This window comes from Nocardioides psychrotolerans (genome assembly GCF_943371775.1).
Lineage (GTDB): Bacteria > Actinomycetota > Actinomycetes > Propionibacteriales > Nocardioidaceae > Nocardioides > Nocardioides psychrotolerans_A.
On the sequence record NZ_CALRWD010000025.1, the window covers coordinates 1 to 48,436 of the forward strand.

The 48,436-nt window shown below is 71.0% G+C and carries 48 protein-coding genes; 26 read left to right on the plus strand and 22 right to left on the minus strand.

The features are described 5' to 3' along the window. From AAG827_RS09320 to AAG827_RS09330, 3 genes are all read left to right on the plus strand, one after another. On the plus strand, nucleotides 1–269 hold a 269-nt coding region (locus AAG827_RS09320), incomplete at its 5' end, for an SDR family oxidoreductase (RefSeq protein WP_341925647.1). Nucleotides 270–281: 12 nt separating this feature from the next. Beyond that, nucleotides 282–884, plus strand: a complete 603-nt coding sequence (locus AAG827_RS09325; protein WP_341925648.1) for a TetR/AcrR family transcriptional regulator — start codon at nucleotides 282–284, stop codon at nucleotides 882–884. After that, nucleotides 877–2,040, plus strand: a complete 1,164-nt coding sequence (locus AAG827_RS09330) for an acetyl-CoA C-acetyltransferase (protein WP_341925649.1) — start codon at nucleotides 877–879, stop codon at nucleotides 2,038–2,040. Before AAG827_RS09325 ends, AAG827_RS09330 begins: the two co-directional genes overlap by 8 nt. Nucleotides 2,041–2,079: 39 nt before the next feature. Here AAG827_RS09330 and AAG827_RS09335 read toward each other — a convergent pair whose 3' ends face one another. The 3 genes from AAG827_RS09335 to AAG827_RS09345 all read right to left on the minus strand — a co-directional run bounded on the left by AAG827_RS09335 (nucleotide 2,080) and on the right by AAG827_RS09345 (nucleotide 4,811). Further along, on the minus strand, nucleotides 2,080–3,414 hold the full coding sequence (locus AAG827_RS09335) for a CehA/McbA family metallohydrolase (protein ID WP_341925650.1): 1,335 nt from the start codon (nucleotides 3,412–3,414) through the stop codon (nucleotides 2,080–2,082). Between the two features lie 63 nt (nucleotides 3,415–3,477). Further along, the gene (locus AAG827_RS09340) at nucleotides 3,478–3,828 is read right to left on the minus strand and encodes a hypothetical protein (protein WP_341925651.1); all 351 of its coding nucleotides are present in this window, start codon (nucleotides 3,826–3,828) and stop codon (nucleotides 3,478–3,480) included. Nucleotides 3,829–3,872: 44 nt separating this feature from the next. Continuing rightward, nucleotides 3,873–4,811, minus strand: coding sequence for a hypothetical protein (locus AAG827_RS09345; protein ID WP_341925652.1), 939 nt, complete (start codon nucleotides 4,809–4,811; stop codon nucleotides 3,873–3,875). 93 nt (nucleotides 4,812–4,904) lie between these two features. Here AAG827_RS09345 and AAG827_RS09350 point away from each other — a divergent pair, with 93 nt between their 5' ends. Continuing rightward, nucleotides 4,905–5,561: a hypothetical protein gene (locus tag AAG827_RS09350; protein WP_341925653.1), complete on the plus strand. Its 657-nt coding sequence runs from the start codon at nucleotides 4,905–4,907 to the stop codon at nucleotides 5,559–5,561. 96 nt (nucleotides 5,562–5,657) lie between these two features. Here AAG827_RS09350 and AAG827_RS09355 read toward each other — a convergent pair whose 3' ends face one another. From AAG827_RS09355 to AAG827_RS09370, 4 genes are read right to left on the minus strand one after another with little or no spacing between them, the layout of a single operon-like run. Continuing rightward, on the minus strand, nucleotides 5,658–6,725 hold the full coding sequence (locus AAG827_RS09355) for a nitronate monooxygenase (protein WP_341925654.1): 1,068 nt from the start codon (nucleotides 6,723–6,725) through the stop codon (nucleotides 5,658–5,660). Continuing rightward, entirely contained in the window at nucleotides 6,722–7,510 is a 789-nt protein-coding gene (locus AAG827_RS09360; protein WP_341925655.1) for a CoA-transferase, read from the minus strand. Before AAG827_RS09360 ends, AAG827_RS09355 begins: the two co-directional genes overlap by 4 nt. Further along, complete coding sequence (locus tag AAG827_RS09365) at nucleotides 7,507–8,400, minus strand: CoA-transferase (RefSeq protein ID WP_341925656.1); 894 nt, start codon at nucleotides 8,398–8,400, stop codon at nucleotides 7,507–7,509. The genes AAG827_RS09360 and AAG827_RS09365 overlap by 4 nt, the downstream gene beginning before the upstream one ends. Next, nucleotides 8,397–9,152, minus strand: coding sequence for an enoyl-CoA hydratase family protein (locus tag AAG827_RS09370; RefSeq protein WP_341925657.1), 756 nt, complete (start codon nucleotides 9,150–9,152; stop codon nucleotides 8,397–8,399). Before AAG827_RS09370 ends, AAG827_RS09365 begins: the two co-directional genes overlap by 4 nt. 59 nt (nucleotides 9,153–9,211) lie before the next feature. Between AAG827_RS09370 and AAG827_RS09375 the strand changes: the two genes are divergently transcribed. From AAG827_RS09375 to AAG827_RS09390, 4 genes are all read left to right on the plus strand, one after another. Next, nucleotides 9,212–9,973 carry an SDR family oxidoreductase gene (locus AAG827_RS09375; RefSeq protein ID WP_341925658.1) on the plus strand — a complete coding sequence of 254 codons (762 nt, stop codon included), beginning with the start codon at nucleotides 9,212–9,214 and terminating at the stop codon, nucleotides 9,971–9,973. Further along, entirely contained in the window at nucleotides 9,974–10,855 is an 882-nt protein-coding gene (locus AAG827_RS09380; protein WP_341925659.1) for an SDR family oxidoreductase, read from the plus strand. It abuts the gene before it with no gap. An 85-nt stretch (nucleotides 10,856–10,940) separates the two neighbouring features. After that, a complete protein-coding gene (locus AAG827_RS09385; protein ID WP_341925660.1) occupies nucleotides 10,941–12,083 on the plus strand; it encodes a phospholipase D-like domain-containing protein in 1,143 nt (380 codons plus the stop codon). Between the two features lie 148 nt (nucleotides 12,084–12,231). Beyond that, nucleotides 12,232–13,461, plus strand: a complete 1,230-nt coding sequence (locus tag AAG827_RS09390) for a hypothetical protein (RefSeq protein WP_341925661.1) — start codon at nucleotides 12,232–12,234, stop codon at nucleotides 13,459–13,461. On the opposite strand, the gene AAG827_RS09395 is transcribed toward AAG827_RS09390, so the two are convergent. Further along, complete coding sequence (locus tag AAG827_RS09395; protein WP_341925662.1) at nucleotides 13,445–14,608, minus strand: steroid 3-ketoacyl-CoA thiolase; 1,164 nt, start codon at nucleotides 14,606–14,608, stop codon at nucleotides 13,445–13,447. The genes AAG827_RS09390 and AAG827_RS09395 overlap by 17 nt on opposite strands. Before the next feature lie 160 nt (nucleotides 14,609–14,768). On the opposite strand from AAG827_RS09395, the gene AAG827_RS09400 reads away from it, so the two are divergent. Next, on the plus strand, nucleotides 14,769–16,010 hold the full coding sequence (locus tag AAG827_RS09400; protein ID WP_341925663.1) for a cytochrome P450: 1,242 nt from the start codon (nucleotides 14,769–14,771) through the stop codon (nucleotides 16,008–16,010). Between the two features lie 163 nt (nucleotides 16,011–16,173). Here the strand turns inward: AAG827_RS09400 and map are convergent, their stop codons facing one another. Next, entirely contained in the window at nucleotides 16,174–16,941 is a 768-nt protein-coding gene (map, locus tag AAG827_RS09405; protein WP_341925664.1) for a type I methionyl aminopeptidase, read from the minus strand. Nucleotides 16,942–16,976: 35 nt separating this feature from the next. On the opposite strand from map, the gene AAG827_RS09410 reads away from it, so the two are divergent. Continuing rightward, on the plus strand, nucleotides 16,977–17,894 hold the full coding sequence (locus AAG827_RS09410) for an aldo/keto reductase (protein ID WP_341925665.1): 918 nt from the start codon (nucleotides 16,977–16,979) through the stop codon (nucleotides 17,892–17,894). Nucleotides 17,895–17,930: 36 nt separating this feature from the next. Here AAG827_RS09410 and AAG827_RS09415 read toward each other — a convergent pair whose 3' ends face one another. From AAG827_RS09415 to AAG827_RS09425, 3 genes are read right to left on the minus strand one after another with little or no spacing between them, the layout of a single operon-like run. Then, nucleotides 17,931–19,094 (minus strand): thiolase domain-containing protein, encoded by a 1,164-nt coding sequence (locus AAG827_RS09415; RefSeq protein ID WP_341925666.1) that lies wholly within the window; start codon nucleotides 19,092–19,094, stop codon nucleotides 17,931–17,933. Continuing rightward, complete coding sequence (locus AAG827_RS09420) at nucleotides 19,094–20,161, minus strand: thiolase domain-containing protein (RefSeq protein ID WP_341925667.1); 1,068 nt, start codon at nucleotides 20,159–20,161, stop codon at nucleotides 19,094–19,096. Before AAG827_RS09420 ends, AAG827_RS09415 begins: the two co-directional genes overlap by 1 nt. Before the next feature lie 9 nt (nucleotides 20,162–20,170). After that, nucleotides 20,171–21,133, minus strand: coding sequence for an OB-fold domain-containing protein (locus AAG827_RS09425; RefSeq protein WP_341925668.1), 963 nt, complete (start codon nucleotides 21,131–21,133; stop codon nucleotides 20,171–20,173). Nucleotides 21,134–21,191: 58 nt separating this feature from the next. Between AAG827_RS09425 and AAG827_RS09430 the strand changes: the two genes are divergently transcribed. The 6 genes from AAG827_RS09430 to fadD8 are packed head-to-tail and all read left to right on the plus strand — an operon-like array spanning nucleotide 21,192 to nucleotide 26,362. Continuing rightward, on the plus strand, nucleotides 21,192–22,235 hold the full coding sequence (locus tag AAG827_RS09430; protein WP_341925669.1) for an LLM class F420-dependent oxidoreductase: 1,044 nt from the start codon (nucleotides 21,192–21,194) through the stop codon (nucleotides 22,233–22,235). 15 nt (nucleotides 22,236–22,250) lie between these two features. After that, nucleotides 22,251–22,643 (plus strand): DUF2237 domain-containing protein, encoded by a 393-nt coding sequence (locus AAG827_RS09435; protein WP_341925670.1) that lies wholly within the window; start codon nucleotides 22,251–22,253, stop codon nucleotides 22,641–22,643. Nucleotides 22,644–22,672: 29 nt separating this feature from the next. After that, a complete protein-coding gene (locus AAG827_RS09440) occupies nucleotides 22,673–24,061 on the plus strand; it encodes an NAD(P)-binding protein (RefSeq protein WP_341925671.1) in 1,389 nt (462 codons plus the stop codon). A gap of 51 nt (nucleotides 24,062–24,112) precedes the next feature. Next, nucleotides 24,113–24,424, plus strand: a complete 312-nt coding sequence (locus tag AAG827_RS09445) for a hypothetical protein (protein ID WP_309650563.1) — start codon at nucleotides 24,113–24,115, stop codon at nucleotides 24,422–24,424. Next, on the plus strand, nucleotides 24,421–24,714 hold the full coding sequence (locus tag AAG827_RS09450; protein WP_341925672.1) for a hypothetical protein: 294 nt from the start codon (nucleotides 24,421–24,423) through the stop codon (nucleotides 24,712–24,714). The genes AAG827_RS09445 and AAG827_RS09450 overlap by 4 nt, the downstream gene beginning before the upstream one ends. A 55-nt stretch (nucleotides 24,715–24,769) precedes the next feature. Next, nucleotides 24,770–26,362, plus strand: a complete 1,593-nt coding sequence (gene fadD8, locus AAG827_RS09455; protein ID WP_341925675.1) for a fatty-acid--CoA ligase FadD8 — start codon at nucleotides 24,770–24,772, stop codon at nucleotides 26,360–26,362. A 15-nt stretch (nucleotides 26,363–26,377) separates the two neighbouring features. On the opposite strand, the gene AAG827_RS09460 is transcribed toward fadD8, so the two are convergent. Both AAG827_RS09460 and AAG827_RS09465 read right to left on the minus strand, forming a co-directional pair. Further along, nucleotides 26,378–27,088 (minus strand): hypothetical protein, encoded by a 711-nt coding sequence (locus AAG827_RS09460; protein ID WP_341925677.1) that lies wholly within the window; start codon nucleotides 27,086–27,088, stop codon nucleotides 26,378–26,380. A gap of 49 nt (nucleotides 27,089–27,137) precedes the next feature. Then, nucleotides 27,138–27,959, minus strand: a complete 822-nt coding sequence (locus tag AAG827_RS09465) for a crotonase/enoyl-CoA hydratase family protein (RefSeq protein ID WP_341925678.1) — start codon at nucleotides 27,957–27,959, stop codon at nucleotides 27,138–27,140. 45 nt (nucleotides 27,960–28,004) lie between these two features. On the opposite strand from AAG827_RS09465, the gene AAG827_RS09470 reads away from it, so the two are divergent. From AAG827_RS09470 to AAG827_RS09480, 3 genes are read left to right on the plus strand one after another with little or no spacing between them, the layout of a single operon-like run. After that, nucleotides 28,005–29,651, plus strand: a complete 1,647-nt coding sequence (locus AAG827_RS09470; protein ID WP_341925679.1) for an acyl-CoA synthetase — start codon at nucleotides 28,005–28,007, stop codon at nucleotides 29,649–29,651. Next, entirely contained in the window at nucleotides 29,651–30,760 is a 1,110-nt protein-coding gene (locus tag AAG827_RS09475) for a nitronate monooxygenase family protein (RefSeq protein ID WP_341925680.1), read from the plus strand. Before AAG827_RS09470 ends, AAG827_RS09475 begins: the two co-directional genes overlap by 1 nt. Nucleotides 30,761–30,798: 38 nt before the next feature. Continuing rightward, nucleotides 30,799–32,280 (plus strand): hypothetical protein, encoded by a 1,482-nt coding sequence (locus tag AAG827_RS09480; RefSeq protein ID WP_341925681.1) that lies wholly within the window; start codon nucleotides 30,799–30,801, stop codon nucleotides 32,278–32,280. A 1-nt stretch (nucleotide 32,281) separates the two neighbouring features. Here AAG827_RS09480 and AAG827_RS09485 read toward each other — a convergent pair whose 3' ends face one another. From AAG827_RS09485 to AAG827_RS09515, 7 genes are all read right to left on the minus strand, one after another. Further along, nucleotides 32,282–33,370 (minus strand): glycoside hydrolase family 6 protein, encoded by a 1,089-nt coding sequence (locus AAG827_RS09485; RefSeq protein WP_341925683.1) that lies wholly within the window; start codon nucleotides 33,368–33,370, stop codon nucleotides 32,282–32,284. A 377-nt stretch (nucleotides 33,371–33,747) separates the two neighbouring features. Then, complete coding sequence (locus AAG827_RS09490; RefSeq protein ID WP_341925684.1) at nucleotides 33,748–35,319, minus strand: AMP-binding protein; 1,572 nt, start codon at nucleotides 35,317–35,319, stop codon at nucleotides 33,748–33,750. A gap of 34 nt (nucleotides 35,320–35,353) precedes the next feature. After that, on the minus strand, nucleotides 35,354–36,457 hold the full coding sequence (locus tag AAG827_RS09495; protein ID WP_341925685.1) for an acyl-CoA dehydrogenase family protein: 1,104 nt from the start codon (nucleotides 36,455–36,457) through the stop codon (nucleotides 35,354–35,356). A 73-nt stretch (nucleotides 36,458–36,530) separates the two neighbouring features. Next, nucleotides 36,531–37,718 carry an acyl-CoA dehydrogenase family protein gene (locus tag AAG827_RS09500; RefSeq protein ID WP_341925687.1) on the minus strand — a complete coding sequence of 396 codons (1,188 nt, stop codon included), beginning with the start codon at nucleotides 37,716–37,718 and terminating at the stop codon, nucleotides 36,531–36,533. Nucleotides 37,719–37,793: 75 nt separating this feature from the next. Next, nucleotides 37,794–38,717 (minus strand): alpha/beta hydrolase, encoded by a 924-nt coding sequence (locus tag AAG827_RS09505; RefSeq protein WP_341925688.1) that lies wholly within the window; start codon nucleotides 38,715–38,717, stop codon nucleotides 37,794–37,796. After that, entirely contained in the window at nucleotides 38,714–39,322 is a 609-nt protein-coding gene (locus AAG827_RS09510) for a TetR/AcrR family transcriptional regulator (RefSeq protein ID WP_341925689.1), read from the minus strand. The genes AAG827_RS09505 and AAG827_RS09510 overlap by 4 nt, the downstream gene beginning before the upstream one ends. Beyond that, nucleotides 39,319–40,653 (minus strand): NAD(P)-binding domain-containing protein, encoded by a 1,335-nt coding sequence (locus AAG827_RS09515; protein ID WP_341925690.1) that lies wholly within the window; start codon nucleotides 40,651–40,653, stop codon nucleotides 39,319–39,321. Before AAG827_RS09515 ends, AAG827_RS09510 begins: the two co-directional genes overlap by 4 nt. Before the next feature lie 128 nt (nucleotides 40,654–40,781). On the opposite strand from AAG827_RS09515, the gene AAG827_RS09520 reads away from it, so the two are divergent. From AAG827_RS09520 to AAG827_RS09540, 5 genes are all read left to right on the plus strand, one after another. After that, on the plus strand, nucleotides 40,782–41,528 hold the full coding sequence (locus AAG827_RS09520; RefSeq protein ID WP_341925691.1) for an SDR family NAD(P)-dependent oxidoreductase: 747 nt from the start codon (nucleotides 40,782–40,784) through the stop codon (nucleotides 41,526–41,528). Further along, entirely contained in the window at nucleotides 41,525–42,418 is an 894-nt protein-coding gene (locus AAG827_RS09525) for an SDR family oxidoreductase (protein ID WP_341925692.1), read from the plus strand. Before AAG827_RS09520 ends, AAG827_RS09525 begins: the two co-directional genes overlap by 4 nt. A gap of 75 nt (nucleotides 42,419–42,493) precedes the next feature. Continuing rightward, nucleotides 42,494–43,642 carry a Rieske 2Fe-2S domain-containing protein gene (locus AAG827_RS09530; RefSeq protein ID WP_341925693.1) on the plus strand — a complete coding sequence of 383 codons (1,149 nt, stop codon included), beginning with the start codon at nucleotides 42,494–42,496 and terminating at the stop codon, nucleotides 43,640–43,642. Beyond that, nucleotides 43,642–43,944, plus strand: coding sequence for a hypothetical protein (locus tag AAG827_RS09535; protein ID WP_341925694.1), 303 nt, complete (start codon nucleotides 43,642–43,644; stop codon nucleotides 43,942–43,944). Before AAG827_RS09530 ends, AAG827_RS09535 begins: the two co-directional genes overlap by 1 nt. A 7-nt stretch (nucleotides 43,945–43,951) precedes the next feature. After that, nucleotides 43,952–45,049 carry a 2Fe-2S iron-sulfur cluster-binding protein gene (locus AAG827_RS09540; RefSeq protein ID WP_341925696.1) on the plus strand — a complete coding sequence of 366 codons (1,098 nt, stop codon included), beginning with the start codon at nucleotides 43,952–43,954 and terminating at the stop codon, nucleotides 45,047–45,049. A gap of 2 nt (nucleotides 45,050–45,051) precedes the next feature. Here the strand turns inward: AAG827_RS09540 and sigK are convergent, their stop codons facing one another. Next, entirely contained in the window at nucleotides 45,052–45,645 is a 594-nt protein-coding gene (sigK, locus tag AAG827_RS09545) for an ECF RNA polymerase sigma factor SigK (protein WP_341925697.1), read from the minus strand. A 104-nt stretch (nucleotides 45,646–45,749) separates the two neighbouring features. On the opposite strand from sigK, the gene AAG827_RS09550 reads away from it, so the two are divergent. Together AAG827_RS09550 and AAG827_RS09555 are read left to right on the plus strand one after the other, a co-directional pair. Beyond that, nucleotides 45,750–46,190 carry a MarR family transcriptional regulator gene (locus AAG827_RS09550; RefSeq protein WP_341925699.1) on the plus strand — a complete coding sequence of 147 codons (441 nt, stop codon included), beginning with the start codon at nucleotides 45,750–45,752 and terminating at the stop codon, nucleotides 46,188–46,190. 99 nt (nucleotides 46,191–46,289) lie between these two features. Then, nucleotides 46,290–48,215, plus strand: coding sequence for a hypothetical protein (locus AAG827_RS09555; RefSeq protein WP_341925700.1), 1,926 nt, complete (start codon nucleotides 46,290–46,292; stop codon nucleotides 48,213–48,215). Nucleotides 48,216–48,436 lie beyond the last annotated feature (221 nt).

Sequence of the window (48,436 nt, forward strand, 5' to 3'; positions counted from 1 at the left end):
AGGCCGGCGTGATGGCGCTGACCCGTTGTGCCGCGCTCGACCTGGCGCCGCACGGCATCCGCGTCAACGCGGTCTCGCCGAGCCTCGCCATGCACCCCTTCCTCGCCAAGGTCACCTCCGACGAGCTGCTCCACGAGCTCAAGCAGCGCGAGGCCTTCGGCCGCGCCGCCGAGCCCTGGGAGGTCGCCAACGTGATGGTGATGCTGGCCAGCGACTACGCGTCGTACATGACCGGCGAGGTCGTCGCCGTCAGCTCGCAGCAGGCCTGAGAGGCTTCGGTCGTGGCAACGCGTGAGGACGAGGCAGGCGCCGGCAACCGGCGCGCGGAGCTGTTGCGCATCGCGGCCGGGCTCTTCGCCGAGAAGGGCTTCAAGAACACCACGGTGCGCGACATCGCCGACGCCTCCGGGATCCAGTCGGGCAGCCTCTACCACCACTTCGACTCCAAGGAGTCGATGGTCGACGAGATCCTCTCGACCTTCCAGGAGGAGCTCTTCGGCTCCTACGACGCGATCCTCACCAGCACCGACGACCCGCGCACCAAGCTGGAGCGCGCCGTCCAGGTCTCCTTCGAGGCGATCGACCGGCACCGCCACGAGGTCGCGATCTTCCAGAACGAGGCGGACTACCTCGGGGGCTTCGAGCGCTTCGCCTACCTCGCCGAGCGCAACGCCCAGTCCCGCCTGGTGTGGATCACCCTGCTCGACGACGGCGTCCGCTCCGGGGCGCTGCGTCCCGACCTCGACATCGAGCTCACCTACCGCTTCATCCGCGACACCGTGTGGGTGGCGGTGAAGTGGTACCGCCCCGGCGGCACGCTCACCCACGCCCACGTCGCCGACCAATACCTGCACATCCTCCTGGACGGGATCTCCCATGGCTGAGGCCTACATCATCGACGCGGTCCGCACCCCGGTCGGCAAGCGCGGAGGCGCGCTCGCCGCCATGCACTCCGCCGACCTCGCAGCCCACACGCTCGGTGCGCTCATGCGTCGCACGGGTGTCGACCCGGGGGCCGTCGACGACGTGATCCTCGGGTGCTGCGACACCATCGGCTCCCAGGCCGGCGACGTCGCCCGCACCGCCTGGTTGGTCGCCGGGCTGCCCGACCACGTGCCCGGCGTGACCATCGACCGTCAATGCGGCTCGTCCCAGCAGGCGGTGCACTTCGCCGCGCAGGGCGTCATGAGCGGCACCCAGGACCTCGTGGTCGCCGGTGGTGTGCAGAACATGAGCGCCATCCCGATCTCGGCCGCGATGCTCGTCGCCCAGCAGTACGGGTTCACCACGCCCTTCGCCGAGTCGCCGGGCTGGCAGGCGCGCTACGGCGACGTCGAGGTCTCGCAGTTCGCCTCCGCCGAGATGATCGCGGAGAAGTGGGACATCAGCCGCGAAGACATGGAGTCCTTCGCCCTGGCCTCCCACGAGCGCGCCCGGCTCGCGATCGCCGAGGGACGTTTCATCGGCGAGATCGAGCCGGTCGTGCTGCCCGACGGGTCGACCTTCGCCGTCGACCAGTGCCCGCGCGAGACGTCGTTGGAGAAGATGGCCGGCCTCCAGCCCCTGGCTCCGGGCGGACGCATCACCGCGGCCGTCGCCTCCCAGATCTGCGACGCCTCGAGCGCGATGCTCATCGCCTCCGAGGCTGCGGTCGCCGAGCACGGCCTCACCCCGCGGGCCCGCATCCACCACCTCACCGTGAAGGGCGACGACCCGATCTGGATGCTCACCGGCCCGATCCGGGCCACGGCGCACGCGTTGGAGAAGAGCGGCCTCTCGATCGACGACATCGACCTCTTCGAGTGCAACGAGGCCTTCGCCTCCGTCGTGCTCGCGTGGATGAAGGAGACCGGCGCCCCGCACGAGCGGGTCAACGTCAACGGCGGCGGCATCGCCCTGGGGCACCCCATCGGCGCCACCGGCACCCGGCTCATGACCACGATGCTGGGCGAGCTCGAGCGCACCGGTGGCCGCTACGCCCTGCAGACCATGTGCGAGGGCGGCGGCCAGGCCAACGTCACGATCATCGAGCGCCTGTAGGCCGCCGAGTCGGCGCACTGTTGCACGACCGGGCGGCGGTCAGGCAGTGGTCGGCTCCAGCCACCACGGGCTGGTGTAGGCGATCCCGAGGTCGTTACCGGGGTGCCCGGCGGGGCCCGGGGTGGCGTTGCGCTGGGTCGGGTCGGCCACGCGCAGCAGGAACCAGTCGCCGTCGGCCAGGTTGACCGGCACCTTGAGCTCGACGACCGGCCCGACGCGGAACGGTACGACGTCCACGACGGTCGGCACGTCGGTGCCGGGTCGCAGCACCTGGACGTCCAGGCGGCGACCGGTCCACGAGGCGTCACGCGCCAGGTCGAGCCGCACCCGCACGACGCCCTTGCGCATCGGCAGCACACCGCCCATGCGGACCGGGCGACCACCGCGGGGCTGGGCGGTCGCGTCGACCCGCAGTCCCGACGTACGGGTCGCGAAGAAGCGGCGGGCCCGCATCGCACGCTTGACCCCGCGGCGACTGTGCTCCTGGACCCACAGGCCGGTGCGGCCCTTGCCCTCGGGCTCGCCCCAGTCGGTGCCGTGCTCGTCGGTGACGCCGGCGATGCCGGTGCGCCAGCCGGCGTTGAGGCACGCGACCAGGGGCGAGGACCGGTCGTCGGCGAAGCCCTCGAAGAGGTAGTCGTCCCCCCGGTTGAACATCTCCAGCGACACGACCCGGTCGCGCACGCGCTTGTCGTAGGTGAACTCCTGGAAGCGCAGCGGCTCGCGGCCGGGGTGGTTGAAGCCGGCGAGCCCGCCGGCGCCACCGTCGAGCACGAGGCCGGGCTCGCGCCGCAGCCAGTCGAGCAGGGGCTGCATGACGCCGGCCTGCAGGACGTCGACGTAGTGCTCGGTGAACCAGACGTTCACGTGACCGATGAGGGGCTCGGACCACTCGAAGCCGCGGATCGCGGTGAAGCGGCCGTCGTCGTCGGCGCGGTCGGCGAAGCGCTTCGTGCGTGCCCAGTCCCCGGGAGTGATGCCGGCGACCTGCTTGTACTCCGGCGGCAGCAGGCCGGCGAGCACGTCACCGAGGACGTTGTCGGAGAGCGTGGCGTGGTCGGTGAGCGCCGCGACGTCGAGGCCGGCGTTGCGCATCGAGGCGAAGGCCAGGGCCGGGTCGCCGTCCCCGTCGGACAGCAGGGTGTGGTTGTGCAGGTCGGCGTGCACGAGCCGCGTGCCGGTGGAGATGCGCGAGCGGCGTGACGCGCCGACCGTCGGAGCCGTGGAGGCGGAGGCGATCGCTCCGGTGTGGGGGAGCAGGGTGCCGGCCATCAGCAGGCCGGCGCCCGCGGTCAGTGCGCGGCGACCCAGGGCGCCCGGGGGCAGGTCGGGCGTGGGGGACGCATGGGTGTGGCTGCTGCTGTCGTCGCACATGTCGGGTCCAACGAGACCGGCGGCGCGAGGCTAGGGACGGCCCGGTGAACGGCAGATGACGCGTCAGCGCAGGACGAGGTAGACCGACACCAGGCCGGGCAGCAGACCCAGCAGCAGCCACGGCGAGACGAGCGACTTCTTGTGGATCGCGAGGCCCGAGGCCACGGCGATCACGCCGAACGCACCAGCCAGCACGCTCAGCCCGATGCCCGCTGACACGGCGTCCTCGTCGACGTACTGCGCCGCGATCGCGAGGCCGGCCGAGAGGTGCACGATCGTCGTCACGACGAGGACCGACATGACCCAGGTCTGCACGCGCTGGAGGCGGGCGATGGCCCCGGGGTCCGGCGCCTTGCGGGGAGCGTCGGGGTCCATGAGGTGCCGGGCGCGACGGACGGGCGGCTCCTGGGTCATGCTTGAAACTACCGCGTCGTCGTGTCCGACCCCCCGGCGGTGGGTCAGAGGGTGGCGTGAAGGTTCCAATCGACCTTGCGGCGGATGGCGCCCCTGAGGTCGGAGCGCGCCCGGGCCGGGGAGCTGACGTCGGTCACGACGGTCCAGGTCGCGGTGCCGGCCGTCGGGTCGATGCCGATGACGACGCCACGGTCCTTGCCGTTGCAGTAGCTGCCGGAGAGCTCGGTGACGCCGGCGTAGCCGCGGGCGGACAGCGTCCGGAAGGAGCGGTCCTCGGGCCTCTCGTGAGGCACCGTGAGCAGCCGCAGGGCGCCGAGCTTCGTCGTGGTGTAGAGGATGTCCGCGCTGGGCTGCGACTTCAGTGACGCGGGGGTGATGGCCACGGTGTTCTTCAGGTTGGTGGCCACTGTCACCGGGTAGCGGTAGGACAGCCGCCCGGTGCGCAGACGCACCAGGGTCCAGCGCTGGAGCACCCCGACGTGGTTGATCGTGTAGCCGAAGTAGCTGTAGGCGTCGGTGAACAGGCGGGGGCGGTAGTTCTTCTGGCCGAAGGTCGTGGCCGAGAACCGCAGCGTCCGGGAGTCGTCGCGTTCGACGACGCTCAGCTCGCGCGGCACGCCGTCGGCGGTGGTGGTGGTCATCCGGGTCGTCGAGCCCGTGGAGGTGTAGTCGGTCCCGAGGTAGCCGAGGTTGGTGGGCCGGAAGCCCAGCGGCCTGCTGGACCGGCGCTCGATGACGAGGTCGTTGCGCACGGTGTAGTAGACCAACCGGTTCTCGGAGTCGACACCGGTGACGGAGGTCTTGCAGACCAGTTCGGCGCGCGCCTCGACCGACGCCGAAGGAGCCGGGGACGCCACGCGGGCCTGCGCGGGGGCCCCGAGCAGCCCGGCGCCGATGGCGGCGCTGACGGTGGCGCCGATGGTGGCGCCGATGGTGGCGGCCAGCGACAGGCCGAACATGGAGGGGAGGCGGGGGCGACGCACGGTGGTGGCTCCTCGAGAGTGTGCAGCGGGACGGGAGACATTAACCGCCGGAGCGTCCGCGTCACGAAACCGGACGACCGATAGGTTGGGTGCATGATCGCGCTGCCGAGCCACGGGTTCGTGGTGCTGTCGATGCCCAAGTGCGCGTCGACCTCCATCGTCAACGCCCTCAGCGGCAAGGCGGACGTCGTGCTGCGGGGCCACCCCCGGCTCAAGCACATGAACTGTCGCCAGTTCCACACCCGCATGGTGCCGATCCTGCGCAACGCCGGCTATCGCCGCAGCGACTACGAGGTCGTCTCGCTCTTCCGTGAGCCGGTCGAGTGGCTCGAGTCGTGGTGGCGCTACCGCTCGCGTCCGGCCGTGGTGACGGAGAACCCCGACAAGTACACCGGCGACATGACTTTTGAGCACTTCGCCGAGCGCTACGTCGCCGGCGACCAGGCGATCACCGGCAAGGTGGGCAGGCCCGCGCGCTTCGTGGCGATGAGCAACGACCTCGACCTCGGCGTCGACCGGATCTTCGCGCTCGACCGCCCCGACGCCTGGCAGGGCTGGATCACCGCCAAGATGGACGGCAAGGTCGAGATCGGCACCGCCAACGTCTCCACCGAGCGCCGCGAGCCCGAGCTCACGGCCGCCACCCGCGCCGCGCTGGTGGACTTCTTCGCCCCGGAGTACGACATCTGGGCGCGGCTGCGCGACACCGGCTCCTGGGCGCCCGAGAAGGGCTACGTGCCCGGGTCCTGAACGGCGGCGGGTCTTCGGCCGGGAAAGTGCGGGACGTTTTCGGCCTTCCAGGCACACCAGGAGGTCGAAAACGTCCCGCACTATCCGGGCCAGGACTCAGACGACGTACGACGACCCGCGGCGCAGCTCCTCGACGGCGCGCAGGACGATCCGGTCGATGAGCTCCTCGCACGTGGGCAGGTCGTCGATGACGCCGACGACCTGGCCGGAGGCGAGGACCCCGGCGCCGGTGTCACCCTCGACCAGCCCGGCCTTGAGCATCACCGGCGTGTTGGCGGCGAGCGTCATCTGGGCCAGCGTGCGGCCCTGGGTCTTCTTCATCGCACGGCCGTCCTTGGCCAGCTCGAGCCACGACATGCCGCTGGTCTGCTTGAACTCCAGGGTGCGGCGCACCGTGGGGCCAAGGCGCTTGACGGCGCTGGTCTCCTCGAGCTCGCTGACCAGGTCGGTGTGCAGCATCCGGTGCGGCATCCCGTCGACCTTGGCGGTCACGACGGTGCCGTTGAGGTCGTAGCCGAGGTAGAGGTCCTTGACCGCCTGGGGGACCGCGCTGTCCTGGGTGAGCAGGAAGCGGGTGCCCATGCCGACGCCGGCCGCGCCGTAGGACAGCGCCGCCGCGAGGCCGCGGCCGTCGAAGAAGCCGCCGGCGGCCACGACGGGGATGTCCACGGCGTCGAGCACGGTCGGGAGCAGGAGCGTGGTCGGGACCGAGCCCGTGTGGCCACCCCCCTCGCCGCCCTGGATCATCACCGCGTCGGCGCCCCACGCCGCGACCTTCTCGGCGTGGCGGGCCGCTCCGACCGAGGGCATCACGACGAGGCCGTGGTCCTTGAGCTTGGCGATCAGGTCCTGCTTGGGGGCCAGCGCGAAGGACGCGACGCGCACGCCGTGCTTGATCAGGAGGTCGCAGCGGTCACCGGCGTCGCCGGCGTCGGCGCGCAGGTTGACCCCGAAGGGCTGGTCGGTGCGCGCCTTCACCTCGAGGATCGCCTTCTCGAGCTCCTCGTAGGTCATGGTCGCCGAGGCCAGGATGCCCAGCCCGCCCGCGTTGGCCGTGCCGCTGACCAGGCGCGGGCCGGAGACCCAGCCCATGCCGGTCTGCACCACGGGGTGGCGGACGCCGACCAGCTCGGTCAGGGGCGTCCTCAGCAGCTGCTCGATCACGAAGCCTCCTCGGGCTTGGGCTCGGGGACCTCGCGGTGACGCAGCGACTTCGGGTCCAGCACCTCGCGGATGATGATCAGCTCCTCGCTGGTCGGCACACGGGTCTCGGGGACTTCACCGTCCACCGTGAGCTCGAAACCGGTCGCCGCGCGCACCTCGTCGATGCTGACGCCGGGGTGCACGCTGAGCAGGCGCACGGTGTCGGCGTCGCCCTTGACGTCGAAGACGCCGAGGTTGCTGACGATCCGGTGGATGTCGTTGAAGCGGGCGGCGCCCGGGCCGGCTGCCTTGGCGCGGGCCGGTCCGACCCCCGAGACGATGTCGACGCTCTCGACGAAGACGCGGGGGGAGTGCTTGGGCACCCAGTAGGACGTGCGGTTGTTGACCGTGTTGCCCGGGGCGCCGCGCGAGCCGAGCAGCTGGCGCTGGGGCCTCGCGAAGTCGCCGATCGCCGAGATGTTCTGGTTGCCGTGGCGGTCGACCTGGGTGGCGCCCATCATCACGTGGCGCTTGCCGTAGGCCACCACGTCGAAGACCTTGCGGAAGGGGATCCAGCCCTCGACGACGTCACCCTTGGCGAAGAGCGGCGGGACGCCGGCGAGGAAGAGCGACTCACCGTCCGAGATCACCAGGTCGGGGTTGCTGGTGAGCTTGGCCAGGCGTACGCCGAGCATCGGCAGCATGCCCATCGGGCTGGCGAAGATCTCGCCGTCGTCCTTGAACGCGTCGGCGATCGCCGCCGCGCAGACGTCGGCGCGGGTCGCCCCTTCGGATGTCGAGGTCATGCCTGCTCCTCCTGGAACTGCTGGACCGCTGCCTGGTAGGCCGCCTCGTCGCCGGACAGGAAGCGCTGCTCGAAGGCCGCCCAGTCCTCGTCGGAGCCGCCGGCCGCGGCGGCATAGGCCTTCTGGAACTTCTCGTCCCGCTCGTAGTCGGGGGTGCAGGTCGTGAAGTGCGCGCCCTTCGGCGTCTCCACCACGCCGGTCACCATCATCCGGCTGAGCAGCAGCCGCTGGACCGGGGTGTCGACGGTCAGACCCGCGGTGTCCACGACCTGCTCGACGCTGACGTAGGCCCGGTCGGCCGCCATGCAGAAGAGGTCGTCGAAGTAGGGGTCGGGACCGAGGTACGTCGCGTTGCCGTGCTTGTCGGCCCGGTTGAGGTGGACCAGCGCCACGTCGAGACGGAGAGCGGGGACGGCGACGAGCTCCTCGCGCTGGCCGTCGGGATCGTCGTACGGACTGGTGACGGTCCGGACCCACGGGTTGTTGACGAGCACGTCGGAGCCGAGGCCCGCCCGCATCGGCAGGAAGGGCAGACGTTGCGCGGCTGCGCGCAGCCCGGTCTGGAACATGCCCTCGTCGAGCTCGACGACCTCGGGGATGGTGCCGGCCTGGCGGGCGCGCTGGAAGTTGGGCTCCAGCGGCACCGAGTCGAGCGAGACGAACGCGTAGACCAGCTTGCGCACCTTGCCGGCGCGCACGAGCAGGCCGACGTCGGCACCGCCCCAGCTGACGATCGTGAGGTCCGTCAGGTCCGAGCGGAGGATCGCGCGGACCAGCGCCATCGGCTTGCGCCGCGGGCCCCAGCCACCGATGCCGATGGTCATGCCGTCGCGGAGCTCGCCGACGACCTCGTCGATGCTCATCCGCTTGTCGCGGGGTCCCTTGCTCACTTCTTGGCCTTCTCTGTCCCGGCGAAGTCGTCGCGCAGCTCGTCGCTGACGCCCATGAGGTTGAGCTCCATCGTGAAGCCCTGCTCGAAGCGGTAGCTCTTGTTGACGTCGATCGGGTCGATCCCGTTGAGGCACTCCTTGGCGGCTCGGATGACCCGGGTGTCCTGGGCCGCGATGTCGGCGGCGACACGGAGCGCGGCGTCGTCGAGGTCGGCGCGGGGGACCACCTCCAGGACCGAGCCGTGCTGCACGAGGTCGGCGGCCTTGATGGTGCGGGAGGTGAAGTAGAGGGTGCGCATCAGGTGCTGCGGCACGAGCCGGGCCATGTGGGTCGCGGCGCCCAGGGCGCCCTGCTTGACCTCGGGCACGCCGAAGAACGCGTCGTCACTGGCCACGACGCAGTCGGCGTTGCCGACCAGGCCGACCCCACCGCCGAGGCAGAAGCCGTTGACCGCCGCGATGACGGGGACCGAGCACTCGTAGACCGCCTTGAACGCGGCGAAGCAGCCTTTGTTGGCTCCTAGGAGCGCGTCGAAGCCGGTCGTGCGCTGCATCTCCTTGATGTCGACGCCGGCGTTGAAGCCGCGACCCTCGGCACGCAGGACGACCACGTGCGTGGCCATGTCCGCGCTCGCCTCGTCCAGGGCGGCGGCGACGTCGAACCAGCCCTGCACGGTGAGCGCGTTGACCGGGGGATGGCTCATCGTGACGACGCGGATGCCGTCGTCGCGGAGCTCGGAGGTGATGGCCATCGTGCCTCTTCCGTGGGTCGTCGCTAACAAACCTAACGCTTGCTTGGTAGCCTAACAGCATGGCGCTCTCGATGGACCTCTCCGCACGGGTCGTGCTCGTGACCGGTGGCACGCAGGGGATCGGGCTCGGCATCACCCGCGCCTTCCTCGACGCCGGCGCGACCGTCGTGACGTGCAGCCGCTCCGACGTCGCTCCGGTGCCGGGCTCGACGCACCGCGTCTGCGACGTCCGCGACGCGGCTGCCGTGGACGCCCTGGTGGCCGGCGTGGTCGCCGACCACCGACGCCTCGACGTGCTGGTCAACAACGCCGGCGGGGCGCCGTACGCCTTGGCGGCTGACGCCTCCTCCCGCTTCCACGACAAGGTCGTGGGCCTCAACCTGCTCGGCCCGCTCGCCTGCGCGCAGGCAGCCAACGCGGTGATGCAGCAGCAGGAGACCGGCGGCGCGATCGTCAACATCTCCTCCATCTCGGCGACCCGGCCCTCGCCGGGGACGGCGGCGTACGGCGCAGCCAAGGCCGGCGTCGACTCGTTGACGACCTCGCTGGCGATCGAGTGGGCACCTCGGGTGCGGATGAACTCGATCGACGTGGGCCTGTGCCGCACGGAGAACACCGACGACCACTACGGCGGGGACGCCGGGGTGGCCGCGATCGAGGCCACGATCCCGCTGGGTCGCATGGCGCGGCCCGAGGAGGTCGGCCACGTTGCGGTCTTCCTGGCCAGCGACCTCGCCTCCTACGTCTCCGGCGCGCGTGTCGCCTGCCACGGTGGCGGCGAGCCGCCCGTCTTCCTGTCCGCAGCAACCAAGGAGTCCTGAGTGAGCACACTTCTCGAAGGTCGCGTCGCGATCGTCACCGGCGCCGGACGGGGGATCGGTCGCGCCCACGCGCTCGAGCTGGCCCGGCACGGCGCGGCCGTGGTCGTCAACGACTACGGCGTCTCGCTCGCCGGCGAGGGCACCGGGGACTCACCCGCCGACGAGGTGGTCGCCGAGATCGAGGCGATGGGCGGCCGGGCGGTCGCCAACGGCGCCGACGTGGCCGACTTCGAGCAGGCCGCTGCCATGGTGCAGCAGGCGATCGCGACCTTCGGCGGTCTCGACGTGCTGGTCAACAACGCCGGCTTCGTGCGCGACCGGATGCTCGTCAACACCTCCGAGGAGGAGTGGGACGCGGTGATCCGGGTGCACCTCAAGGGTCACTTCGCCCCGCTGCGCCACGCGGGCGCCTACTGGCGGGCCGAGGCCAAGGAGGGGCGCCAGCGCGCCGCCCGGGTCATCAACACCTCGTCCGGCGCTGGGCTCCAGGGCTCGGTCGGCCAGGCGACCTACTCCGCAGCCAAGGCCGGGATCGCCGGCCTCACGCTGGTCGCGGCCCAGGAGATGGGGCGCTACGGCGTGACGGTCAACGCCATCGCACCGGTCGCGCGCACCCGGATGACCGAGGGTGCCTTCGACACCTCCGCCATGGCGCTGCCCGAGGACAACTCGCCCATCGTCGCCTGGCTCGCCTCGGTCGAGGCCGGTGACGTCACCGGCCGGGTGATCGAGATCGATGGCGGCAAGGTCACCGTCGAGAACGGGTGGGCCCACGGTCCCTGCCACGACCTCGGCGCGCGCTGGGAGGCGGCCGCCGTCGGTCCTGCCCTGCGTGACCTGCTCGCCGCTGCTCCGGTGCCGGAGGCGGTCTACGGGGCGTGAGCCGGCGGGTGGCCGTCGAGATGGATGAAGGCGTTCTCAGACCGGCCTCATCCACGCCTTAGGCGCGGTTCCTAGCGTCGCGTCCGTGATCACTCGGGCCCTCGGCGCAGCCTTCCTCGTCCTGCTCGGTCTCCTGGCCGCGGTGCCGCCGCCGCACGTCGTCGCCGCCCCGTCCCGTACGACGGCACTCACCGCCGCAGCGCCGGCTGCGGCGCCGTACGTCCCGACGACGCGTGCGGTCTTCAGCAAGCCCGGACAGCGCCGGATCAGCGCCCTGGTCACGACCAACCTGAGGCACGCCCAGCCGCGCTCGACCGTGCGCGTGGTGATGTGGAAGCTCAGCAGCTGGGCCCTGGCCCGCGAGCTGGTCGCGGCGTCGCGTCGGGGGGTCCGCGTCCAGGTGCTCGTCGGCGGGATCTCCTGTCGTGAGCCGGCCTACCGCCTGCTGCGCCGTGACCTGGCGCGTGCGTCGCGGTCGACAGCCGACTGCAGCTATCGCAGCGCCCGCGGCGGACGCACCTTCGCCGGCCAGGAGACGGGCCTGCACCAGAAGTCGTGGACGTTCACGCGCACCGGCACCGGTCGCTGGGTCGTGGTCGTGACCTCGGCCAACGCGACCCCGATGGCGGACGCCTTCCAGTACAACGACGCCTACCAGGTCGTCGGCAACCGCGCGCTGCACGAGCGCTTCCGCGAGGTGTTCGACCAGCAGCGACGCGACCGACCGCTCACCCGTCCGTTCCGCACGCACCGGGCGGGGGACACGACGGTGGCCTTCTCCCCGTGGAACTCGGCGAGCATGAGTGATCCCGTCGTCTCCCGGATCCGCGCGATCCCGCCCCGCGGCGCGGTCATCCGCATCGCGAAGTCCAACTGGCAGGACGCGCGTGGGGTCGCGATCGCACGAGCGCTGGTGCGCAAGCTCGAGGCCGGTGCACGGGTCCGCGTGCTGACCAGTCGCCCCTTCGCTCGGTCGGTCCGCACCCTCCTGGTCGGCGCGGGCGCACGTCTCGAGACGGCGTACTTCTCATCGCGGCGCTACCACCACCTCAAGTTCATGACGGCGGAGCACGACGGGCCCAGCGGTCGGCAGACCCGTGTCTGGACGGGCTCGGAGAACTGGTGGGGCCCGTCGCGGGGTCACGACGAGCTGGTCCTCGGGCTGACGGCGCCCTCGGCGCACCGGGCCTACGTGCGGTTCTTCGACGACGTCTGGGACGACCGTTGAGGCGGGACGTCCGCGACGCCGAGCTCGCTGTCGTCCCCCTGTCGCCGGGGCGTCGGTCCCAGGACCACTGACGGACAGGTCGGCTCCTTAGCGTCGAGGAACGACAGGGTCGCGCGAGCGGCCGGTGCCTCGTCGTCCCAGGAGATCCATGTCGTCGCGTCCCGGTTGGCGCTTCCTCCTCGCGACCGCCTCCTGTGCGGTCGTCCTCATCGCCAGCGCGGTCGTCCCCGCGCCCGCGGCCGCCCCGGCCTCAGCACCAACCGCAGCACCGACCGGATCACCGACCGGATCACCGGTCGCGGGCGTGCGGGCCGGCTCCCCAGCCACCGCACCCGTGAGCCGCTCGACCATGCGGATGCGTGCCGTGCTCGACCGTCCCGGAGAGCAACGGGTCCTCTCGCTGCTGACCTCCCACCTGCGCACGTCGCCGCCGGGCGCGGTGGTGCGCGGGGTCGTCTGGACCTACAGCAGCGACGTCATGACCACGGCCCTGCTCGACGCCGCCCACCGGGGAGTGCGCGTGCGGGTCCTCGTCGGCGGCATCTCCTGCGCGGAGCCGGCCTTCCTCGACCTCGTGGCGGGACTGCCGGCCGCCTCCTGGGCGCGCTGCGTGCGCGGCTCGGCGCGTGGCGGTGACTCCTTCGACGGTGCGGAGGCCAACCTGCACCAGAAGTCGTGGACCTTCTCCCGCGTCGGCACCGAGCGCTGGATCAGCGTCGTGACCACGGCCAACGCGACCGACGTCGCCGAGACCGACCAGTACAACGACGCCGTCGAGCTCGTCGGCCACCACCGGCTCTACCAGGCGCTGGGTCGGGTGTTCGAGCAGCAGGCCCGGGACCGACCCGTCCGACGTCCCTACCGTCACGTCGAGCTCGGAGGCGGGGTCGCGGCGACCTTCCTGCCATGGACCTCGCCGACGCAACGGGACCCGGTCGTCGATCGGATCCGCTCGCTGCCCGGACCGGGCACCGTGATCCGGGTGGCGCAGTCCAACTGGCAGGACCCGCGCGGCGTCCGCATCGCCCATGCCCTGGTCGATCGGCGTCGCGCGGGGGCGGACGTCGCGGCCGTCGTCAGCTCGCCCTTCGGCCCGCGGGTGAGCGCGGTGCTGCGGGAGGGCGGCGTACGCGTCGAGAGCGCGTGGTTCGGACCACGGCGCTACAGCCACCTGAAGTTCCTGGCGGCGTCGTACGACGGGGCGCGCGGCCGTGTCGAGCGGGTCTGGACCGGCTCGGAGAACTGGTGGTCGCCCTCGCGTGGGCACGACGAGCTCGTGCTGCGCGTCGACGGCCGGTCGGCCTTCGTGACCTACGCCGGCTTCTTCGGCCGGCTGTGGCGGGAGGCGCGGACGGCCCGCCTCAGATCCGCTCGATGACCGTGCCGGTGGCCATGGCGCCGCCGGCGCACATCGAGATCAGCGCCGTGGACTGGTCGCGGCGCTCGAGCTCGTGCAGGGCGGTGGTGATCAGCCGGGTGCCGGTCGAGCCGACCGGGTGGCCGATCGCGATGGCCCCGCCGTTGACGTTGACCTTGTCGAGGTCGACGTGGTGCTGGCCGGCCCACGAGAGCACGACGGAGGCGAAGGCCTCGTTGACCTCGAAGAGGTCGAAGTCGGAGATGGCCATGCCGGTGCGGTCGAGTATCCGCTGGGTCGCGGCGATCGGGCCGTCGAGGTGGAAGTAGGGGTCGGAGCCGACCAGGCAGTGGTTGACGATCCGGGCGCGCGGGGTCAGGCCGAGGGAGCGGGCCTTGTCCTCGTCCATGATCAGCACGGCGGAGGCGCCGTCGGAGATCTGCGAGGACGTCCCGGCGGTGTGCAGTCCGTCGGGCAGCACCGACCTGAGCGACGCGAGCCCCTCGAGGGTGGTGTCGCGCAGCCCTTGGTCGGTGTCGACGAGCCTGGTCTCCCCGGTCGCGACCCCCTCCGCGTCGAGCACGGGAGCCTCGATCGCAGCGATCTCGCGCTTGAAGCGCCCCTCGTCGACGGCGACCCGGGCCTTCTGCTGCGAGGCCAGGCCGAAGGCCTCGAGGTCGGCGCGGGTCAGGCCGCGGTTGCGGGCGATGCGGTCTGCCGCCTCGAACTGGTTGGGCATGTCGATCGACCAGTCGTCCGGTCGCGGGTCGCCCATGCCCGGCGGCACGTTGGCCCCCAGGGGGATGCGCGACATCGACTCGATGCCGCAGGCGATGCCGACGTCGATGGTGCCGGCGGCGATCATGTCGTGGACCAGGTGGGCCGACTGCTGGCCCGAGCCGCACTGCGCGTCCACCGCGGTCGCCCCGGTGTGCTGGGGGAGTCCCGCGTGGAGCCACGCGCGCCGGATCATGTCGTTGGACTGCTCGCCGGCCTGGGTGACGCAGCCGCCGACGACCTGCTCGACCAGCATCGGGTCGACCCCGGCGCGCTCGAGGACCTGGCGCTGGGCGAAGCCGAGCAGCGTGGCGGGATGGATGCCGGCCAGCCAGCCCTTGCGCTTGCCCAGGGGAGTGCGGACGGCGTCGACGATCACAGGGGTGCCCATGGGAGCAAACTAGAACACGTTCTCGTTTCGGCGGCAAGGCGGGTCGTGATCGTCGTCTCAAATTGGGCGACGAATCGTCCACGAAAGCCTTTCCGGATATACCGAGAGTATGTAGTCTCGGTCGGGTAGAACGTGTTCCAGAACCGAGAGGGCAACTGCTGTGACTACGACCGACGTCATCCCCGAGGGGTTCGACTTCACCGACCCAGACGTGATCCACCACGCGTTGCCGCACGACGAGTTCAGAGCGGCTCGCCGCAGTGCACCGATCCTGTGGATCGAGCAGGACGAGGCGATGACCAGCGGGTTCGCCGAGGCGGCCGGCACCGGCTACTACGCAGTGACGCGCCACGCGGACGTCTCCGCGATCTCCAAGGACTCCAAGAACTGGTCGACCGCCGAGAACGGCGCGATCGTCCGCTTCCCCACCGCCATGGATCGCGAGCAGATCGAGCTGCAGCGGGTGATCCTGATCAACCAGGACCCGCCCGAGCACACGGCCACGCGCGCGATCATCTCGCGGGGGTTCACGCCGCGTTCCATCAACGAGCTCGAGGAGACGATGATCTCTCGCGGCGAGAGCATCGTGAAGGCGGCCGTCGAGCGCGGCACCGGCAACTTCGTGGAGGACATCGCCGCCGAGCTCCCGCTCCAGGCGATCGCCGACCTGATCGGCGTACCCCAGGAGGACCGGCACAAGCTCTTCGACTGGTCCAACCAGATGCTGGCTGGCGAGGACCCGGACTACGCCGGGAACAACGAGATCGCGGCCGCCGAGATCCTGGGCTACGCGATGATGCTCGCGGCCGATCGGCAGGCCAACCCGCGAGACGACCTGATCACCAAGCTGGTGAACGCTCACAAGGGTGAGCGTGGACTCACCGATGACGAGTTCGGCTACTTCGTCATCCTGCTCGCGGTCGCAGGCAACGAGACCACCCGCAACGCCATCTCGCACGGCATGAACGCGTTCCTCGACAATCCCGACCAGTGGGAGCTCTGGAAGCGTGAGCGCCCGGCGACCATGGTCGACGAGATCGTCCGCTGGGCGAGCCCGGTGACGGTGTTCCAGCGGACCGCCCTCAACGACGTCGAGGTCAACGGCGTGACGATCGAGAAGGGCCGGCGCGCCGCGCTCTTCTACGCCTCCGCCAACTTCGACGAGACCGTCTTCGAGGACCCGTTCACCTTCGACATCACCCGCGAGCACAACCCCCAGGTCGGGTTCGGAGGTCACGGCGCGCACTACTGTCTCGGCGCCAACCTGGCCCGTCAGGAGATCTGGGTGATCTTCAACGCGCTCGCCGACCATGCGCCCGACATGACCAAGCTCGCGGAGCCGGCGCGCCTGCGCCACTCGTGGATCAACGGCATCAAGGACCTGCAGGTCAAGTACGCCTGATCGACCCTTCTCGTTCGACGACGCCCCGGCCATCGCGGCCGGGGCGTCGTTGTTGTCCGGGGTGGTCGGGACCTGCGGATTGGTCACCAACCGCAAGAAATCGGCCCCGGGACCTGCGGTTGGTGACCAAACCGCACGCCTCGGGGCCGAACCGCCGGCCGGGTCAGTCGCGCGCGGTGAGGACCAGAGGCCCGTCGGCGGTGATGGCGACGGTGTGCTCCATGTGGGCGCCGCGGGAGCCGTCGTTGCTCTTGATCGTCCAGCCGTCGGGGTCGATGTGGATCTCGTCGGTGGTGTGGAGGAACCACGGCTCGATGGCGATGACCAGGCCGGGCTTGAGCTTGAGGCCACGACCGGCGCGGCCGTCGTTGGAGATGTGGGGGTCGCCGTGCATGGTCCGGCCGACGCCGTGGCCGCCGAACTGCAGGTTGACCTTGAGGCCGGCGGCGCGCGCCACGTCACCGATGGCGGCGGAGATGTCGCCCAGGCGGCCGCCGGGCTGGGCGGCGGCGATGCCGGCCGCGAGGGCCCGGTCGGTGGTCTCGATCAGGTCGAGGTCCTCTTGGCGGGCCGTGCCGACGACCTTGGAGTAGGCCGAGTCGGCGACCCATCCGTCGACGCTGCACGCGAAGTCGACGGACAGCAGGTCGCCGTCGGCGAGGACGTAGTCGTGGGGGAGTCCGTGCAGGACCGCGTCGTTGACCGACGTGCAGAGCACCTTGCCGAAGGGCATCGCGCCGAAGGAGGGGTGGTAGTCGATGTAGCACGACTCGGCGCCGCGCTCGCGGATCATCTGGTGGGCGAGCGCGTCGAGCTCGAGCAGGTTGACACCGACGTCGGCCTTCTCGGCGAGCGCGGTGATCACCGAGGCGACGAAGCTCCCGGCGGGACGCATCTGCTCGATCTGGGTGGGGGTACGGAACTCGATCACGCACCGAGCCTACGGACCTGCCTAGGATCGCCGGCATGCACCTGGCTCTCGGCACGATGTACTTCGGCACCCGCACCGACGAGGCCACGTCGTTCGCGCTGCTCGACCGCTTCGTCGAAGCCGGCGGGCGGATCCTCGACACGGCCGACTGCTATGCCTTCTGGCAGTCCCCGGACGGCCACGGCGGGCAGAGCGAGGCCGTCCTCGGCCGGTGGTTGGCCGCCAACCCGGGGCTCCGTGACGAGCTCGTCATCGCCACCAAGGTCGGCGTCGAGCCCACGGACACCGGCGGGACCGAGGGGCTCTCGGCGGCGGTCATCGCGCGAGCCGTCCAGCAGAGCCGCGAGCGACTGGGGGTCGACGTGATCGACCTCTACTGGGCGCACGGCGAGGACCGGTCGGTCGAGCTCGCGGAGACGGTCGCGGCGCTCGGGGCGCTGGTCGCCGAGGGCGCCGTACGCCGACTCGGGGTGTCCAACCACCCCACCTGGCGCGTCGAGCAGGCCCGCCGGCTCGCTGCCGACCAGGGTGTCGAGCCCTTCACGGCGCTCCAGCTCACGACGTCCTACGTCGAGCCCCGCCCGTTCTCCTCGGTCCCCGGCAAGGACCACCGCTTCGGCTTCGTCTCGGAGGAGACCATCGACTACCTGCAGACCCACGCGGAGGTGGACCTGTGGGTCTACAGCCCGCTGGTCCAGGGCTCGTTCGACCGCGCCGACCGGCCGTTCCCGGAGGAGTACGACCACCCGGGCACCACCGCACGGCTCGCGGCCCTCCGCACGGTCGCGGAGCGCAAGGGCGTGGCCCCCTCGCAGGTGGTGCTGGCGCAGCTCGGCACCTGGAGCGTCCCGATCGTCGGCGTGAGCAGCGTCGAGCAGCTCGACTCCGCCCTGGCCGCCGCCGACCTGGTGCTCGACGACGACGACCTCGCGGACCTCGACGTCCGCCGCTGAGGTCGCTGTCGCCGAGGTCGCTGCCGCTGGGCGGACTCAGCTGGTCGGCTTGTCGGCCCCGACGACCCACATCGCGAAGAACTGCGAGCCGCCGCCGTAGGCGTGGCCCAGCGCCTTGCGGGCGCCGTCGATCTGGTGCTCCCCGGCCGCGCCGCGCACCTGGAGCGCCGCCTCGCCGAAGCGGAGCATGCCCGAGGCGCCGATCGGGTTGGACGAGAGCACGCCGCCGGAGCAGTTGACCGGGATCCGGCCGGTCATCGCGGTCTCGCCCGACTCGGTCAGCTTCCAGCCGCCGCCCTCCTCGGCGAAGCCCAGCGACTCCAGCCACATGGGCTCGAACCACGAGAACGGCACGTAGATCTCGGCCATGTCGATCTCGTCGATCGGGCTGGTGATGCCGGCCTGCTTCCACAGGTAGGCAGCGGCGTCGCGCGACGCCTGCGGGTTGACCTGGTCGCGCTCGGCGGCCGAGGTCGACTCCGAGCGCATGACCGTGCCGTGGATCCAGGCCGGGTTGGGTGACGCGGCCGCGGTGTCCTCGTCCACGATGACCAGCGCGCAGGCGCCGTCGGAGGACGGGCAGGTCTCGTCGTAGCGGATCGGGTCCCAGAGCATCGTCGAGGCCAGCACCGACTCCACGGTGGTGCCCTCGTTGTGCAGGTGGGCGTAGGGGTTCTTCAGCGCGTTGTTGCGGTCCTTGGCGGCCACGATCGCGCCGACGTGGGTCGGTGCGCCGGAGCGACGGATGTAGGAGCGCACGTGCGGCGCGAAGTAGCCGCCCGCGCCGGCGTGCACCGGCATGTTGAACGGCAGTGGCACCGACAGCGCCCACATGGCGTTGGACTCCGACTGCTTCTCGTAGGCCACGGTCAGCACCCGCTTGTGCACGCCCGACTGCACGAGGGAGGCCGCCACGATCGCGGTCGAGCCACCCACCGAGCCGGCCGTGTGCACGCGCAGCAGCGGCTTGCCGGCCGCACCGAGCGACTCGGCGAGGAACAGCTCGGGCATCATCACGCCCTCGAAGAGGTCGGGCGCCTTGCCCACGACGATCGCGTCGATGTCGTCGAGCGTCATGTTGGCGTCGAGGAGTGCACGGTCGATCGCCTCGCGGCACAGACCCGCCATCGACAGGTCGTCGCGCTTGGCGCGGTGGTGGGTCTGGCCGATGCCGACGACGGCTGCAGGCTGCTTGCCCATCAGGCTCCGCCCTTTCCGGTGCTGGATTCGAGGACACACAGCAGGTTCTGCTGCAGGGCGGCGCCGGAGGTCGCGTGGGCGACGCCCTTGGCGACCTCGCCCGACCAGATCCGCGCCGCGGCCTCGCCGATGCGGATGCCGCCGCCGGAGAACATCGGGTTGCTGGTCAGCGCTCCGCCCGACGGGTTGATGCGTACGTCGTCGGCCAGGCCGAGCTCGCGGCGCAGGATCAGCTCCTGGTGGCTGAACGGCGCGTGCAGCTCGGCCAGCTCGACGCCGTCGAGGTCGACGGCGGCCGCGGCGTTGGCCGCGCTGGGGGAGCGGGTCAGGTCGCGGTTGGAGATCGACGAGGCGTCGATGAAGTGGGACAGCCCGCTGATCCAGGCCGGGTTGTCCCGCACCTCGCGGGCCTTGTCGCCGGCAGCGAGCACGAGGGCTGCCGCACCGTCGGTGACCGGTGAGCAGTCGTGCTTGCGCAACGGGTCGGCGTACATCGGACGGGCGAGGAGGTCCTCGACCGAGGAGCCGCCCTTGCGGATCGCGTGCTCGTTCTTCTCGGCGTCGGTGAGTGAGCGCTGCGCGACCTCGGCCATCGCGCGCTCGTCCCAGAGGCCGGCGTCCATGCCGGCGCGCGCCTGGAGGCCGGCGAGCGACACGGTGTCGGGCCACAGCGGCGTCATCGTGTAGGGGTCGAGCTGCAGGGCGAGCGTGCGGCGCAGGACGCCCGCGGAGCTCTTGCCGAAGGCGTAGACCACGGCGGTGTCGACCTCGCCGGTCTGGATCTTGATCCAGGCCTCGTACATCGCCCACGCCAGGTCCATCTCGACGTGCGACTCGTTGACCGGTGGGGTCACGCCGATCGCGTCGACCGCCTGGACGAACGAGAACGAGCGGCCCGCGAGGTAGTCGGAGGACCCCGAGCACCAGAACCCCACGTCGCGGCGGGTCCACCCGGTCTGCTCGTAGATCTCGGCCAGGATCGGGACCAGCATCTCCACGCAGGTCGGTGACCCGTCGAAGTCCGGCATCTGTCGCTGGGCGAACCCGACGACGGCAACGTCTCTCATATTCGTGTCCTAGAGGTGGCGCTTGTAGGTGTCGTAGTCCGCGTCCGGGTCGCCGGTGGGCGCGAAGTGGTCGATGTTCTCCAGGGAGTAGGCCCACTCCTCGCGCGGCTTCCAGACCGCCTTGACGCGCATGCCCATCCGGACCTCGTCGGCGGGGACGCCGAGGATCAGGTGGAGCAGGGCGATGTCGGCGCCGTCGAGGAGCACGTAGGCCGAGACGTAGGGCGGGGTGATCTTCTGGCCGAGGAACGGCACGTTGACGATGCAGAACGTCGTGATCGTGCCCTCCCCGGTGAGCTCGATCTCGCCCTCGGTCGGGGTGCCGTCGGTCGGGCAGGCGCTGCGCGGCGGCACGTAGACCTTCTCGCAGGTCGGGCAGCGCTGGCCGAGGATCCGGCCCTCGTCGAGCCCGCGGTAGAACGTCGACTCCTCCGGCGAGGCGGCGTAGACGTAGTCGAGCGACACCGGCGTGACGACCCCCGTCACGAGGTGGTCCTCGAGGAGACCGCCGCCGGCCGGGCGGGCGGACGCCTCGTCCGCGAGCGGCTCGAAGCAGGCGATGTCGTTGATGTGACCGACGCGCTCGGCGGCCCAGCGCACCTGGACCCGCATGCCGGTGCTGATCTCCTCGGGCGAGGCGACGTCGACCGCGTGGAAGAGCGGGCGCGTGGCGCCGTCGAGGGTCACGAGGGCGAAGGCGAAGGGCCGGTCGAAGGGCTGTCCGGCCACCGGCTCGGGCACCCAGGTCCAGGAGGTGATGGTCCCGACGGGGGAGACCTCGACGAAGTCGGTGGTCTGCGCGTGCGTCACCGGGTCGTACTCCAGCGGGGGTACGACGACCTCGCCGGCCGACGTACGGCCTGCGACGAGCACGCCGTCACGCAGCCCCGTCAGGAAGCGGCCGAGCACGGGCCCGGTGGATCTGGTGTAGTCGAACGCGACCGTCACGGGCGCTGACAAGGTACGGCTCATGGGTCGAAAGTGAAACACGTTCTAGATTTCACGGCAAGCGTTCTGCGAGGGTGTCCCCATGAAACTTGGTCTTCAGCTGGGCTACTGGGGCGCACAGCCGCCGACCGGCACCGCGGAGCTCGTCGCGGCTGCCGAGCAGGCGGGCTTCGACGCCATCTTCACCGCCGAGGCGTGGGGCTCCGACGCGTTCACTCCTCTGGCCTGGTGGGGGCGCGAGACCTCCCGGGTGCGCCTGGGCACCTCGATCGTGCAGATGTCCGGACGCGCCCCCACGTCGATCGCGATGCACGCGCTGACGCTCGACCACCTCAGCGGTGGCCGGGTCGTGCTGGGCATGGGCGTGAGCGGTCCGCAGGTCGTGGAGGGGTGGTACGGCCAGCCCTTCTCCAAGCCGCTCGCCCGCACCCGCGAGGTCGTCGACATCATCCGCCAGGTCCTCGCCCGCGAGGACAAGGTCACCAACGCCGGCCCCCACTACCCCCTGCCCTACGAGGGTCCGGGTGCCACCGGGCTGGGCAAGCCGCTCAAGCCGATCGTGCACCCGTTGCGCTCCGACATCCCGATCTGGCTCGGCGCCGAGGGCCCCAAGAACGTCGCGCAGACCGCCGAGATCGCCGACGGCTGGATCCCGATCTTCTACACGCCCAAGTCGGCCGGCATGTACCAGCCGTGGCTCGACGAGGGCTTCGCCCGCGAGGGCGCCCGCCGCACCCGCGCCGACTTCGAGATCGCGGCCACCTGCCACGTCCAGGTGGTCGCCGACGCCGCCGAGAAGCAGGCCGTCATCGACGGCATGAAGCCCGTCGTCGCGCTCTACATGGGCGGCATGGGCGCCAAGGAGCAGAACTTCCACAAGATGGTCTTCGAGCGGATGGGCTACGGCGACACCGCCGACCGCGTCCAGGAGCTCTTCCTCGGCGGGAAGAAGGACGAGGCGACCGCCCTCATCCCCGACGAGCTCGTCGACGACATGCACATCATCGGCACGGCCGGTGAGGTCAAGGAGCGCGCCGCGCAGTGGGAGGAGACCGGTGTGACGACCCTGCTGCTGTCGTGCCGTTCCGCCGCCGAGGTGCATGCCATCGCGGAGATCCTGGCCTAGCCCTAGGCTGGCGGCGTGGTCGAGCGCAACGTCCTGGGTGGCGAGCTGGAGGAGTGCGGCACGGAGCCGATGACGGGCTTCTTCCGCGACGGGTGCTGCAACACGGGCCCCGAGGACCAGGGCAGCCACACCATCTGCGCCGTGGCGACGGTGGAGTTCCTCGAGCACCAGCGCAGCATCGGCAACGACCTGTCGACCCCGATGCCGCTCTACCGGTTCCCCGGTCTCCAGCCCGGCGACCGCTGGTGCGTCACCGCCGTCAACTGGGCGCGCGCCCACGCCGAGGGCGTGGCCGCTCCCGTCGTGCTGGCCGCCACCAACGAGGCGGTCCTCCGTCTGGTGCCTCTCGCGACGCTCCAGCAGCACGCGGTCGACGTGCCGGAGGACCTCAGCGGCTTCGACCTCTAGCCACGTCGGGGACATGGTTGAGTTAGTCCATGAAGAAGATGGTGGATGTCGACTACCTCGTGATCGGGGCCGGCGCGAGCGGCATGGCCTTCACCGACGCCCTGATCGACCACGCCGACGTCCGCGTCGCGCTGGTCGACCGGCGTGAGGCGGTGGGTGGGCACTGGCGCGGGGCCTACCCGTTCGTCCGCCTGCACCAGGCGTCCTCGTTCTACGGCGTGGCGTCCACGGTGCTCGGCGGCGGCCGGATCCAGCAGGACGGGCCGGAGGCGGGGCTGCACCAGCGCGCCGACCAGGCCGAGATCTGCGGCTACTACGACGACGTCCTCGCCACCCGCATGGTCGGCCCCGGCCGTGTCGAGGTGTTCACGGGGTGCGACTACACCGCCGGTCGCGGCTTCGTCTCCCTCGAGACCGGCGAGTGCTTCGAGGTGCCCGCGCACTGCCGTGTCGTGGACGCGCGCTACCTCGCCCCCGAGATCCCGGCCGAGACGCCGCCGCGCTTCGAGGTCGGCGACGGCGCCCGCGTCATCCCCGTCAACGACCTGGTCGGGTGGCAGGAGTCGCCCAGCCAGCACGTCGTGGTCGGCTCCGGCAAGACCGCCACCGACGCGGTCGTCTGGCTGCTGGGTCGGGGCGTCGACCCCGACGCGATCTGCTGGGTGCGACCACGCGACCCGTGGATGCTCAACCGCGCGCTGGTCCAGCCCGACCCCGCGGTCTACCTCGGCATGGTCGCCGAGATGATGCGCCTCGCCGCCGACGCGGAGACGCTGGACGGGCTGTTCCTCGAGCTGGAGGACGCCGGGATCATGCTGCGCATCGACCGCTCGACCACCCCGTCGATGGCCAAGGCGCCGACGTTGGGGGCGTGGGAGCTCGACCTGCTCCGCACGGTCGAGGACGTCGTACGACGGGGGCACGTGCGCAGCGTGCGTCGTGGTCGCCTCGAGCTGGCCGACGGGTCCGTGGCGATCGCCGAGGACGCCCTGGTCGTCAACTGCGCGGCCGACGGGCTGAAGAACCCGACCCGGCTGCCGATCTGGTCGCCCGAGGCGATCACCCTGCAGCCGATCCGGGCCGGCTTCCCGTGCTTCGGTGCGGCGCTGGCGGGCTACGTCGAGGCGACGCGCGACGACGACACGGAGAAGAACCGGCTCTGCCCGCCGTCGTCCTACGGCAACTCCCTCGTCGACTGGGCGCGGATGAACGTCCTGGGCATGCGGGCCTCCGCGGCCTTCGGTGCGGAGCCGGACATCAAGGCCTGGTCGAACGCGGTCGCCCTCAACCCGGCCCGCGTCGCGCCGGACCACCCCGGCTCCGCCACGCTCGACGACGCGCGCGCTGCCCTGGCGGAGCACACCGGTCCCGGACTGGCTCGCCTGGCCCGGCTCGGTGGCCTCGAGGCTCCCGCGTAGGCTCGCGACCTCCGACAGCGCCCGAGGGCAGCATCGAGAAGGAGCGGCGACATGGTGGCGAGCAGGTCCGCGCGCGAGCGCAAGGCCCGGTCCGAGGCGGGGCCGCTGGCGACCGTGCGGATCGACGTCGACGGCAGTCAGCAGTTCGTCTACAAGATCAGCTGCACCGAGTGCGTGGCCAAGGCGCCGGCGAAGTGGTCGGCCTACCGGGCCGGCGAGGACAACGGCTACATGGCCGCGATGGACCGCTGGACCTTCCACCTGGTCGAGAAGCACCCCGGAGCCGAGGCTCCCTGCCTCGACTACCTCGACGCCGCCCAGCAGCGACTGCACGAGCGGCGCGAGGGTGCCGCCGACGCGTGAGCGGCGAGCCCGAGCGCACCGATGACGGGCGCTACCTGGTCATCGACGGCCGCAGGTGGCGGGCCACCGACCCGGCCATCCCGGAGGCGCGACGTCAGGAGCTGACCGACATCCTGATGGCCTGGCGCCGCGACGTGCGCCGCACCCGAGGCACCGACGAGGAGCGCACCTCCCGAGACGGCGTCCAGGCGGCGAAGGTCGCCCTCGGTGAGCGCGGTCAGCCGCCCTGGTGGGAGCAGACCGACGCCGAGCGGCGCGAGCGGTGGAGCGTCGACGTGCCTCGACCCTGAGGTCGGGGCGGACGGGTCGTTGCCCATTCCTAGAACACGTTCTAGTGTGCTCCGCGTGACCGACACCGACACGATGCGCACCGGCACCCACAACGGCAACCTGATGGTGGCGGCGCTGAAGCGCCACCGCGACAAGGACGTCATGTACCTCGGCGACACCACGCTCAAGGGCGGGGAGGTCGCCGACCAGATGAGCCGCTACGTGCAGGCCTTCGAGGCGCTGGGAGCGGGCACGGGCACGTCGGCGGCGCTGCTGGCGCTCAACCGGCCCGAGGTGCTCTTCATCCTGGGCGCCGGTCAGACGCAGGGCTTCCGACGCACGTCGCTGCACCCGCTCGGCTCGGCCGACGACCACGCCTACGTCATCGACGACGCCGGCATCACGACGCTGATCATCGACCCCTACTTCACCGAGCGGGCGCTCGCGCTCCTGGAGAAGTGCCCGGGCCTGACCCAGGTGCTGACGATCGGACCCGTGCCCGACGAGCTCGCCCACATCGGCACCGACCTCGTCGCCGCCGCCGCGTCGTACGACGCCGTGCCCCTGACCGCCAAGGTCCTGCCGCCCGACCACATCGTCTCGATCACCTACACCGGCGGCACGACCGGCAAGCCCAAGGGCGTCATCGGCACGTCGGCGGCGATGGCGACGATGACCCAGGTGCAGCTCGCCGAGTGGGAGTGGCCGGAGAACCCGCGCTTCCTGATGTGCACGCCGCTGTCGCACGCGGGTGCGGCGTTCTTCGTGCCCACGGTGATCAAGGGCGGGTCGCTCTACGTGCTCTCGCGCTTCGATCCCGCAGAGGTGCTGCGCACGATCGAGGAGCAGCGGATCACCGCGACCATGCTGGTGCCCTCGATGCTCTACGCCCTCATGGACCACCCCGACTCGCACACCCGCGACCTGTCGTCGCTGGAGACCGTCTACTACGGCGCCTCGGCGATCAACCCGGTGCGGCTCAAGGAGGCGATCGACCGCTTCGGGCCGATCTTCGCGCAGTACTACGGCCAGTCCGAGGCGCCGATGGTGATCACCTACCTGGCGAAGGAGGACCACGTGGGCGGAGGCGACGCGCGGCTGTCCTCCTGCGGTCGCCCGAGCGCGTTCATCCGCACGGCCCTGCTCGGCGAGGACGGCGAGCCGGTGCCCGTGGGGGAGCCGGGGGAGATCTGCGTGTCGGGGTCGCTCCTCGCCGGTGGCTACTGGAACCTGCCGGACGAGACCGCCGAGACGTTCCGCGACGGCTGGATGCACACCGGGGACGTGGCGCGCGAGGACGAGGACGGCTTCTGGTACATCGTCGACCGCACCAAGGACATGATCGTCACCGGCGGCTTCAACGTCTTCCCGCGCGAGGTCGAGGACGTCGTCGCCGAGCACCCGGCGATCGCCCAGGTCGGCGTGATCGGGACACCGGACGAGAAGTGGGGCGAGGCGGTCACCGCGATCGTCGTGCTCCGGCCGGGCGCCGAGCTCACCGACGAGGTCGACGCGGAGATCAAGCAGATGGTCAAGGACCGCAAGGGCGCGGTGCAGGCCCCCAAGCAGATCATCGCGACCGACGCGCTGCCGCTGACCGGTCTGGGCAAGCCCGACAAGAAGGCCCTGCGTGCGACCTACTGGACCGGGGAGCGCGCGGTCGGCTGACGCTGGCGCGGGGCGTCAGACCGGCCCGCGGAGCCGCTGCCACACGACCTCGGGGACGTGGGCGAGGACCGCGTCCATGACCGCCAGTGTGGCGTCGACCTGGATCGGCGCGTGGGTCCCGCGGTTGACGACCACCATCGAGTCGCCCTCGAAGCGCCAGCTCAGCGCCGGCCACTGCAGCAGCAGCTGGACCATCTGCGGGTGCAGGACGTCGATGGCGAAGCGCGGGTCGTCGCTGGTGACGGTGAAGGCGTGGTCGAAGGCCGGCGACCCGAGCTGGATGTCGCGGTTGGTGAGCCGACCGAAGAAGCGACCGATGGTCCCCTCGGGCGAGACGGCCAGCGCGGGGACCCGCACGCCGAGGTTGAGCGCGACCACCGCATAGCTGTGCGTGGTCGTGCTGCGGTCCTCCCCGGTGCCGCTGCTGGTCGTGTAGTGGTAGTCGAAGGCCAACATCGCCCGACCGGCGTGCCGGCCGTAGAGACAGTTGCTCGCCCGGCGACCCGACCCCGTGCCGAAGGGCGAGCCGTGGAAGCGGTCGACCAGGCTGGGGTCGGCCTCGCGGTAGGTCCACTCACGGGCCGCGGCGAAGCCGGCCAGCGCCTCGCGTCGCTCGCGGGCCTGACGGATGCCGACGCGGACGAGCACCACCGCCAAGACGATGAAGCCGACGACGAACAGGACGAAGAACAAGGCGAAGCCGCCACCGAGAAGAGCCGAGGACACGGCGGCAGGCTATGCCAGGACCGGCGTACGCCGGGCCCTCCGCCGCGCGTCAGGTGTTGGTGAAGCGGGGGGCGCGCTTCTCCGCGAAGGCCCGCGGGCCCTCCTTCGCGTCGTTGGAGGCGAAGACGGCGGCGCCGACGCGGGCGTCGTCCTTCCAGCAGTCGTCCTCGTGCTTGCCCTCGGAGTCGCGCATCGTCCGGAGGATCGCCTGGACCGCGATCGGTCCGTTGGCGGCGATCAGGTCCGCGATCTCGTGGGCCTTCTCCAGCGCCGTGCCGTCGGGGACGACGTGGCCGATCAGGCCGACCTCCTTGGCCTCGGGCGCCTTCATCTGGCGTCCGGTCAGCAGCAGCTCGGCGGCCACGGTGTAGGGCATCTGCCGGATCAGCCGCACGGCCGAGCCCCCCATCGGGTAGAGGCTCCATCGCGCCTCGGCCACCCCGAAGCGCGCCGACTCGCCGGCGACGCGGATGTCGGTGCCCTGGAGGATCTCGGTGCCGCCGGCGATCGCCGGGCCCTCGACCGCCGCGATGAGCGGCTTGGTCAGCCGGAAGCCCTTGAGCAGTCCCTTGATGACCGACGGGTCGTACTCACCGGACTCGAAGCTCTCCGAGGGCGGCTTCTTCGACATCGACTTGAGGTCCGCGCCGGCGCAGAAGTAGCCACCCGCGCCGGTGAGGATGCAGACCCGGATCGAGTCGTCGGAGTTCACCCGGTCCCACGCGTCGCTCATGATCTGGAGCATCTCGCCGGAGAGCGCGTTGCGCGACGCCGGGCGGTTCATCGTCACCACGAGCTTGTGGCCGACCTGCTCGACGAGGCAGTGGGGCTCTTCGGGAGAGACATCAGGGGAGGCATCGGTGCTGGTCATGGCGAGAGGCTAGCGAAAAACAAGAACGTGTTCTAGTCTCGCGGCGTGGCCCACAACATCGCTGACCTCTTCGAACACGCCGTCGACGCCGCGCCCGGGAAGCCGGCCCTGAAGGTGGGGGACCGCACGGTCACCTACGCCGAGCTGGAGCGCGACGCCAACCGTCTCGCGCACTACCTCCAGGCGCAGGGCGTCCAGCCGGGCGACCACGTCGCCGTCTACGCCAAGAACAGCGTGGAGCATGTCGTCGCCGTGCTGGCGGTCGTCAAGATCCGCGCCGTCAACATCAACGTCAACTACCGCTACGTCGAGGGAGAGCTCAACTACCTCTTCGACAACGCCGACGTCGTCGCGCTGATCCACGAGCGCAGCTATGCCCCGCTGGTGGCCGCCTGCGCGCCCAAGCACGAGAAGCTGAAGACCTTCGTCGTCCTCCCCGACATCCTCGAGCCCGACAGCCAGGCCGACGTGTCGTCGTACGGCGGGGTGCTGCTGGCCGACGCCGTCGCCGACCAGGGCGACGAGCGCGACTTCGGCCCGCGCAGCAACGACGACCTGCACATCATCTACACCGGCGGCACGACCGGCTTCCCCAAGGGCGTCATGTGGCGCCACGAGGACTTCTGGCGGGTGCTCGGCGGCGGCATCGACTTCTACACCGGCGAGCCGCTCTCCGAGATGGACCAGTCGGAGCAGGCCAAGCTCGACGGTCGCATGACGACCTTCCCGCTCAGCCCGCTGATGCACGGCGGCGCCCAGGCCGGGCTCCTGATGCACCTCTTCGCCGGTCACCTGACGGTGCTCGAGCCGAAGTTCGACGCGCAGCGCACCTGGGAGATCATCGAGCGCGAGGGCGTCCAGCTGATCTTCATGACCGGCGACGCGATGGCCCGCCCGCTGATCGAGGAGTTCGAGCGCAAGGCCGAGACCGGCACGCCCTACGACGGATCGAGCCTCTTCGCGATCTCCAGCAGTGCGGCGATCTTCAGCCCGCCGGTGAAGAAGCGGTGGATGGCCGCCTTCCCCAACTCGATCTTCACCGACTCCGTCGGTGCCTCGGAGACCGGCTTCCAGGGCATGGGCATGCAGGACAAGGACTCGATCAGCAGCGACGGCCCCGTCGTCGGGCTGGGCCCGGCCAGCGTCGTCATCGGCGACGACGGCCACGTGCTCGACCTGGCGACCAACGTCGGCAAGATCGGTCGGCTCGGTCGGGGCGGCTCGGTGCCCGTGGGCTACTACAAGGACCCGGAGAAGTCGGCCAAGACGTTCCTCCAGATCGACGGTGAGCGCTACTCCGTGCCCGGCGACTTCGCGCGCATCGAGACCGACGGCCGGGTGACCCTGCTGGGTCGCGGCTCCAACTGCATCAACACCGGCGGCGAGAAGGTCTACCCCGAGGAGGTCGAGATGGCGATCAAGGGCCACCCCGACGTCTACGACTGCCTCGTGGTCGGGCTGCCCGACGAGAAGTACGGCCAGACCGTGGCCGCCGTCGTCCAGCCCCGGGAGGGCCACGACGTCACGCTCGAGTCCCTGCGCGAGTTCCTCCGCGGGTCGCTCTCGGGCTACAAGCTGCCGCGAGCGCTGACGATCGTCCACGAGATCCCGCGCAACGCCACCGGCAAGGCGCAGTACCCCAAGGCCAAGGAGCTGGCGCTCGCCGGCCAGACCGCAGGAGCAGGTGCCTGATGCGTAGCCCGCTGTGTGATGCCTTCGGCATCGAGTACCCGATCTTCGCCTTCACCCCCTCCGAGCACGTCGCGGCCGCGGTCTCGCGCGCCGGCGGTCTCGGGGTGCTCGGCTGCGTGCGGTTCAACGACACCGAGGAGCTCGAGCGGGTCCTGACCTGGCTCGACGACAACACCGACGGCAAGCCCTACGGCGTCGACATCGTGATGCCGATGAAGATCCCGACCGAGGGCACCTCGATCGACCTCAAGGCGATGATCCCCGACGAGCACATCTCGTTCGTGGAGCGCACCCTGCTCCAGCTCGGCGTTCCCCCGCTGCCCGAGGGTGAGGGTCGCGACGGCGTGCTCGGCTGGCTGCACTCGATCGCCCGCTCGCACCTCGACGTCGCGCTCCAGCACCGGCCGGTCTTCATCGCCAACGCCCTGGGCTCGCCGCCCAAGGACGTCATCGACAAGTGCCACGAGCACGGCATCAAGATCGGTGCGCTCGCGGGTGCTGCCAAGCACGCGCTCAGCCACGTCGAGAACGGCGTGGACATCATCATCGCCCAGGGCTACGAGGCCGGCGGGCACACCGGTGAGGTCGCCAGCATGGTGCTGACCCCCGACGTCGTCGACGCGGTCGGGCCCGACGTGCCCGTCCTCGGGGCGGGAGGCATCGGCTCCGGTCGCCAGATCGCCGCCTCGATGGCCCTCGGCGCGCAGGGCGTGTGGATGGGCTCGCTGTGGCTCGGCACCGAGGAGTACCGCGGCATGGGCAACAACAACAGCGAGGCCTGGGAGACCGCCTTCACGCGAGCCACCAGCAGCGACACCGTGCGCACCCGCGTCTACACCGGCAAGCCGGCCCGCCTGCTCAAGACCAAGTGGACCGAGGCCTGGGCCGAGGACGGCGCACCCTCGCCGCTGCCGATGCCCCTGCAGAACCTGCTGGTCGCCGAGGCGCACAACAGGATCAGTGCCGCCAACGACCCCGACGTCATCTCGATGCCCGTGGGGCAGATCGTCGGGCGGATGAACGAGGTGCGGCCCGTCGCCGAGGTGATGGCCGACCTGGTCAACGAGTTCGAGGAGACCGTCCGCAAGCTGGACAAGATCTCCGGGTGACATGACGCCGAGTTCGGTGGCTCGTTGAGGTGGTCATGGTGACGACCGACACAACCACTCCCGCCGCGACGCCCGCCCGCGCCACCGCCGTACGACGGCTGCTCGTCGCTGCCGTCAGCCTCGCCGCCTGCTTCTCGGGGCTGTCGGTCGCGGGGCTGCTGAGCGCGGAGTCGTCGACCTTCCCGCCGAGCGTCCCGGAGGCGACCTGCGGGCCCGGTGCCCGCCCGGAGACCGACGTCCAGGGCCGCGTGCCCACCCGCGACTACGACAACGGTCGCTTCCGCCGGGGTTACCAGTGCAACACCCGCCAGGTCGCCCACGAGGGCGCGACCGGTGGCTTCAAGGTGCTGCGCTACACCGACAGGACCGGACGCACCTGCGCCTACTACGACTCCACCCGGCTCTTCCCGCTCGACGCGCCCTTCCAGGTGCAGTCGGGCTTCGGGGTGATCGTGCTCGACATGACCGACCCGGCCAAGCCCCGTCGCACGGCGACGCTGACGTCGCCGGCGATGCTGAGCCCCCACGAGTCGCTGCTGATCAACGACCGCCGCGGCCTGATGGGCGCCGTCCTCGGCAACGCCGCGACCAACGCCGGCATCCTCGACCTCTACGACGTGCGCACCGACTGCCGGCGCCCGCGCCTGCTGTCCTCCACCCCGGCCGCGGTGCTGGGCCACGAGAGCGGCTGGTCGCCCGACGGCAAGACGTTCTACGCCTCCAGCACGGTGGGTCAGACGCTGGTCGCGATCGACGTCTCCGACCCGACCCTGCCCCGGCCCGTCTTCACCCAGCTCGGGGTCAACTTCCACGGGATGCGCCTCTCGCCGGACGGCCGCACGATGTATGCCGCCAACATCGGCAACGACGTCTCCGACGGCACCTTCCCCGGCCAGGGCCTGCGCATCATCGACGTCAGCGAGATCCAGGACCGCGAGCCCAACCCCTCGATCACCGTGCTCTCCGACCTGGTGTGGCGCGAGGCGTCCATCCCGCAGGTGTCCCAGCCGTTCCGACGTGGCAAGCGCGACTACCTGCTGCAGGTCGACGAGTTCGCCAACTTCGGACTCACCGACTTCGCCGGTGCCGAGGTCGGTGCCGCGCGCATCATCGACGTCACCGACCCGCGCCGGCCGGTCGTCGTCTCCAACCTGCGCCTCGCCGTCCACCAGCCGGCCGCGCGCCGCAGGGCCTTCAACGACCCGGGGGCCAGCAGCCCCGTGGGTGGCTACGCGGGGCACTACTGCTCCGCGCCCTACCAGCAGGACCCGAAGGTCGTCGCGTGCTCGATGATCGGCTCGGGGCTCCGCATCTTCGACATCCGCGACCTGAAGCACCCGCGCGAGCTGGGCTACTTCAACCAGCCCGTCCAGAGCTCGATCCCGATCAAGACCGGCGCCAACGCCCTGTCGCAGCCGGCGTGGGACGTCAAGCGCCGTTCGGTCTGGTACACCGACGGCAACTCCGGCTTCTACGTCGTCAAGCTGACCAACGGCACCGGGCGGCTGCTCCAGCGCTGAGTCACTGGTAGGGCGTCGTGCGGGCGACCGCGAGCGCACGCCCGAGGTCGAACGGCTGGCTCTGCTGGTGCAGCCAGGGTCGCCCGGTCCAGACGAATCCGTCCACGTGCTCGGCGGCGAGCGCCCGCACCCTGCTCGACAGGCCCCACGCGGCGGTGGTGACGTCGGCGGTCGGCGGGATGCCGAGCGTCACGCAGCGTCGGCCTGTCGGGGTGCGGCACGTCGCGGCGTCGTCGAAGGGTTGGCCCAGCGGGCGGGCCTCCCACTGCGCGTGGGTGAAGGGACGACCGTTCTGCGTGGTGTCGACGACGAAGTGCTTGCCCGGGAGACCCCGGTCGGCCAACCCCGCGACCACCTCGGCGCCGTAGGTGATCTGCGACGACGTCGCGTCGTAGTGCGTCGTGTTGAGCGCGAAGCCGCGCACGTGCTCGACCCCCAGGTCGACGAGGAGCTGCACGGCGTCGTCGACGCGGAGCCAGTCGGCCGCACCCGCGTCGAGGTAGACGTGGGTGTGGGGGAGCGCGGCGAACGTGCGTGCCGCCCAGGCGACCATGCGCGCCGGGACCTTGGACCCGCCGGGTGCGCACCGGGCGAACGGCCCGTCCGGCTGCAGCACCATGAACGTGTGGGTGTCGCCCAGGGCGCCCGCGAAGCGGGTGATCCAACGGCGATAGCTGGCCTTCTCGACCTTCGTCGGCAGCCGGGTGCAGGCCTCCTGCTCCCACGGCATCATCCGGAAGACCGTCATCGGCACCAGCACCTCGGGATCGCCCCCGGTCGCCGACGCCACGTAGTCGCGCACCTTGCGCGCGATCTCGTCGTCGCCGATCCAGTCGCCGAACCATTTGCTCTTCGGCTGCAGGGCGATCTTGGCTAGCAGCCCCTTGCGCTGCCCGACGGCCCGCACGTAGGGCTCCCACGACAGCTCGGCCTTGCCGCGGTAGACGCCCCAGGTCCGGCCCGCGAGCGGGTTGTCCGTCGTGACGGGCGCGGCCGTGGTCGCGGCGACGTTCGTGCCCACCGTCATGCTCGGGGCGACCGCGGCCAGGGCAGCCAGCAGGATCACGAGGAGACTCAGGCGGCGCGGCACGCGACCAAGGTAAAGAACTCACCCGGGTCCGCGCATGGGTCGATCGGGTGATGTCGCGTGGTCATCACCGACCCGTCGCCCACACCGTCGGTCGAGCCGCCTCCTCGGTGGTCGAGCCGCGAGGGCCGCCAGGCCCGAGGGTGTCGAGACCCGGTGAGCCGCCTGCGCGTGCGATGCCGAGCGGCGGTGACCCACGGGCGATGCAGCCCCTCCGCCACCGCCCACAGCTCACCGCCCACCCGGACGCTCGCGTGCGATGCCGAGCGGCGGTGACCCACGGGCGATGCAGCCCTCCGCCACCACTCACCGCCCACCCGCCCACCCGGACTACGCAGAGAGGCGGTGCCCCGCGGGCTGCCGAGGAGCCGCCTGCGACCTCAGCCCACGACGTACGACGTGCTCCGGGCGGTGCGCGTCCAGACGACGTCGCCGTCGGCCGTGGCGCCCTGCGCGGAGAGCTGTCGCTTGAGGACCTTGTTGGTGGCGGTGCGCGGGAGCGCGTCGACGATCCGGACGTAGCGCGGCCATGCCTTGGGGGACAGGTCCTCCTGTGCGGACAGGAACGCCTCGAGGTCGGCCGGCGAGAGCGGGGCGAGCAGGTCGACCGCGGCCATGACCTGGTCTCCCACGGACTCGTCGGGGACGGCGTAGACCGCGGCCTCCGAGATCGCCGGGTGGCGCAGCAGGATCCGCTCGATCGGGGCGGCGCCGAGGTTCTCCCCGTCGACGCGCAGCCAGTCGGCGGTGCGACCGGCGAAGTAGACGAAGCCGTCGGCGTCGCGGTAGGCGAGGTCGCCGGACCAGTACATCCCGGCCCGCATCCGCTCGGCCTCGGCGTCGGGGTCCTTGTAGTAGCCCGAGAACGCGCCGGCGCCCTGGGTGTTGACCAGCTCGCCGGTCGCCTCCTCGGCGTTGAGCAGCTCACCGCTGGGCCCGAACACGGCGTCGACCGTCTCCGCCATCGTGTCCGCGTGCAGCACCTTGACCCCGTCGAGCGGCATGCCGAGGCTGCCAGGCGGCATCTCGGGCACGCGCTGCACGACCACGGCGTTCTCGGTCGAGGAGTAGGAGTCGACCACCACGCAGCCGAAGCGTTTGCCGAAGGCCTCGATGTCGCGGTCGTTGGCCTCATTGCCGAAGACGACCTGGAGCGGGTTGTCGGCGTCGTCGGGCTGCTCGGGCGTGCCCATGATGTAGGTCAGCGGCTTGCCGACGTAGTTGGCGTAGGTGGCGCCGTAGCGGCGCACGTCGGCCAGGAAGCCCGAGGCGCTGAAGCGGGGGGCCAGCGCGATCGTCGTGCCCGACGCGAGCGCCGGGCCCCAGCCGGCCATGATCGCGTTGGAGTGGAACATCGGCATCGAGAGGTAGGCGGTGTGCTCCGGGCCCAGGCCGAACCGGTCGGAGAGGAAGAGACCGGGGAAGGCGATCTTGACCTGCGTGACGTTGACGGCCTTGGGGTTGCCCGACGTGCCCGAGGTGAAGATCAGCATCATCAGCGTCTCCATCCCGACCTCGACGTCGGGGACCGGCGCCCCGGCGTGCGCGGCGAGCAGCCCCGCCCACTCCGCGGAGTCGACCCGCAGCACCGGGACGGTCACGTCCTCGAGCAGCCCGGCGTAGGACTCGTCGGTGACGACGACCTGGCAGTCGGAGCGACGGACGTCGTCGGCGAGGGCCGGGCCGCGACGGGTCGTGTTGAGCCCGACGACGACCTGACCGCCGAGGGCCGCCCCGCCGAGCAGGAACGCGAACTCCGGGGTGTTGTCGAGCAGCACGCCGACGTGCGGTGGCGCGTCGGCACTCAGCAGCGACGCCATGAGCGCAGACCGCACGCAGGACTCCTGGACCACCTCGTCCCAGGTCCAGGAGTCGTCCCCGGAGAGCAGCCCCGGGTGGGTCTCCCCGCGTCGTGCCAGCAGCTGGTTGCGGACCGTGATGTCGTCGCTCATGTCTCCCTCAAGACGCGTCGGCGGGTGGTGCGGGTCAGACCGGCTCGGACGCGAGGACCTTGCCGATGGCCAGGGCCTGCTCCGTCGCCCCGCCGAAGAGGAACTCGAAGCGCTTGGCGGTCGTGAAGTAGCGGTGCGCCTCCCCGTCGAGGTCGATGCCGACCCCGCCGTGCACGTGCACCGTCGTGTGCGCGAGACGGTGTCCCGCGTCGGCCGCCCAGAGCTTGGCCGTGGCGACCTCGACCTCGGCCGGCAACCCCTCGGCGAGGCGCCAGGCGGCGTGCCAGAGCGTCAGCCGCTGGCCGAGCACGTCGATGTAGCCGTCGGCGAGGCGCTGCGAGACCGCCTGGAAGGTGCCGATCGGGCGCCCGAACTGCTCGCGCACCTTGGCGTACGACGCCGTCAGGGCCAACGCACCCTGCGTGACGCCCAGCTGCTCGGCGACCGAGCACACGGTGAGCAGCTGGCCGAGACGCTGCGCGGCCTCGCCGTCCGCCGTCCCGAGCAGGTCGGCGGGGGCCGAGGCCAGGTCGACGCGGGCGACGACGTCGCCGTCGCTGGTGCGCTGCTCGACCCGCTCGACACCCGCGGCGGTGGCGTCCACGAGGAACACCCCGACGCCGTCGGGCGTGGTGGCCGTGACCAGCAGCAGGTCGGCGACCGTGCCGGCCCGGACGATCGCCTTGGAGCCCGACAGCGCCCAGCCGTCAGCGCCCGATGCGGCGGTCACGGTCGGCCGGACGGGCAGGTGCGTGCGCTCCTCGGCGACGGCGGCGGTCAGGACGCTGGTGCCGGAGGCGGCGCCGGGCAGCCAGGCCGACTGCTGCGCGTCGGTGCCGAGCTCGGCGAGCAGCAGGGCGGCGGCGCCGTGGACCGCGAGCGGCACAGGCGCGACGGTGCGGCCGACCTCGACCAGCACGCGGCACAGCTCGACCAGGCCGAGCCCGGCCCCGCCGTGCTGCTCGGGGACGGCGAGCGACAGCAGCCCCGCCGAGGCCAGGTCGGCCCACAGGTCGCGGTCGAAGCGGTCGCCGGCGGCCTCGACGGCCTTGAGGCGGTCGGTGCCGGTCTTGTCGGTGAGGATCTCGGCGGCCAGGGCCGCGGCCTCGTCCTGCTCGGGGGTGAAGGTGAAGTCCATCAGGGTGCCTTTCGGGTCACGGGGTCTCGACACGGGCTCGCTGCGCTCGCCCGGCTCGACCAGCGAGGAGGGGTCAGCGCTTGGCGGCGGGCAGGCCGAGGCCGACGTAGCCGATGATGTCGCGCTGGATCTCGTTGGTGCCGCCGCCGAAGGTCATGACGAGGGCGCTGCGGTGGAAGCGCTCGAGGCGGCCGGCGAGCACGGCACCCTCGGAGGAGCCGGTGATCCCCGCGTTGGGGCCCACGACCTCCATGAGGGAGCGGTAGACGTCGGTGGCCAGCTCGGAGCCGTAGATCTTGGTGGCCGAGGCCTCGGCGGGGGAGAGCGGGATGCCGGCGTCGGCGTCGGCGGCGAGCTTCCAGTTGATCAGGGTCAGCATCTCGATGCGAGCGTGCGCGCGACCGAGGGCGATCTGCACCCACTCGGTGTCTATGACCCGCTGGCCGTCGGGGTTCTTGGTCTGCTGCGCCCACTCGCGCACCAGCTTGAGCGACTGGGTCAGCGGGGCCGACGACGTCAGCGCCACGCGCTCCGCGTTGAGCTGGTCGGTCATCAGCGACCAGCCGCCGTTGAGGTCGCCGACGAGGTTGCCGACCGGGACGCGCACGTCCTCGTAGTAGGTCGCGCTCGTGCCGACACCGGCCACGGTGTGGACCGGCGTGTAGGAGAAGCCCTCGGCGCCGGCCGGCACCAGGATCATCGACAGGCCCTTGTGGCGGGGCAGGTCGGCGTCGGTGCGGCAGGCCAGCCAGATCCAGTCGGCGTACTGGATCAGCGAGGTCCACATCTTCTGGCCGTTGATGACCCACTCGTCACCCTCGCGCACGGCCCGGGTCTTGAGCGAGGCGAGGTCGGTGCCCGAGCCGGGCTCGGAGTAGCCGATCGAGAAGTGCAGCTCACCGGCGAGGATCTGGGGGAGGAAGAACTCCTTCTGCTCCTCGGTGCCGTAGCGCATGATCGTGGGCCCGACGGTGTTGAGCGTCAGGTAGGGGATCGGCACGCCGAAGTCGGCGGCCACGTCGGTGAAGATCAGCTGCTCGATCATCGAGCGGGCCTGGCCGCCGTACTCCTTCGGCCAGCCGATGCCGAGCCAGCCGTCGGTGCCGAGCTGGCGGATGACCTCCTTGTAGACCCCGGCGTCGCCGAACTCCCCGGTCGCCGACGCCAGGCCGGCCCTCCGCTCGGGCGTCACCAGCGCGGCGAAGTACTCCTTGAGCTCTTCCTTGAGCTGGACGTGCTCGGGGTTCAGTGCGACGTGCATCGGTCTTCTCCTCGCCGGGCGGTCGGTGGCCCCATGACCACATCGCCAAAACTATAACGTGTTCTAGGTTTGGTGTCAGGAGGCGCCGAGGTGGCGTTGCAGGAAGCGCACCTGGTGCTCGACCACCGCGTCGAACCACTCCTTGCCGGGCCACACGTCGAAGTGGTCGCACGGGTAGTGGCGCACCTCGGCCCGGCCCTTGAACGCGGCCTTCATGGCGGCGTGCGGGGGAGCGCTGCGGTCGAAGTCCGCGACCTGCACGAGCATCGGGCAGGTCACCTGGGCCGCCAGCTTCCCGGGCCGGTGCCCGCCGAGCTCCAGCCCGACCGCCGCGTCGACCTCCTTGACCCACGTGGGCCCGGCGATCGAGAGGTAGTCCTCGTAGAGCCCGTCCAGGGTGAGAGCAGCGACCTCGCCGGGCCGACCGACCACCGGCATGGTGACGGGTGCCTTGCCGCGTCCGCTCGCGACCTTGCTGCGCAGGCCGGCGGCCGTGGACCGCAACAGCGCGGACGGCGTGTGGGACCGGAGCGCGTGACGACCCGCGGCCACCCCGTCGACCAGGGGCGTCAGCGACACCACGGCGGCGACGTCGTCGCGCCCGGCGCCGGCGGCGATCACATGACCCCCGGCCAGCGACACGCCCCAGAGCACGAGGCGCGAGGCGTCGACGCCGGGCAGGTCGGCGGCCGCCGTCATCGCTGCGCGGTAGTCGGCGAGCTGGCCCTCCATCGACACCCGCTGGCGCGGGGAGCCCTCGCTCGCGCCGAAGCCGCGGTAGTCGAACGCGAGGACGTCCAGGCCGGCCTCGGCCAGCCGCCGTGCGAAGGGCTCCAGCCCGGAGTCCTTGGTGCCGGCGAGGCCGTGGGCCATCACGACCACGGGCCGCCCGGCAGGCGAGGCGAACGCGTCGCCCGGGCCGCCCGCCTGGGCGGGGAAGTGCCAGGCGTCGCACGCCGTGCCCTGGGAGTCGAATCGGACGGTGGTGCGGACGCTCATGGCGTGGTCCTTCCATAGATGGTGCGGAGCCAGATCTCGACGACCGCCGCCTGGATCTGGGGACGCGTCAGCGCGCCACCCAGGGCGAGCCGCTCGAGCATCCGGTCGTTGAGATCGAGCAGGACGGCCGCGATGCTGGTGGCGTCGACCCCGTCGGGCGCACGCCCCCCGGCGCGCTCGGCCTCGATCATCGCCGCCACCGGCGCGATGAAGGAGTGCCGGTCGTTGTCCCACAGCTCGCGGACCGCGGGGCTCGTGGCCTTGGCGTCGAGCATCGCCCGGAAGACGTGCTGGTGGCTCTCCCACGCGTCGAAGAGCCCGCTGATGGTGGCGGCGATGTTGTCCTGGGGCGTCGCGTCGCCCGAGAGCTCACCGGTGGCGGCGAACGCCGCGTCGTACATCTCCTCCATGAGGGCGGCGACCGCCGCCTGCTTGTTCTCGAAGTAGAAGTAGAACGCCGACCGGGTCACCCCGGCGCGACGCGAGATCTCGGCGATGTTGATCGAGTCGAGCGTGCCCTCCTCGAGGCTCTGCTCGCGCAGGATCTCGTCGAGCGACTCCAGGAGGGCGGTCCGGCGCGCATCCCCACGCTGCGCGGTGGTCATCCGTGGACCCGGGCCCGTTCGAGACCGGCCGGGATCTCCTTGGTGCGCATGTCGTGCTCGTAGAGGAAGTAGTCGACCTGCTGGGTGTGCCGTGGCCGGTCGAGGACGTGGCCGGTGTACTTCTGCTGGTCGGCGACGATCACCCGCTCCATCTCCTCCAGCGGCGGCAGTCGGTAGCGACCCGCGGCGTAGGCCGCGAGCAGTCGCGCCTGGGACTCCACGAAAGGGAAGAGCGTGGGGGTGGCCTGGGCGAAGCCCATGAAGACCAGGTCGTCGATGCCGGGCTTGAACATCCGCTTGAAGAGCGGGATCGCGTTGTCCGGCGCGCTGATGAAGGCGGGGTCGAAGAACGGGAAGGTGATGTTGTAGCCCGTGGCGTAGACGATGATGTCGAAGTCGCTGCTGGTGCCGTCCTCGAAGTGCACGGTCTCCCCGTCGAGCCGCGCGACGTTGCCCTTCGGCGTGATGTCGCCGGAGCCGAGCCGCAGCGGCAGCTCCACCGACTGCGTCGGGTGCGCCTCGAAGAACTTGTGGTTGGGCTTGGGCAGGCCGTAGAGCTCGGGGTTGGACCCGGCCATGAACTGCATCTTCTGGAGGAACTTCCGCTGCCAGGCCAAGGGGAGGTACGGCGTCGTCACGTAGTACTTGTCGGCCGGCAGCCCGCCGGTGTACTTCGGGACGATCCAGGCGCTCGAGCGCGTCGAGAGGGTCACCTCGTTCTGCAGGGACTTGCTCGAGAGCTCGACCGCGATGTCGGCCGCGCTGTTGCCCAGCCCCACGACCAGGATCCGCTTCTGCTTGAAGTCGAGCGGGTCGGTCGGGTCGATGTAGTGGTGGGAGTGGATCGACTCGCCGGTGAACTCGCCGGGGAAGTCGGCCATCCGCGGGTCCCAGTGGTGGCCGTTGGCCACGACCAGCAGGTCGAAGTGCCGGGTCGCGCCGGCCTGGTCGAGGATCTCCCAGCCGCCGTCGGGCAGCCGCGTCGCGCTGGTCACGCCGTTGCGGAACTCGATGCGGTCCTTGAGGTCGAACGCCTCGGCGTACGACTCCAGGTAGGCCTTGATCTGCGTGTGGTGCGGGAAGTCCGGATAGTCGTCCGGCATCGGGAAGTCCTTGAAGGACAGCCGGTGCTTGGAGGTGTCGATGTGCAGCGAGCGGTAGGCGCTGCTGTGCCCGTTGGGGTTGCCGAAGGCCCAGTTGCCGCCGATGCGGTCGGAGCTCTCGAAGCAGGTGTAGTCGATGCCGTAGTCGCCGAGCATCTTGCCGGAGGTGAGGCCGCTGATGCCGGCGCCGATCACGGCGGTGGTGGGGCTGGACGCGGGTCCGGGCATGGAGACGCCTTTCGGAGGGCTGCGACGGCGCGAAGGTCCGGGACCCCTTGCCATGACGTGTGACGCAGGGCACGCTAGGCCCACATTTGACACGCGTCAACTACCAGCCATCTGCCGGGGAGGCACCCATGGACGACCCTCTCGACCCTCTCGACCAGCCGACCCGCGTCGCGGTCGTGATCGGCGGCGCCTCCGGGATCGGCGCCGCGATCGCGGTGGCGCTGGCCGACGACGGCTGCACGGTCGTGGTCGGTGACCTGGCGACGAACCCTCCCGTCGATGTCACCGACGAGGCGTCGGTGGAGGCGCTGCTGGCCGGCGTCGTGGCCGAGCACGGTCGCGTCGACGTGGTGGTCAACAGCGCCGGCGTGAGCACGCTGGGGCTGCTCACCGAGCTCGACGTGGCGGAGTTCCGCCGCGTCGTCGACGTCAACCTGACCGGAGCCTTCCTGGTGCTCAAGCATGCGGGGCGGGTCGTCGCCGACGGGGGAGCGATCATCTCGCTGACCTCGCTCAACGCCCGGCAGCCCGGCACCGGCATGGGCGCCTACTGCGCGGCCAAGGCGGGACTGGCGATGCTCACCGAGGTCGCCGCCCTCGAGCTCGGCGCCCGCGGGGTGCGGGTCAACGCGATCTCCCCGGGGCTCGTGATCACCCCGCTGACCGCGCCGGCGATGGACATCGCGGGCATCCAGGACGACTACCTCGAGAACACGCCCCTGGGTCGTGCCGGCCTGCCCGAGGAGGTCGCGGAGGCGGCGGTCTACCTCGCCAGGGCGCGGTGGCTCACCGGCGAGGTGCTCGACCTCAACGGGGGAGCGCACCTGCGCCGCTACCCCGACATCCACGGCCACGTGATGAGGGCGTTCGGATGAGCGGCCCCCGGCTCGACCTCGCCGGGAGGCAGGCAATCGTCACGGGTGGCGGCTCCGGGATCGGCGCCGCGCTGTGCCAGGCGCTCGTCGCGGCCCGCGCCCACGTCGTCGTCGCCGACCTCGACGGCGCCGCCGCACGTCGTACGACGGAGCGCGTCGTGGGTCCCGGCAGCGCCCGCGCCGTCGCGCTCGACGTGACCGACGCGGCGGCCGTCCAGGCCTGCGTCGACGACGTCGTGGCGCGGTCCGGCCGGCTCGACCTGATGTTCAACAACGCCGGCATCACCTTCGGCGGTGAGACAGAGGAGCTGGGCCTCGAGCAGTGGGACGCGATCATCGACGTCAACATCCGCGGGGTGGTGCACGGCGTGGCGGCGGCCTACCCCCTGATGGTGCGCCAGGGCGCGGACGGCGGCTTCGGCGGCCACATCGTCAACACCGCCTCGATGGGTGGGCTGATGGCGGCGGGCCTGATCACCAGCTATGTCATGACCAAGCACGCGGTCGTCGGCCTCTCGCTGGCCCTGCGCTCCGAGGCGGCCGCCAAGGGGGTCGGCGTCACGGTCGTGTGCCCGTCGGCCGTCGAGACCCCGATCCTCGACAAGGGGGCCATCGGTCGCTTCCACGGCCGCGACTTCTACCTCAAGGGCCAGGGCGTGCGCCGCCCGCACGACCCGGCACGGCTGGCCGACGAGGTGCTCGAGGCGGTGGTCGCGGGGCGCGCCATGCTCGTCTCCCCGCGCACGGCGAGGGTCACCTGGCTCGTGGGCAGGCTCGCGCCCCGCTTCACCCAGCGGATGTCCATCGGCTTCGTGGCCAAGCAGCGCGCGATGCAGACGGCCCGCGCCGACGAGGCGGCCAGGCTGGCCTCCGGCTCGCAAAAACTATAACCTGTTCTTGTTTTGCAGCACACGACCACCGCACGACCCCAGCACCACGACGGCTGATCACTGGAGAGGCACACCATGAGCGACACCCGGTTCCTCGACAAGGGCGCACCGCCCGAGCGCTTCGCGCGCGGCTGGCACTGCCTGGGCCTGGCCCGGGACTTCGCCGACGGCAAGCCCCACGGCATCGACGGCTTCGGCGGCAAGCTCGTGGTCTGGCAGGACACGCAGGGCAACCTCAACGTGCTCGACGGCTACTGCCGCCACATGGGCGGCGACCTCACCCAGGGCACGGTCAAGGGTGACGAGATCGCCTGCCCGTTCCACGACTGGCGCTGGGGCGGCGACGGCAAGTGCAAGGCGATCCCCTACGCCCGCCGCGTGCCGCTGCGGGCGCGCACCCAGAAGTACCCCGCGGTGGTCCGCAACGGCCAGCTCATGGTCTGGCACGACGTCGAGGGCTCCGAGCCCGACCACGACATCCTGCCCCCCGAGCTGCCCGGGGTCGGCACGGACGCCTACACGGACTGGACCTGGGAGGTCCTCGACGTCCCGACCGCGCACTGCCGCGAGATCATCGACAACGTCGTGGACATGGCGCACTTCTTCTACATCCACTTCGCCTTCCCGACCAACTTCCGCAACGTCTTCGAGGGCCACGTCGCCACCCAGTTCATGGAGTCGACCGGCCGCCCCGACATGGACGGTGCGGGCTACGGCGACGAGGGGCTGGTGCTGAAGTCGGAGGCCAGCTACTTCGGGCCGTCGTACATGATCAACTGGCTGCACGTGGACTACAAGGGCTTCGAGACCGAGGTCATCCTCATCAACTGCCACGTGCCGACCGGGCCCAACTCCTTCAAGCTCCAGTACGCCCTGTGCGTCAAGAAGCCCGAGGGCGTGGACGACGCGACCGCCGACTACATCGGCAAGCGCTACTCCGAGACGTTCAAGGAGGGCTTCGAGCAGGACGTGCACATCTGGCTCAACAAGGCGCCCGTCCAGAACCCGCTCCTGTGCGAGGAGGACGGGCCGGTCTACCAGCTGCGTCGCTGGTACGAGCAGTTCTACGTCGACAAGGCCGACGTGACGCCGGAGATGACCGACCGCTTCGAGTTCGAGGTCGACACGACCAAGGCCAACGAGTACTGGCGCGAGGAGGTCGCGCAGAACCTCGCGAAGAAGGCCGCGGAAGACGCGGCGACCCCCGAGACCGCCGACGCCTGATGGCGAGCTTCGTCCCCACCAGCGTCGACACGCTGGAGGACATGCGTCTCTACACCCGGGCCAGGCTGACCGAGGTCGCCTGCCTGGACTGCCTGGCGTGCGTCGGGGTCAAGAAGAACAGCGAGCACCACACCTCCATCCAGTGGAACGCCGCAGCACTGGAGGCGTGCCCGGAGTTCGCTAGGCGGGACGCGTCACCACGCGGGCGTGAGATCCACCAGGGTTGTCCTCGCCTGGTCGCCAGCATCGACGCCGCGGTGCGCGAGGGCCACATCCACATCGGCGCTGAGGACGGTTACTGAACCACCCATGGACACCGCATCCTTCGAGCTCACGGTCAGCGAGGTCGTCGAGGAGACGGCCGACGCGCACTCGATCACCTTCTCGGTGCCCGAGGACCACGCCGAGCTCTTCGACTTCAAGCCCGGCCAGTTCCTCACCGTCGCCGTCCCGAGCGACCAGACCGGTGTGGCGGCGCGCTGCTACTCGCTCTCCAGCAGCCCGCTGACCCGGGCCGACGGGCTCACGATCACGGTCAAGCGCACCGCTGAGGGCTACGCCTCCAACTGGATCTGCGACCACCTGCGCCAGGGCGACACCATGCGGGTGCTGCCGCCGAGCGGCATCTTCACCCCGGCGTCCCTCGACGCCGACCTGCTGCTCCTCGCCGGCGGGAGCGGCATCACCCCGATCCTGTCCATCACGCGCACCGCGCTGGCGCAGGGGAGCGGCCGCGTCGTCGTCTTCTACGCCAACCGCGACGAGCGCTCGGTCATCTTCGCCGGCGAGCTCACCAGGCTCGCCGCCGAGCACCCCGACCGCCTCCAGGTCATCCACTGGCTCGAGTCGGTCCAGGGCCTGCCCACCGGTGAGCAGATGAAGGCCTTCGCGGCCGGCTACCCGTCCTACGACGCCTTCGTCTGCGGGCCCGCGCCGTTCATGAAGATGACGACCGCGGCGCTCAAGGAGCTCGGGGTGCCGCGCGAGCGTCGCCACCAGGAGAAGTTCGTCTCGCTCGGGGGCAACCCGTTCGGGGACCTGCACGACGTGGAGGTCGCCGAGTCCGAGATCGCCGCCGCCGAGTCCGACGAGCAGGACGCCGCAGCCGACCTGGCGGCCGCCTCGCGGGCCCCGGTCCGGCTCGAGGTGGAGCTCGACGGCGAGCAGCACTCCTTTGACGACTGGGACCCGGGCACGACGATGCTCGACCACCTCGAGGCCAAGGGCGTCAAGGCGCCCTTCTCGTGCCGCGAGGGGGAGTGCTCGGCCTGCGCCGTCCGCCTCCTGGAGGGCGAGGTCAAGCTCCTGCACAACGACGTGCTCGACGCCGAGGACCTCGCTGAGGGCATCCGGCTGGCCTGCCAGGCGGTGCCGGTCACCGACGCCGTGAAGGTCACCTACAGCTGATCTCAGGCAGGCTCGGCGGCGCCGACCGTCAGCAGGTCCCGCAGCTGCAGCATCCCGTCCCGGATGCGGGTCTTGGCGGTGCCCAGCGGGATCTGCAGGAGCCGCGAGACCTCCACGTGGGTGTGCCCACCGAAGTAGGCCAGCTCGATGGCCTGGCGCTGCACGGCGGTCAGGGTCGCCAGGGCTGCGCGCACCCGCTCGCCCTCCAGCGTCGCGTGGACGGCCGTCGCCGTCTCGTCGTACGGCGCCCGGACGTCGAGCTCCACGTGCTCGGTGTCGCGCCGCCGCCCCGACTCGCTGGAGCGCACCCGGTCGACGGCCCGGCGGTGCGCGAGGGTCATGACCCAGGTCAGGGCCGAGCCGCGGGCCGGGTCGAACTGCGCGGCGGTCCGCCACACCTGGAGGAAGACCTCCTGGGTCACCTCCTCGGCCTGGTGGGCGTCCCGCAGGATCCGCAGGACGACGCCGTGGACCCGGGGAGCCACCTCGTCGTAGAGAGCCGCGAACGAGTCGGCGTCGCCGCGACCGGACGCGCGGAGGAGGGCGGTCACGGAGCACGAGGGCTCCGTGCTGCGTGCTCGAGGGCGTGGCGCCATGGGGCTGTCCTCCTGGTCAACGTGCGGTCGAGCCCCATGAGCCAGGTGCGAGGTGCGCAGATGACTTGTGCACAAGATAGCGCACCGCGTGCCAGAATGGGGTCATGGCAGACCCGGACGCTCCGCCCCTGGCGGACCAGCTCTGCTTCGACCTCTATGCCGCCTCGCGGGCCGTGACCGGCGCCTACCGGCCGGTCCTCCGTGAGCTCGGCCTGACCTACCCGCAGTACCTCGTGATGCTGGTCCTGTGGGAGCGCGGCACCTGCACCGTCCGGGAGCTGGCCGACGAGCTGATGCTCGACCACGGCACACTGACCCCGCTCCTGCGCCGGATGGAGGGCAACGGCCTCGTGGCGCGTCGCCGCGCCGCCGGTGACGAGCGGTTTGTCGAGGTCTCGGTGACGGCGGCGGGGGATGCGATGCGCGTGCACGCGTCGCGGATCCACTGCGGGATGAAGGACGCCCTGGGGCTCGAGGAGGCCGAGTTCGTGGCGCTCCAGGCGACCCTGCGGCTGCTCACCTCGCGGGTGACGATCCAGGCCTGACCTAACTACAGTCCTGTAGTTAGGTCGGAATGGTTGTGTGACTGGTGTGACTGGTGTGAACTAACGCCGCTGCCCTCACCCACCTGAAGGAGAACCACCGTGGCTTCCCCCACGGCTTCCCGCCTCCTGTCGTCGTTCCTGGGTCTTCTGCTGCCCAGCGCGCTGGCCGTGACGCTGCTCGCCGCCCCCTCCTCGGTCCCGACCGCCGCACCGCTTCCCGCGACGCCAGCCCCCGACCTGCGTCCGGCTGCCCAGGCGCTGGCCTCGCCGACCTACCAGACCTTCACGATCAACATCAAGCACGACCTCAACAAGACGAAGGCGCTCGCGGACATGAAGCGCGCCCTGACCCTCGGTGACGCGGGCGGCATGCAGGAGATGTCCGACGCCGAGGACCGCGAGTCCCTCATCGCGCTGTGCAAGGCCGAGGACTGGGGCTGGTACATGCCCAACGACGGCGGCGTCGCCATCCCGATCGTGTGGGACCGCGACCGCTTCCGACTGATCGACGGCCACACCACCAAGGTGCACGGCCCGCAGAACGGCGTGACGCCCAGCCGCTACATCAACGTCGTGCGGCTGCGCGAGGTCGCGACCGGCAAGGTCTTCGGCTACATCAACACCCACGTCATCTCCGGTGCCTCGCGCGATGCCCAGCTGTCCAACATGGACCGCATCCCGCGGCTGCGCCTGCACCTGAGGATGCTGCGCCTGGAGATCCAGGGCCTCTTCAAGCACACCGAGCACGTCTTCATCAGCGGCGACCTCAACGTCAACTACCTCGCCGACCGGCGCCGGCAGAACCCCGGTCTGCCCACCGACCGTCTCGGCGACCTGGTCAACTTCGACATGCCGCTCACCGGCTCGTTCAACCCCACGTCGCTGCTCGACTACGGCATGTCGGTCAAGCGCAACGGCGGCCTGGTCAAGACCGACGCGAGCATCGTCAAGGGCTTCAACTCCGACCACTGGGCCATCCAGTTCACCTACCGCGCGATCGACCTCTTCGAGACCGGTCCGCTGTTCAACGCCCCGGCCGGGGACGTGCACGACCGCCGCCGCGCGCTGGACCGCACCGTGCGTGCCGTCCAGGACGCCGAGACCGGTGACCTGGTCCGCGTGGCCACCAGCCGCCTGGACGACCCTGACCTGCTGGGCGCGCTGACGTCGGCGTACGCCGAGGGGGCGGCCGTGCAGGTCGTCGTCGGGGCCGGCACCCCCACCGCGGCGGAGCAGCAGCTCGAGACCGCCCTGGGCGTCGACCAGACGCAGCCGTCCTGGCTGCGCCGCTGCGTCGGCAGCTGCCTGGGTGGCACCGGACGTCAGGAGGCCAACTTCGTGCTGGTCAGCCGCGCAGGTGGGACCACCGAGCTGGCGATGATCTCGTCTGCCGCCTTCGAGGCCGGCAGCACCAGCCGCTCCACCGACGTCTTCCGCTCCTCCTCCGCCGCGGTCTACGCGACCTACGGCGCGGTCTTCTCGCGGATGTCGCTCGACACCACCGACAGCCCCAAGGTGCGCACCGTCGAGATGGGCCCGGGCTACACCGCGCAGCTCTACCCGGTCCCCGCCCTGCCGTTCCGTGACCCCGTCCTCAAGGCCCTGAAGCCCGTCGGGTGCACCGAGGCCCGCGGTCTTCGCACCGACGACGGCCGCACCAACATCCGCGTCGCCGTCCAGGCGTGGTCGGGCGAGCGCGGCCAGCGGGTGGCCACCCGGCTCGCGGCGTTGAAGCGCAAGGGCTGCGACGTCGTGGTGGTCGTGGGACCCAACGTCCGCCAGGGCATCCGCACGGTGCTCGCCGACGGGGGAGTGCCGGTGCGCACGTCCGCCGTGGGCCAGAACCTGCTGGTCGTCGACGGTCGCCACGCGGGCAAGGCGGGTGCCCACCTGGCCTACACCGGCGGGCCGGGATGGACCGACCTGGGCGTCGGGAGCGACGGCGTCACGCTGGTCGCGTCCTACGCCAACGCAGTGAGCGACTACCTCGACGGGTGGTCACGAGCCTGGCAGCGCGGTGCATGAGAGCCCTCTCATCCACACCGTTCGGCCACAAAATCCACAGGACGGTAACAATCCCGGGCGCCAAACGCTGGTCTAGAACAGAAAATCAACTTTCCGGTAACGCGTGACCTATGCCCCCCGGGGCAGGTTCACTTGGTCAAGACAGCATTCCGAGGTCGTGATCGTCCCCCCCAACTGGGCACCCGCCCAGGCAGGCGATCACCTCGCGGGAGGAGGGGTCA

Excerpts from the sequence above, each read along its gene's own strand:
- AAG827_RS09335 (WP_341925650.1), bottom strand. The coding sequence starts at position 3,414 with ATGTGCGACGACAGCAGCAGCCACACCCATGCGTCCCCCACGCCCGAC.
- AAG827_RS09430 (WP_341925669.1), top strand. The coding sequence starts at position 21,192 with ATGAAACTTGGTCTTCAGCTGGGCTACTGGGGCGCACAGCCGCCGACC.
- AAG827_RS09390 (WP_341925661.1), top strand. The coding sequence starts at position 12,232 with ATGTCGTCGCGTCCCGGTTGGCGCTTCCTCCTCGCGACCGCCTCCTGT.
- AAG827_RS09370 (WP_341925657.1), bottom strand. The coding sequence starts at position 9,152 with ATGGCCATCACCTCCGAGCTCCGCGACGACGGCATCCGCGTCGTCACG.
- AAG827_RS09540 (WP_341925696.1), top strand. The coding sequence starts at position 43,952 with ATGGACACCGCATCCTTCGAGCTCACGGTCAGCGAGGTCGTCGAGGAG.
- AAG827_RS09350 (WP_341925653.1), top strand. The coding sequence starts at position 4,905 with ATGATCGCGCTGCCGAGCCACGGGTTCGTGGTGCTGTCGATGCCCAAG.
- AAG827_RS09500 (WP_341925687.1), bottom strand. The coding sequence starts at position 37,718 with ATGCACGTCGCACTGAACCCCGAGCACGTCCAGCTCAAGGAAGAGCTC.
- AAG827_RS09475 (WP_341925680.1), top strand. The coding sequence starts at position 29,651 with ATGCGTAGCCCGCTGTGTGATGCCTTCGGCATCGAGTACCCGATCTTC.
- AAG827_RS09550 (WP_341925699.1), top strand. The coding sequence starts at position 45,750 with ATGGCAGACCCGGACGCTCCGCCCCTGGCGGACCAGCTCTGCTTCGAC.
- AAG827_RS09425 (WP_341925668.1), bottom strand. The coding sequence starts at position 21,133 with ATGAGCCGTACCTTGTCAGCGCCCGTGACGGTCGCGTTCGACTACACC.
- AAG827_RS09525 (WP_341925692.1), top strand. The coding sequence starts at position 41,525 with ATGAGCGGCCCCCGGCTCGACCTCGCCGGGAGGCAGGCAATCGTCACG.
- AAG827_RS09415 (WP_341925666.1), bottom strand. The coding sequence starts at position 19,094 with ATGGGCAAGCAGCCTGCAGCCGTCGTCGGCATCGGCCAGACCCACCAC.
- AAG827_RS09465 (WP_341925678.1), bottom strand. The coding sequence starts at position 27,959 with ATGACCAGCACCGATGCCTCCCCTGATGTCTCTCCCGAAGAGCCCCAC.
- AAG827_RS09410 (WP_341925665.1), top strand. The coding sequence starts at position 16,977 with ATGCACCTGGCTCTCGGCACGATGTACTTCGGCACCCGCACCGACGAG.
- AAG827_RS09490 (WP_341925684.1), bottom strand. The coding sequence starts at position 35,319 with ATGAGCGACGACATCACGGTCCGCAACCAGCTGCTGGCACGACGCGGG.
- sigK (WP_341925697.1), bottom strand. The coding sequence starts at position 45,645 with ATGGCGCCACGCCCTCGAGCACGCAGCACGGAGCCCTCGTGCTCCGTG.
- AAG827_RS09420 (WP_341925667.1), bottom strand. The coding sequence starts at position 20,161 with ATGAGAGACGTTGCCGTCGTCGGGTTCGCCCAGCGACAGATGCCGGAC.
- AAG827_RS09340 (WP_341925651.1), bottom strand. The coding sequence starts at position 3,828 with ATGACCCAGGAGCCGCCCGTCCGTCGCGCCCGGCACCTCATGGACCCC.
- AAG827_RS09530 (WP_341925693.1), top strand. The coding sequence starts at position 42,494 with ATGAGCGACACCCGGTTCCTCGACAAGGGCGCACCGCCCGAGCGCTTC.
- AAG827_RS09360 (WP_341925655.1), bottom strand. The coding sequence starts at position 7,510 with ATGACCTCGACATCCGAAGGGGCGACCCGCGCCGACGTCTGCGCGGCG.
- AAG827_RS09515 (WP_341925690.1), bottom strand. The coding sequence starts at position 40,653 with ATGCCCGGACCCGCGTCCAGCCCCACCACCGCCGTGATCGGCGCCGGC.
- AAG827_RS09510 (WP_341925689.1), bottom strand. The coding sequence starts at position 39,322 with ATGACCACCGCGCAGCGTGGGGATGCGCGCCGGACCGCCCTCCTGGAG.
- AAG827_RS09535 (WP_341925694.1), top strand. The coding sequence starts at position 43,642 with ATGGCGAGCTTCGTCCCCACCAGCGTCGACACGCTGGAGGACATGCGT.
- AAG827_RS09375 (WP_341925658.1), top strand. The coding sequence starts at position 9,212 with ATGGCGCTCTCGATGGACCTCTCCGCACGGGTCGTGCTCGTGACCGGT.
- AAG827_RS09495 (WP_341925685.1), bottom strand. The coding sequence starts at position 36,457 with ATGGACTTCACCTTCACCCCCGAGCAGGACGAGGCCGCGGCCCTGGCC.
- AAG827_RS09330 (WP_341925649.1), top strand. The coding sequence starts at position 877 with ATGGCTGAGGCCTACATCATCGACGCGGTCCGCACCCCGGTCGGCAAG.
- AAG827_RS09395 (WP_341925662.1), bottom strand. The coding sequence starts at position 14,608 with ATGGGCACCCCTGTGATCGTCGACGCCGTCCGCACTCCCCTGGGCAAG.
- AAG827_RS09520 (WP_341925691.1), top strand. The coding sequence starts at position 40,782 with ATGGACGACCCTCTCGACCCTCTCGACCAGCCGACCCGCGTCGCGGTC.
- AAG827_RS09505 (WP_341925688.1), bottom strand. The coding sequence starts at position 38,717 with ATGAGCGTCCGCACCACCGTCCGATTCGACTCCCAGGGCACGGCGTGC.
- AAG827_RS09440 (WP_341925671.1), top strand. The coding sequence starts at position 22,673 with ATGAAGAAGATGGTGGATGTCGACTACCTCGTGATCGGGGCCGGCGCG.
- AAG827_RS09445 (WP_309650563.1), top strand. The coding sequence starts at position 24,113 with ATGGTGGCGAGCAGGTCCGCGCGCGAGCGCAAGGCCCGGTCCGAGGCG.